This is a genomic window from Brucella pecoris, assembly GCF_006376675.1.
Lineage (GTDB): Bacteria > Pseudomonadota > Alphaproteobacteria > Rhizobiales > Rhizobiaceae > Brucella > Brucella pecoris.
This window is the reverse complement of the sequence record NZ_VEWK01000009.1, coordinates 172,494-226,003: the sequence shown is the minus strand read 5'-3', so window position 1 is coordinate 226,003 and position 53,510 is coordinate 172,494. Positions and strand designations below refer to the sequence as shown.

Here is a 53,510-nt window from a genome sequence, read left to right as displayed (position 1 = left end):
CATAACCGCCAAACTCAATCAACCAACTCAAGGGACGAACCAGTCTGCCGCTAGCAGCGTCGCCGCCCTCGTTGTGGCGCCATATAGACCCCATCATTCCAAACTGTCAACGCAGTTTCGAAAAAATTCAGGAATTTTCTTTCCACAGACAATATGGTCCTTTTTAACCAAATATCAACCGCGAAAAACTGGCGATTCGAACAGTTGCGACGAATCCATGACACTTTGCCAACAGCAGCCCAGCAGCAGCCCAACAGCAGCTATGACAATTGGATGAATGAGCATGAAGCCTATGCCCTATATTCTGGCAGTCGATGGCGGTGGCACGGGGTGCCGGGCGCTGCTTGCCGACGGCAATGGCAACCCCGTAGGCCGGGGCACAAGCGGTCCGGCCAATATCGGGGCTGACCCGGCAACGGCACTGGATAATATCATGCGCGCGGCGACACTGGCTGCGGACGATGCCGGACTGGATGTCTCTATATTGAAGGAAACCTGCGCCGTGCTCGGGCTCGCAGGCGCAAATTCGCTTGTCGACAAGGACCGCGTGGAACACAGCCTCCCCTTCGGCAAAGTGAAGATCGTTTCCGACGCAGTTTCTGCCCTGCAAGGTGCGCTCAGTCATGAAGACGGTGCGGTCGTTATTCTCGGCACCGGCTCGGTCTTCGTCAAACGGAAACGAGATGCATTCGAGATTGTCGGCGGTCGCGGCTTCATGTTGAGCGATCATGCAGGCGGCGCATGGCTTGGTCGCGAACTTCTCGAGGAGACCTTGCTTGCTCTGGACGCCATGGCCGAACGCACGGAACTCGTAGATGCCATACTGACACGGTTCGACGGTGACCTGCGCCGGATCATCACCTTTTCGCGCTCGGCGACGGCTGCAGATTATGCGGCCTTCGCTCCTACCGTTTTCAATTATGCGCATAAGGGCGATGCGCTCGGCATCCTGATCCTGCAGCGCGCCTGCACTTACATCGCCCGCGGCCTGGAACGGCTCGACATAGAGACGCTTGGCCGGTTCAGCCTGACGGGGGGCCTCGCCTTATCCTATGCAGCGCTGCCATTTCTTCCGCATCGTGAGCTCTTTCGACCCGCGCTTGGTGATGCGTTGCAAGGAGCTTTATCGCTCGCCTTGCTGACAAACGGACGAGGTTGACCGCCAAAGCGCCACCTATCCTTATGGACTCACAAAGGACGCTCCAAACTATTGAATCTATGCATCGTGCTTTCCGAAAATCGATCCCGATTTTCGGACCGATGTCGTCGCGGCGAAAAGACTTGTCGCGGCGGGGTTTACCCCCTAACTTCTTATATACGGGCTTTGACCTGAACTTATAAAGCGGCGCCGTTTTTAACGGCGGCGTTTGTTGCGGATTCTCTTCATGCATTTCCGGGCGGAAACGGTTTCCGTTCTTCGAGGAAATGCTCCACAGGGGTGGCATGCTGACCAAAAAGGGCAAATATGGCCTGAAAGCCATGGTGCATCTGGCGGGCGTTACAGATGGACATCTGGTTTCGGCCAGCGAGATCGCCGAAAAACACCATATACCGCGCAAGTTTCTCGACAATATTTTCACCGAGCTTCGCAATGCCGGTTTTGTTCTGAGTCGCAAAGGCAAGGGTGGTGGCTTCTGCCTTGCCCGACCGGCCAACGAGATTGCCATTGGCAATATCATCCGCGCGCTCGACGGCGCGCTTGCCCCCATCGCTTGCGCCAGCAAGACAGACTATCGCCCCTGCGACGACTGCGATGAGGACGAATGCGAGGTTCGCCAGATGATGCTCGATGTGCGCGAAGCCATCGCCAGCGTTCTGGATCATCGAACTCTCGCTGACAACAAGGCCATGGATATAGCCTCACTGTCAGAATAGGCGTCAGGCGGCCGACCAGTTCGGGAACGGATCGTTCAGCCCCGACCAGCGCTCCGGTGCAAAGTTTTCTTCCCCAAGGAGACACTGGTCCAGCGCATCGATGAGTGCATCTTCCTGCATTGGATCGATACCGATGAAAACGATCTCCTGACGTCGATCCCCCCATACCTTATGGAAATAGGGCTCCATGGCGCGCTGCCATTCAGGTTCCCCCGGCCAGTATTGCTTCGGCACGGATGACCACCAGCGACCCCTCTTTCCGGTGCGCACCAAAGCGCCAGCCTGACTGATTTCACCGACAAAATCGGGCCGTGTCGCAAGCCAGAAGAAGCCTTTCGCCCGCACAACGCCCGGCCAGCCCTTGTCGATGAACGACTGAAACCTTTCGGGATCAAAGGGACGCCGCGCGCGATAGACAAAGGAGCGCACCCCGTATTCCTCGGTCTCTGGCGTGTGCGAGGCAAAGCCATGCAGCTCCTTGTACCAGAGCGGATGCTCATGTGCCTTGTTGAAGTCGAAGAGCTTTGTGTCCAGTATGGCGTCGAGCGACACTTCGCCGAAATCGACCTCCTCAATGCGGGCATCGGGATTGAGCGAGCGGATGACCTTATGAGCCAGATCGCGCTCCTCTTTTGAAGCCGCCGATATCTTGTTCAGCACGACGACATCGGCAAACTCGATCTGTTCGACCAGAAGGTCGACAAGCGTGCGCTCGTCATCCTCTCCAAGCGATTCGCCGCGATCGCGCAGAAAGTCACTCGACGCATAATCCTTCAGCAGATTGGCGGCATCCACAACCGTCACCATTGTATCGAGCCGGGCGACATCCGAAAGACTGTTGCCCTTGTCGTCGCGAAATTCAAACGTGGCGGCGACGGGCAATGGCTCGGCTATGCCGGTCGATTCGATCAGCAGATAATCGAAGCGTCCCTGGGCTGCCAGTTGCGAAACTTCCTTGAGGAGGTCATCGCGCAAAGTGCAGCAAATGCAGCCGTTGGTCATTTCGACCAACTGTTCATCCGTCCGGGAGAGATTGGCGCCGCCTTCACGAACGAGGGTAGCATCTATATTCACCTCACTCATATCATTGACGATCACCGCGACGCGGCGGTTCTCGCGATTATTGAGCACGTGATTGAGTAGTGTCGTCTTCCCGGCCCCAAGAAAGCCGGACAAGACCGTAACGGGTAGTCTCTTTCTCATGACTCCGTTCCTTGTTTAAACTGGATGTAGTCAATCGTGATGATGGTGATCGAGATTGAAGGTCAGCGTGGTGAAAAAGCTGAGCTTGTCCGCTTCCTTTGAATCGGACAGCGGCTTGGAATAGCCCGCTCCAACGACGTTGAGACCTGCATTGCGAATCCTGATCCTGGCGATGCCTTCCGCGTCGGTCTTCACCGGTGCCGCATGGCTGTCATTGACATAATCCGCCGTGACTTCGACGCCTTCCACCGGCTTTCCGTCAAACAGAACCTGCACGGGAAGCTCGTTGCCCGCCTCCAGTATCGTCGGATCCATCAACGGAACGATTTCGAAAGGCAGGCCCTGAGCCTCTGGCTTTTTGCGCAAATGGTCGAGAATGGCGACGGCAAACTTCTGGCTCTGGCTGGACTGTTTGGCGCCCGGCACTTCCGATTTCGGCTTGTTGACCCACTTGCCATCCGGCCCCTCGGCCCAGAAACCATTATCGAGCGTGCCGCTGACCACAACTGCATCCTTGGGCACGCCCAGCAGGGCGTGATCTTCCTGGCGCTTGATCTCCACGGCGACATCCTTGCCATCTACATCCTTCGCTGTAACCGTCTTGAGCTTCTGCGGATCATAGGCTTCATCGCTTGCGCCGTGACCGTAAACAACGGCTTGCGTTCCATGGCGCTCGGCAATCCAGATACCGTGCGCACCCGCAACCGCGGGAGCAAGAAAAGTCAAAACGGCACCAGCCTGAAGTACCCTGACGAAATTGTGCATTTTCTTCTCCTTAATGTTATATCATAACATTTCTATGGGCAAAAATGGGCGGTCGGAACCGCCCTTGAGTGTTTCAGCAAAAACCGTGAAACGGCTTGCGTTAGCTGACGCCCGATCACCTTATTCTGGTTCTGAAGTGCCGGGCTGCCGGTAGGTTACAGCCCGGCACTGTTGCAGCCGCCTTGCTGAACGCGCAGGCACCCAGCAAAGGGACGCGGCTGCGGCTGTTATTTCGACAGACAGCCTTTGAGGGAATCCGCCAGATTGCGGATTAGCTGCGGGTAAAGGTCCGGACCATCCTTCAATTCTGCACCCAGAGGATCGAGAATGCCGGTTTTAGCATCCGTCCCTTCGATAACGGTGTTCACCAGCCTGGGCTCGAACTGCGGTTCGGAGAACACGCATGTTGCGCCGAGCGACTTGATCTTCTCGTGAATCTCCTTGATGCGCGCAGCACCTGGCGCCTTTTCCGGGCTGACCGTAATCGAGCCCGCCGCCTTCACACCGAAACGATTTTCGAAATACTGGTAGGCATCGTGGAAGACGATGAATGGCTTGTCTTTAACTGGCTCCAGTTCGCTGGCGACAGTCTTGGTCAGCGCATCGATTTTCTCGCCATAGTCCTTGGCGTTCTTTTCATATTGCGCGGCATGTTCCGGGTCGCTTTCGCCGAGCGTCCTGGCGATATCCGCCGCGAGAACCTTTCCGTTCTGCGGGTCGAGCCAGAAATGCAGATCATATTCGCTGTGACCATGATGATGGTCATGCCCGCCTTCAGACGCTTCGGCGGCATGATCATGCGCCTTGTCGGCATCCTTCTTGTCGTCATGAGCATGATCATGACCTTCGGCACCGTGGCCGTGGCCTTCCGCACCATGATCGTGCGCTTCGAATGGGCCGCCTTCACGGAATTTCAGCTTCGTCAGGCCATCGGCTTCGCCAAGCGCAACGACCTTCGCGCCATCGCCAAGCGTATCGATAGGCTTGTCGAGGAAGGTTTCCATCGACGGACCGGCCCAGAAAATCACCTTGGCGTGTTCGATTGCTTCGGCATCGGATGGCTTCAGGCTGTAGACATGCTCCGAACCCGCACCCTGAACGATCAGTTTCGGCTCGCCCACGCCCTGCATGACTGCGGAAACGATGGAATGGAGCGGCTTGATTGATACCACAACGCCATCGCGTTCTGCGGCAAGCGAGGCATTTGCCGTAACGGCCAGAAATGCCGAGGCGAGGAGGAGGGAGCGGAGATGTTTCATAGTCTCTCTCTTGTACGATTGGGAAAGGGTATCATATTCAAGTGATATGTTATTTTATTACGTCAGTTGCGTTATGCTATAACGTCTGCCATAAGGTGAGGCAACCCCCAATTTGGAAAAATCACAGCGGTGGTTGCGTAAGATAACGAGCCGCAAAAAGCTGATAGGAAAAATCCCGAATCGGCGAATAATCCGTGCGTGGAACAAGAACATGCAGGCAGTGAAAGCCCGGAAGAGATGAGCAGGAAGCCCCCCCTCCCCGTCGAAAAGGCGCGGGAAACATTGATCGAACTGAAGGACGCCGGTGTCTATCGCGACGGGCGCTGGCTCGTGCGCAATGTCGACCTGAGCGTCGAGCGCGGGGAGATCGTGACCCTGATCGGTCCAAATGGCGCGGGAAAAAGTACTGCCGCCAAGATAGCGCTGCGCATCCTGAAGCCCGACGAAGGCAGCGTGGTCCACGCGCCGGGGCTGCGCATCGGCTATGTGCCGCAGAAGATCAATGTCGACCGCACGCTGCCGCTTTCGGTCGAACGCCTGATGACATTGACGGGCCCTCTGGCGCGCAAGGATATTGAAGCTGCACTGGAAGTGGTCGGCATCCCGCATCTTGCAAAGGCCGAGATCGCCAACCTGTCGGGCGGCGAATTCCAGCGCGCATTGATGGCGCGTGCGCTGGCCCGCAAGCCGAATCTCATGGTGCTGGATGAACCGGTGCAGGGCGTCGATTTCTCCGGCGAAGCTGCGTTGTACGAACTGATTGCGAAACTGCGCGACGATACGGGTTGCGGCGTGCTGCTGATTTCGCACGACCTGCATCTGGTCATGGCGGCGACCGACCGCGTCATCTGCCTCAACGGCCATGTTTGCTGCAGCGGAACGCCGCGCGATGTGACGGCGAGCCCCGAATATATGCGGCTGTTCGGCAGCCGGGCAGTCGGGCCGCTTGCCGTTTATGAGCATCACCACGATCACACCCATCTGCCCGACGGACGCGTGCTGCATGCCGACGGTTCCGTGACGGAACACTGCCATGCCGATGATGGTCATCATCATGAGCACGACCACGAACATCATCACCATGAGAGGAGCGCGCCGCGTGCTTGACGACTTCTTCACCCGCGCCATCATCGCCGGTGTCGGACTGGCGCTCACCACCGGACCGCTCGGCTGCTTCATTGTCTGGCGGCGCATGGCCTATTTCGGCGACACCATGGCACATTCGGCCCTGCTCGGCGTGGCGCTGGCGCTCATTTTCGACATCAATATGATGATCGGCGTTTTCGCGGTTGCCGTGGCGATTTCTGCCATTCTGCTGCTCTTGCAGCGCCGCCATACATTGTCGGCGGATTCGCTCCTCGGCATCCTGTCCCATGCCACCCTGTCGCTTGGCCTCGTCCTCGTGGCCTTCATGACATGGGTGCGTGTCGACCTGCTGTCGTTCCTGTTCGGCGATATTCTCGCTGTCTCGCGGACGGATATCGCCTTCATCTATGGTGGCGGCGTGTTCGTGCTAGCGGTTCTGGCCTGGCTGTGGCGTCCTTTCCTCGCCGCCACCGTCAGCGAGGATATTGCCCGTGCCGAAGGCATGAACCCGGCCCTGTCACGCATTGTTTTCATGCTGCTTCTGGCTATCGTCATCGCCATTGCGATGAAGATCGTCGGAATTCTACTGATAACCTCGCTGCTCATCATTCCGGCAGCAACTGCGCGCCGCTTTGCCTCCACACCCGAACAGATGGCCATTCTGGCCTCGCTGATCGGGGCAGCCGGGGTCATCGGCGGACTTTATGGTTCCATTCATTTCGACACGCCGTCCGGCCCGTCCATCGTGGTCGCGGCGCTTGCCATTTTCATTTTGAGCCTGTTACCCCTACATAAGAGGGAACAGGCATCACCGAAACGGATCGCTGGACAATGAGCACGCATCACCATCATCACACCCCCCAGGACCTGACCCGCAATCAGACACTGGTTTTCGACGTTCTGTCCAAGGCAGAAGGGCCGCTCAGCGCCTATACGATCCTCGATCAGCTACGTGACGACGGTTTCCGCGCACCGCTGCAGGTCTATCGCGCGCTGGAAAAGCTGCTCGATTACGGAATGATCCATCGTCTCGAAAGCCTCAATGCCTTCGTTGCCTGCGCGCATCCACAATGCCACCAGCAGGGTCTTGTGGCATTCGCAATCTGCGAGAAATGCGGACAGGTGACGGAGTTCGCCGATGCGGCGATCGAGAATCTCGTCAGCGCCTGGAGCCTTCAGAACGGTTTCAAGTCGCGCAAGACGACATTGGAGCTGCGCGGACTATGCGAAGCCTGCGGCGAGCATTGATCCGGCAAATGTCACCTGAACAGACAGGAAGCTGTTCAAGGTAACCATGTCCGCAAAATCCCCGCTTAAAAAGTAACGCATCCGCAATCGAAACCTGCTAGATTAGTCTAGAGAAACTGCGCATCGTGCTTTCTGAAAATCGTTTCCGATTTTCAGGCCGATGCCGTGGGGAATAGCAGGTAAGATTTCGATATGGCGCGGGTTAAGCCATCCCATGAACGTCGCAGGGAAGAGAGACAGCGCACAAGGCTGCGGTCCGGCAAGATCGTAGGCCTCGACGGTCGCTTCATCATCGAATGCCAGTTCAGCGATATTGCGCCCCACGGTGCCAAACTGAGAACTGTTGAAGTTCCGACCCTGCCCGAACGCTTCTGGCTATTCGATGATTATTACGGTCGCGCACTTTTGGCCCGCGTCGCCTGGCGCAATGGCCGTGAAATGGGTGTCGAGCTCATAACAGACCCGACCGTCACGCCGCTGGACGAAGAGCGGCTCGCCCAGCTTGCTGGAAAATATTACTCGCTGTGACCAACAGGCTGTGCGTTAGCCTGTTTCTCTGGCTCTTGCTTGGCCGGTGCCGTGGGTGTCGGCGTGCCGCGCATGTTCATGGCGCGGATTTCTTCGGCTGAAATATAATTGAACTGCTCGACCAGAAGGTCCTTGATGACCGGCTCGGGAAATCGTGCATTCAGATCGCTGATAATCGAGGCACGCACATCCTCGAAACTCACCTTCTCGACCTCTTTCGTATCCGAATAGCTGCCGTAGAATTTGCGGAAGATTTCATCACTGATGAAAAACTCCAGCGGCACGGTCAGCTTCTTTCGGATGTTCGAATCGATCGTATAGACAAGCTGCGTCACCACATAACCGGCAACACTGCCGTTCGAGATGATCGGTACGCTCATCACATCCGTCTTGACGTAATCCACGCCCCCAAACTTTTCGGCAAACCCACCGGTTGCGGCCTGCGCCCCATCCGAAGATGAGGCGTTCTGGCGAACCGCCATGAAAAGCGAACCGAAAGCGACGGCGCAGATCCACAGACCGATGGCAATGATGCGGATCATCGTGCGTGACCGAGCCTCGCGCTCTGCATACTGTAGGTGCCGTCGGCTTCCTGCGTTTCCAGCGCGCCGCGAATGAGGTCAGCCAGTTCACCCACAGCCCGCAAATGCAGTTGCAGCGCTTCGCAATTCTTCTCAAGCTTCTGCTTCAGGCTGTCGAGCAGCGGCTGAAGCCGCTTCATCGTCGCTGGCTCGGCAGCGCTGGCTGCCTTCTTGATCGCCTTGTTGAAGTCGTAAAGTCCGCGGCTCTTGCGGGAATTGATTTCCGCCAGATCCGGATTGCCGCCCTCCAGCAGAAGGCGCGTTTCGGTATCGATGACATCTTCCAGACGTTGGATTGCCCGCACGACCGGCTTCAATGTGGGGTTCTCGGCCGGTTCCTCTGCCAGCACCTGACCGGGTTCGCTCGTGACAGTGACGATGTGCGAATCCTCTGGCGGCAGGCTGTTATCAGAGCTTGTCTCGGTCATTTAGGGGTCCTCAATTATGAAGCATGGCGGACGCTTGTCGTTGCGGGCCAATCAGCCGCGCGCGCTGTCCGTATCGCTGTTGTTGTCGAGCTGCTTTTGAATGAGCTTGCGTTCGAAGCCATGCACAATGTCCTTCGATACGGCGTTTTCACTCACATGGTCTCCCAGATTGTCGATCACGTCTCCTAACGCTAGCGTCGTCGGCGCGTCTGCCCGCCCGTTGCGCGCCGCCTGTTCTTCAAGCAACTTGGCAATGCCGACACCGCCGCCATCCGCCATCTTGTTTGCCATGGCTTCCGCCATCATGGACTTCCAGTATTCACCGGCAATCCCCTTCCCGAAGGTCGCCGTCGTGTCACTGGTGAACATCGACTGCACGAAGGATTGCAGCATGAATGCCTCGAACTTACGATAGGCCGGATTGGCTGCATTCTGCGCATCCGGCCGCACGCTGATCCCAGCCGCAAGGCTGTCAGAAAAGCTGGCGAAATTATCCCGCGTCAGTCCACCGGCGGCGGATGCCACCATGGTCCCGGATACGGACGGCGCTCTCAACCGTTCCGCTGCCATGCGATAGGCTTGCGGATCGGCTGCACGCGCCACGTCCATCACCAGATCTGACGGCGGGTTGATCGCCATGCACGACTCCTTGTTTTAGAGCGCGTTTCGATCTGATTGCATCAGATCGGCGCTCTAAAGTTTAGTTTTGTCGCGCATCTTATCCAAAAACCGCTTCGCACTTTTTGGGATGCGCTTTGTTACTTGCACCATAATGGGTCAAACTTGACTGAAACTTGTGCGTGCGTTCAGCTTCGATTTTGCGCTCAATCAAGGTTTTGCGAGCGATTTGTCGTTTTCCGGCTAATAAATTCCTCGATCAGACTGGAAAGTTCGCGCCGTTCGCGATCATTTCCAGCATCCGTCAGGCGATCTTTCAGCAACTCGACACGTCTTTGTTCCTGCAAAAGTGCTTTGCGCTGTGATTCGAGACGCAACTCAAGCTGCTGCGATTCGGCGGCATTGGCTCCGAGACGCTTGATGAGGAGCGACGGGTCGATATTGAACGCATCGCCGTCATAGCGGCGATCCTGCATGACGATCAGTGCCTGGCGCTCCTCATCAAGTGCGCTCTTGCGCGCATTGGCTGCGGCAAGAGCCTGCTCCAGCCGGGCGCTACCGAGCTTTTGCAATTCAATCAGCTTCTTGAGATTGCGCGGGTTCATCATAGCCACCCTTAAAACAACGCGCGCAACTGCGTCGCAGTTTCGTTGGTGAAGAAACGCAGGAGTTCCGGCAGGATGAAATAGACGACCAGCAGCCCTCCCCCCAGCACGAATGGCATCGATACGAAGTAAACGGGTATGGTCGGCGTCAGCTTGTTCACCAGACCAATGGCGAAGTTGACGAGAATCGCAAAGACGATGAACGGGGCCGCAATGCGCAGCGTTGCCAGAAATGCCGTCGAAAGCGCATCGGTGAAATCGATCATCGCCGCATCGGGCCGGAATTGCCCGTCAACCGGAATGGCCACATAGGAATTGAGCAGCGCCCGGAATATTTCCAGATGCATGTCGGTGATGAAGAACAGGAACAGCGCGCTGAACGTGACGATGGTGGCAAGTGTCGCCTGCGGTTCGCTTTCCGTGATGGCATCGGCAGGGGAACCGGAATAGCCGACTGAGACGGCCATCGTGCTGGCCATGAATTGCAGTGCCCAGAAATAGATATGCGCCAGAATGCCGATTACCGCGCCGACGAACATTTCACTCGCCATCAGGCGAAACAGCGTCCACGGTTGCCCGGCATCGACAACGGTAACGATACGCTGCAGCACCAGTGGCAACACCGCGAATGAACAGGCCAGTGCGATATAGAGCCTGACCTGCAACGGAATGCGCGCACTCGAAAGCCCCGGCATCAGCATGAGGCAGGCGCCGATCCGGCAGAACGCCAGAACGGCGGCCAGGATGATTTCGTTGAGCGGCAACTGCGCGACAGGCACTTAAGGCCCTTTCATCGTATGAAGTAATAACTACTCCCCTCGTCCTTCGAGACGCCAAGCCTCGACAAGCTCGGCATGGCTCCTCAGGATGAGGGATGTGGACGCCAGAACTTTTTCCTCATCTTGAGGAAGCGCCCTGAGCGAAGGCACGGGGCCGTCTCCAACCCTCGCTCCCCTCATCCTGAGGAGGTGTCCTGAGCGCAGCGAAGGAAACCGTCTCGAAGGATCGAAGGATCAGAGGATCGACGAACGCTGACCTCCTACGAGATGGCACCGAGCGATTTCACTTCCACACCCCGGGCGATTTCGACATGGGACAAAACAGGCAAAGTGGCGAACAGACGCTCGATAATCATGCGAATGTATGGCCGCGCTTCGGGTGACGAAACCAGCACGAAACGTTCGCCGTTATCGAAGTGTTTGCGAATGACGGTAGACGCCTCCGTTCCAAACTGTTCCAGCAGGCGCGGATCGATATCGAATTCGACGATTTCGCCCTTGGCGTCACGCTTGAGGCTCTGGTGGAAAACCAGATCCCAGCGATTGCCAAGGCGCAGAACGTTCAGCACGCCATTGTCGGACAGATCGCCGCAAATCTGCTGCGCCATGCGCATGCGGACATGCTCCACGATCATTTCCGGGCGACGCACCAACGGCGCGATTTCCGCAATGGCTTCAAGGATCAGATGCAGGTTGCGGATGGAAATACGCTCGGCGAGCAGCAGTTTCAGAACCGCCTGCAGGCCCGAATAGGAAATATGCGACGGGCAGATATCTTCCAGAAGCTTGCGATATTCGGAGCCGAGACGGTCCAGCAGAATGCGCATATCCTTGTAGGAGAGCAACTGGGCCAGATTGTTGCGGACGATTTCGCTCAGATGCGTCAGCAGGACCGAGAGATTATCCACAGTCATATAACCGTCGCGGCGCATATCCGATGCAAAGGTTTCCGGCACGGAATAGGCACGCATACCGAAGGCCGGTTCGCGCACTTCCTCGCCCGGTATGGACGGAATCGGGCGTTCGCCCAGCACAACCAGCGTTTCGCCGACACGCAACTCGTGGCTGGCAACAGCCGTGCCGTGAATCTTGATGCGATAGCTTTTTGGTGGAATCGCGATGTCGTCGGTCACCTTGATTTCGGGGATGACGAAACCGTATTCCTGCGCAAATTTGCGGCGCATCTTGTTGACACGGTGGGCCAGTTCCTGCTGCGAAGCGATCAGGCGGGCAGAGAGCTGCTTGCCGAGGCAAAGTTCGATCTGGTTGGTTTCCAGCGATGCCTTGACGGAATTGCGCTCCTGTTCTTCCACGTCGCGCTGCTTCTTGTCGGCCTCGTTCGCTTCCGCCTCGCGCTGGCGCGCTTGTCGACGGGGTACGGCAATGCCGATGAAGGCCATTGCGCCACCCAACATGAAGAACGGGAAGGCTGGCAGGCCAGGCATGATACCGAGGACGAAGAGCAGCATTGCCGCAACCAGAAGCGCCTTCGGATAGGCGCCGAGCTGGCCGAAAATCGCCTGATCTGCGGAGCCGCGCGTGCCGCCCTTTGACACCAGAAGACCGGCAGCGAGTGATACGATCAGGGCCGGAATCTGCGTGACCAGACCGTCGCCGACCGACAATTTGGTGAAGACATCGGCTGCGTGCGCAATATCCATATCGTGCCGCGTAGCACCGATGATGATCCCGCCGAAAATATTGACGGCGGTGATGATGAGGCCCGCAATCGCGTCACCGCGCACGAATTTCGACGCACCGTCCATGGAACCGAAAAAGGAGCTTTCCTCTTCCAGCTCGCGGCGGCGACTCTGCGCTTCCTTTTCATCGATCAGACCCGATGAGAGATCGGCATCGATGGCCATCTGCTTGCCGGGGATGGCGTCGAGGGTGAAGCGCGCGCCCACTTCAGCAATACGTGTCGCGCCCTTAGTGATGACGAGGAAGTTGACGATGATGAGAATGCAGAAAACGACCAGACCGATGACGAAGTCGCCGCCCATCACGAATTGCGAGAAGCCATGGATCACATGGCCGGCAGCAAGATAGCCTTCGTTGCCGTGGGTGAGAATCACGCGCGTCGTCGCGATATTCAGCGACAATCGCATCATGGTGGCGATGAGCAGCACCGTCGGGAAGGCGGAAAAGTCCAGCGGGCGCTGAATCCAGAGCGAAACCATCAGGATCAGAACTGAAAAGGCGATCGAGAACGCCAGCCCGATATCCAGCACGACTGCTGGCACAGGCAGGAAAAGCACCGTCAGGATGATGATGATGCCAACCGCCAGCCCCATATCGCTGCCGGTCAGAAATCCGCTTTTCATGAAGGGTTTAGCCGCTGCCTGCTGCACATCCGTCTCCTGTTACGAAGCGGACCTTAGCTTGTGAAGCTTGCGCGAGGCTGCGCGCAGAGCCTGAATCAAAAGCGGCATGTGTGTGCGAAAATGGTGATTTTCGAGTACCGGAGCGGAGTGTACTTTGGGGTACGTGAGCACCGGAACGCAGACAAATTGCCATTTGCAGCCACAGATGGCGACTTTTGGAACAGGCTCTAAAAACCTTTCTCGATACGAGAATAGGCAAGCAGTGTGAACGAGTTGATCTGCGCACCGACGAACGGCGCAGTCAGGGCAAGCACGACGAAAATGACGATGATCTTCGGCACGAAGGTCAGCGTCATTTCCTGAATCTGCGTCAGCGCCTGGAAAAGCGCGATGCCAATACCTGCGAGCATGGCGGCCAGCACCGCCGGACCGCTTGCCATAAGCACGGTCCAGATCGCAGAATTGACGATATCGAGCGCATCGGCCTCGTTCACCGCATTATTCCTAGCTGACCTTGACGCCTGGGCCGATCATCAGCGTCTTGCCATCTTCCAGTTCGGCCAGCATGCCATTGGACTGGATGGTGACGGATTTCACGACGCCCGAAATGCTGCCGTCGGCATTGGTCAGCGTGCGGCCGATCCAGCCTTCGGCCTGCGTCAGTGACGTGTTGGCGATCAGCGTTTCAAGCTTGCTATTCATCTGGACGGCCTGCTCGACATTGGAGAAGGTCGCAAGCTGCGAAACATACTGCGTCGCATCCATTGGCTGCGTCGGGTCCTGGTTCTGCATCTGGGTAACCAGAAGCTTCAGGAAGGAATTATAATCGACGCTTGCCTTGTTGGCCGCGGAATTGCTGTTGTTCGTCGTGTTGTTGGTCGTGTTTGTCCCGACCGGCGGTGTCGTGGTCATGGGTTTGCCTCCGCAGATTTCCGGGTTTTGAGCACAGGCAAAGCCGGGGTTTCCAAGCCCATCAGTTCGGCCTCGCGTGGATATTGCGCGCGAATTGTCTTGAGCGCCTCGAAAACGCGCCCGTTATGAACCAGCTCGTCGACCAGCTTCAGCGCATTCAGGATTTCCGCATCCTTGAACGTGGAAAACATGCCTTTCAGCATCTGCGCGAAGGTGATGTGAGCCTGTTCGCGCATGGCCGGTTCGATCAGCATCATCTGCGCGGCGAAATAAAGCTGGCGCAGCGGTGTCGTGGTGTCTTCCGGCTGGAGAACATGGTTTTCCAGAAGAAAGGTCGCGTCGTTCAGGAGTTCGAGCGAAACCTTGCGGTCGGCTCGCAGTACTGCACCGTTGATGAAGATTCTCTCGCCCGCGCGCAGCGAAAGGCGAATGGCCGGTTTTCCGTTCGGGGTCATCTCAAAGCCCATCCCGGATCGACTGCGTGATCTCGATCAGCGTGGCGTAATCATTGCTTTCGCCCTGACGGATACGCTCGATTTCCTTCAGCACGAAAATGCCGACGGAAATGATCGCGGCCTTCAGTTCCTTTGGCAGCACGTTTTCCTCGGACCCCAGATCATTGATGATCGTGGTCCAGAGCTTGGTGGTGAAATAGGTCGCGTCGATCGCCTCGCGGGAGCCGCTGCCGTTTGCCTTCGCCGCCTCGAGCATTGCGATGGAACGGTCGAACAGTGCCCGCTCCCGTTCCTTGGCGCTCGCCATATCGTCATTCATGACATCTTCGTAGCGCATCTGATACATGGTTTCTCCGTCTATCAGCACCGGTCGGACGGGCTCGCCTCATGCTGCGTCCGCCGTGGTGTTCATTACCGGAACCGCAACCGGGCCACCGCCCCGATGCCGTCCCTCTCCCGACTATCTGAGATAGTTGAGCAGGCTCATATTCTGCAACTGAACCGTCAGCGAATAGGACGTTTCGATCTGCGTCTTCAGAGCGTTTACACGCGTCGCCGCTTCATAAGGATCGACTTCCTCGAGATTGAGTACGGACTGGTTCAGGATCTTCTGCTGTGCCGCGATACGTGTGGTGGCAGCCTCGGTGCGCGATTGGGCCAGACCGAGCGTCGTCTGCTCCGACGTCGTTTCGGTGATCGCCGTCGTCGTGGTCTGCATGGCCTGATGCGTCAGCGCTTCGAAAGCCGAGCTGTTGAGACCGATGGTTGCAAATTCGGCCACCATGACCGCAGACATGATCGTCTTGCGGAAACCATCGGCATTGGCGGAGATCGACGTGTCAGCGGTTTCCGTCGGCGAAATCCGGCTTTTGATGACCGTATCCGATGCATCCGACCAGTTTGCGGCCCAGTTGGCGTCGTTGAACTCGTCGGCGAAATCGCCTTCCAGAAAGGCCTTCATCTCATCACCGGTGATATTCGCCACCTGCGGATCGTCGATTGCGAAGCCGAAATGTGTCTGAAATGCCTGGCGCACCGCCGTCTGCGCGGCACTGCCTTCTGTATAGTCTGCAACCGGCTTCACATCGGTGTTCACACCGGCAAAGATATATTCGCCATTATAGCTGGTGTTGAGCAGGCCGGTGACAGAGTTGAGAATAGACTTTGCCGACTTTGCAATCGTGGCAGCGCTTTCAGCGGTGTTGTTGGCGCCCGTCAGGTCGCCCAGAAAGTTCTGCGTGTTCTCGATGATCGTGCCGGCAGCCGTCTGCGTCGCATTCATGCGCTGCTGTAGCAGCTTGTTCATATCTGTCAGCACGCTCAGGCGATCATATTCCTTGCGCAACGATACGGTCTGGCCGGATTTGGAGCCCAGCGAAAGGCCGACATCGAACACGGTCCCCGTAGTCGCTTCCTGCTGCGCCTTCAACATCTCGGCCTTGTTCTTCGCCACAAGAGCCCGCAAGGATGACGTTGCGCCATAGGTGGAAATCGATTGCGCTTTCATTGGCCTCACACCGCGTTGAGAAGATCGTCGAGCATTGCGCTGATCGTGGTCAGCACCCGGCTCGATGCCTGGTAGGAATGTTCAAGATCGAGAAGCAGCGCCATTTCGGTGTCCATATCGACACCGTTGGCGTTGGAGAGAGCGGCGTCCGCCTGGGTGGCGACCGTCGCATTATAAGAAAATTCGCTGTTGGCTTTCTGACGCTTGCCTTCGAGCCAGCTTATCGACGAGGCGCTATAGTCCGTCAGGCTGGAACTGGTCGCGAGCCCTGCCACCGAATTGAAGGTCATCGGCTCGGAGAATGCTTCATTGAGCGCCCGCAGGCGATCGCTGAAGCCTGCCGCACCTTCGCTATTGTATTTGTAATCGGCCCCGTTGGCCCCGCCGTCGCGCAGAAGAAGCGAGCTGCCGCCTTCGGACGTAACGAAGGCCGAGGACACTTTGATGGTGCCTGCAATACCTGCCGAAACGCCCGCGCCGGGGACATCGGGTGATCCGGCCCAGCTAAAGAGGCCCGTCTTGTCGGCTCCAACGCCAGTCTGATCGCTTTCCGCGAACATCGTTACCAGATTTCGCGCGATCTCGTCGAGCTGCATCTGGTATTGTGGCGCGATCTGGTCGCGCAACTGCAACAACCCGCTCAGGCGGCCGGTGCCATACGGCTGGTCGAACGTCTCGTGATTGAGCGGCACGCCATCCACCAGCACCGCATTGCCGGAAATGCCCGGCGCCAGCACCGTTGACTGCTCAAAGCTCACCTTGCGCGCCGTCGTCTCGAACAGGGTCACGCCGTTTTCGGCAAAAATGACCATGTCATTATCGCCGCGCATCATGGTCGTGATTCCGATCTCGCCGGAAAGCTGCTTCAGGATCGCATCGCGCTGATCCATGTAGTCGGAGACATCGCGATTGGCGCGCGTTCCACCGACGATCTCCTGATTGATCTTTTCGAACTTGGCCAGAAGATCATTGATGTTGGCGACGGAATCCGCAATTTCACGGTCCGCATCGTTGCGCAGCGACTGAACCTGCTTGGTTCCGGCATTAAGTGCATCGGCGAGCGATTGCGCCGTCGATACGACACTGTCGCCAAGCGCACTGTTGGATGGCGAAGTCGCATAGGTCTGGAGCGCATCGCGCAGATCGCCGATCAGGGCCGAAGGCGAACCCGAATAATTGTCTGCCGAATAAAGCGACGAAAGGCGGTCAAGCCCGCCAGCGAGAATGGAAGAGGAAGAGGCCGAACTGTTCGACTGGGTAAACCTGTTGAACAAGGCTTCATCCGCCGAACGGCTGATACCCACGTAAAGGGAGCCGTAAGGCCCCGATACGAGAGAAGCAGTCCGCCGGGAATAATCCGGATCGTTGGCCCTGGCAATATTGCTCGAGACAACGGAGGTCTGCTTGGACGTTGCCGCAAGCGAACTTTTGGCCGTCAGAAGAGCAGAACTAAGCGACATCTTACCCCATCCTACAAGTGCATCCCCGGTCAAGGTATGAAGCGGTCTCACCCCCGAAAATGCGGCTGAATTAACTACCTGGAGCACTTCCCATTATTCCGCCTGAATCGGAACTGCTCTCAAGCGCCCGGTCCGTTGCCTGTTGCCTGAACGGACCGGATTTGCAGCAATTCCGGGGAAGACTTATGCCTTCCCCGGAATCACCTCGATTTATCTCTTCAGATTGACCAGAACGTCCATGAGTTCGGAACCAGTCTGGAAAACTTTCGAATTGGCCGTATAGCTACGCTGCGCCTCGATCATGTCGGTCAGTTCCTGCGCAATATCGGCGTTGGATTCCTCCAGCGTGCCCGACATGATCTTGCCCATGCCGTCGCTCTGCGGGAAGCCAAGGCGGACATCGCCCGATTCCGCGCTCGGCAGGAACACGTTGCCGCTAACCACCGTCATGCGGTCGGGGCTTGCCACATTGGCCAGCGGAATGCGCGCCAGCACCTTCTGCGTACCGTTTTCGTAGATAGCAACAACCGAACCGTCATTGGCCACATCCACGCCCTTGACCGAAGATGGCGCCTGACCGTTAATCTGTGCCTGCGAGATCGTGTAATCACCGGCGCGCTGCGTCGATGCACCCAGATCGAGGTTGAGGGTCTGGCCGCCATAAGCTGCGAGGTCGACGGCAATATTGCCACCGGGGTTCATCGCACCCGTCGTCGGATCGAATGTCAGCGTCGTCGGACCACCGACCACTGCATCGTCAGCAGCGTTCTTGACCGTGACGCTCCATTCGTCCGCGCCGGTCTTGGTGAAATAGACGTCGAGCGTGATCTTTTCGCCCTTGTCATTGTAGGAGATCAGCGATGTCTTGTGATTGAACTCACCGGCTGCAGGAATATCGTCGGTAGACGGCAAATTAACGGTGAAATTGCCGGACGTGCTGGCCTCCGGCGGAAGTGTGGCGCCGTTGACATTGATAATGTTCAAACCGGCTGTCGTCGGCGCGCCAGCCGGATCGTTCGGACCGGCACCCAAAAGATAATAGCCGGCTGAGTTGACCAGATTACCGTTCTTGTCGGGAACGAAGGAGCCGGCGCGGGTCAGAAAGGTCGAGCCGTCCGCCCCTTGCACCACAAAATAGCCGTTGCCGTCGATGGCAAGGTCTGTCGTGGACGATGTGGACCGAATACCGCCCTGATCGGAAATGCCGTAACGAACATTGGTCAGAACACTGCCGGAATTATATTGTCCGCCGGTGCTCGGCAGAACGAGCGAGGAAAACTGGGTTTCCGCGCGCTTGTAACCGACGGTGCTCGCATTCGCGATGTTGTCAGCGACCGCCGACAGGCGGTTGGCCTGCGCGTTCATTCCCGAAACACCGGTCCGCATCATACCGTAGAGGCTCATTGGCAGCTCCTGAGAAGTTGTAGCATCCAGCAAAAATTCTGAAACATCTGAACTGGAATCCGTAAAATCGAGCGATTGAACCGGCGCACCGGTCCAGTCATCCGCGATGAAGCTAATGGACCACGCTTGCGTGAAACTGTAGCCTCGGGACTTTTTACGCTTTTACTGAGGGGACCGACGCGATTTTGGAACAAGGGACAGCAGTCGAAATCGCGATACTGGGAAATGCAGGCGATGCAGCAATATCACTCGATGTTGATGCAGTAGCCGAGGAAGCGTTTGGAATCGATGGGATCGAAACCCAGTTGCTCGCGCAATTTCTTGCGCAGCTTGCTGATGTGGCTTTCAACGACGTTTTCTTCGACTTCGCTATCGAAGATACCGTAGATTGCGCTGAATATCTGCGCCTTGTTCAGGCGGCGACCACGATTGGCAATCAAATATTCCAGGATGCGGCGCTCGCGGCGCGGCAGCGGAAAATCAGTGCCGTTGACCTGCGGATCACGGCCATCGGAGAAAACGCGGATCGGGCCAAGTTCAGTGCCACTGTCGTTGGAAGCGGCGGACGCGCCTGCACGGCGGCGGATCGCATTGATGCGCGCAAGAATTTCGCGCACATGCACCGGCTTGCGAACAACGTCATCAACTCCGGATTGAAAAAGCTCCAGCGTATGCTCAAGCGAGGGACGGTCATTGACCGCGATCACGGGCGCCTTGCAACGTTCACGAATTCGGGCCGGAAGGCGATGCTGATCCGCACATTCGCCGATCAGGAAAGCTTCGATAGCCATGATGTCCTGTTGCGGAACGCTGTCCACCCATTCATCGAAATCGGTAGGGGTGAAACCCGTTGTCGTGATGCCTTCGCGACCAAACCAGGAAGAGTATCCTTCAGTCACTATATCTCTGTCGTCTACGACAACAATCATCGGCCCGCCTTCCGAATCAATATGTTAGCCCAAGCACGATAGAAATAACTGGCAGGACGAATCCGCAACAATGGCAAATAATTGCCCGCAATATATTGGGAGGCAATTTAGCATATTCTAATTTAATGGGAATCGCATTGATTGCAACGCGCCTACGTCTTTAGCGGTAAGAACCTTAACCAGACGTTAACGGCTCACGAAATTTTACGATTCTTTACAAGGGCTTAAAAATCCGCTCGCTAAAATAACCACCAACAAGAGCACCAACCAGTGATTGAATACCCATAAGATGGGTGCACCCGACGGTCTGTTACAACCCAAAAATTTTACGGGATTCCATTTCAGCCGAAGCAGAAGCTTCGCGCCTGCGGCGTCCAATTTCCGAAGCCGGTGGCGACCATATTAGTCATCACGCGACAGACATAACGCTTCTGGGCAGGATCGTTATTCGGGCCCGCGTGATAGCGCGCGACCGCCATCGTCCAGTTGCCTTCGCGCTGTCGAAGCTGACGCAGAAAACGCGCCGCATAATCGACATTGAGACTTGGCATCAGCATCGCCGCGACCGACGGAAATTCCTTGCTGTGATAATAGTAATTGATCTGCATGCAGCCAAGATCGATCAGTTTCGCACCTTCGGCCCGGACCTCGTCGAAGCGCCTTACCGCCGCCGTCTGCGATGGCATGAATTCCGCGCGCCCCTCGATATTCATTGCATAAGGTTGCAGGGAATTCTTGCGGCCCGTTTCCGTCAGGCCGACCGCATAGAGGATACCGAGCGGAACATCATAGCGGGCTGATGCCCGGTGCATTTCGCGCTCGCAGACATTCTCGGCGCGGGCTGGCCCGCTATCAGACAACCAGACCGCGGTTGCGACCATCATTGCGAGAAATGCCGTTCCCGCCGTCCTGACTGGTTTGCATGTCCGAGCGCTCGCGTCCTGCCTGACCGGATTCACCATTCTGCCTGCCCTCACCACCCGTAAGATCGGCCCGCGCCTGAGTGCCGTTACGTCCATCGAAGCCCTGCTGCATATTGAAAGCCTGCTGCTGGCCCGATTGCTGCCCCGCGTTCTGTGCCGCTTGCGCCTGCTGGACTGCACCTGCTGCATTGCGGTCTGTAACAGTGACGGAAATTTTCGCATCGTCTGCGATGCCTGCGGCTTTCAGCGCTTTCTCGATCATCGAGCGGTCGGCGGCGAGTGCTTCTGCCGCATGGGTCTTTTCAGCGACGAGATGCACCTCGACGCCTTCCGACGCTATGCGGATGCGTGCCGTCACCGCGCCGAGTTCCGCCGGATCGAGGCGGATCTGCAACGTCTTGACCGTGCCGAAACTGCGCTCGGAAACCACCTGTATGTCAGCGATCCGGGCTGCCGCCTGTGATGGTGTCGTCGCCTTGATGTCCCCCGGACTGGTGCCCTTTGCGGTCGGTTGCTGCTGGATATCGGTTCTGTCGGGCACCTGGTGGCCCGACTGTTGCTGCGCCTGCCCCTTGTCCGTTTTCAAAAGGCTGGCAAAATCGTCTCCAGCGCCTTCGGCCTGATTGTCACCAGTCGCTTTTGCTGTATCCGGATTGATCGCCTGATCCGCCTTGCCGCTGACCGATGGCGTTACCGTGGTCTTCGAAGACGCGGTTTCGGACGCTTGCCTGCTTTGATCAGTGTGCTGCTCGGCACCCTGTTCGCCCAACTGCTTCGGGTCGGGTTCCTTAATTAAGGCAGAAAGCGGATCGGAGACTTTTGTGCCGTTTTCCGCGATATTTGCTGTGGCAAAATTGTGATTCGTCCCTTTCAAATCAGGCGACGGAACGGCCAAAGAAAGGAGATTTTGTGGCAAAGCGAATGCAACGGTCGGTTTCACCGCTTCCTCTTCCTTCGCATCTGCCGCATCCGAGCCGACGTCGGCTTCACTTTCACCCTTCTTCTCGACCTTGCCCTGTGGCTTTTCGAGGAGCGAACTGAACAGTTTTGCCGGGTCGGCACTATCCTGTCCCTCACCCTCGGCTTTTGCCTGGGAAGGACCGGAATTGCGCGCAAGCGACGCAAGACGGCTGGTGGAATTCAGCAGAATATCAACGCTCATTGAACGGTCTTTCCTAGCAAAGCATCGATCTCGGCAAGCTTGCGCCGCGCATCTTCCATCGTTTTTTGCAAATCATCTTCCGGCTGGTTCTTGACCGGCTTCAGGCTGACAGCCATTGGACCCGGCACCGCGTTTGGTACCGGCTTTTCCACCTGATGTTCCTGCGAATCCGCAACTGCCATCGACGGCACATCCCGTTCGGTGAGAGCCGGTTTTGCAGGCGGCAATGCGCCTGGAGTACGGGTGACGACCGTGCCGACAGCTTCGGCAGCCTTTAGCAATTTCCGGTCCCGCTCCTGCAATTTGTCGGGTGAAATCTGCGAGAGTTCGCGAAGTGCGCTGCCCGCCGAATCCGAAGCCACATCGCTTGCCGCCGCGTAGAGATTGGCGCGGGTGGGGTCGGCTTTCAGTCTGTCGGCAAGCTTTTTCGCCTCCGCCGACATGAACCGCGCCCGCTCCGTCTGACCATCGACAAGCGCACCGCGCGCGATCTGCAGATAAAGCGAATATTGCATGACAGGATCGGCGGACCCGATCAGCTTTGCCAGCTCCGCATTGCCGATACGGTCGTTGAGTTTCACCGCAGCATCGACAAATTGTGCCATGAAATCACGCATATAGGGCGAACGGGGAAAGCGCTGGAGATAGTTTCGCGACAGGAGCCTGATCTTGTCGGCATCGCCCAGCTTGGCTGCAATCGGCATCGAACGACGGATTGCAGCTTCTTCGAATAGCGTGCCGGGCGCATCGAGCCGCACCTGGTCAAGCCGCATCAAGGCCGTCGCGGGATCGAAAGCAGTCATCTGGCTGGCCGTTACAAGGACAATCGATGCCCTCAGTTCCGCTGGAACGTCGGATGACAGCGGAACCGAGAAAAGCTTCACCACTTCAATCGTCTGGCCGGAAGCATAGGCCAGCGCACCCTTGACCAGTTCCGGCGGCACCGCATCCGTCTTGAGGTCGGCTAGAACCTTGCGCACCGCTTCGGGATTGCCGCCGTTGAAAAGGTAGATGATCGCCGCATAGACATTGTCCGGATTGCTCCAGACCTCATTCGACGCTCGCCCCATATCCGCGCTGACAAAGCCCAGAAGCTTGTTCAGCATCACCACGGCTTCCGGTTTTCCGGCAACGACCTGATCCTGCAACATGCGCAACGAACGCACGAGCTTGTAAGGTTCCAGCACCGGCAACATGCGGGTCTCAGCCAGCGCCTGCGTTTGCGCAAAAGCCGGATACGCCTCTCCTGCCAGGGAAAAGCCTGCGACACATGCCAGCAAGGAACGCATGGCGAACTGCTTCATGGAGCAGACTTCAGGAAAATATCGATGCGACGGTTCTCAGCCGCATTCGGATCGCTGGTGTTCTTGGGCTGGCGGTCGGCATAGCCTTCGACGCGCAGCACGCGCTTTTCATCAAGCCCGCCACGAACCAGCATATAATAGGCCATCTGCGCGCGTGCCGAAGACAGGCGCCAATTGTCATAGGTCGCGCTCTTGAACGGACGCGCATCCGTATGTCCGCTGATGATGACTTCGCCCGGCTGTCGGGAAATCACCTGTGCGATACGCTCCAGCATCTGCACCACACGCGCATCCGGCTTAGCCGATCCGATGGTGAACATGCCATAGTCGATCTTGTCGGTGAGCTGGATCATCACGCCGCCATCGACCGGAACGACCGTCACATCGGGCATTGGCTCGGCCTTTTTCGCCTGCGCACTCTCTTTCGCAGTTTCGCCCTCAGCTGCCTTTTTCAAGTCAGCAATCAACTGCTCTTGCGTTTCTGCTGGCGTTTCAGCCGTCTTTTCGGCCTTCTCCGGCTTCGGCTGGGTTGCTTCCGGCTTGGGTGGCGCGGCAGGCGCGGCATCGGGCGGGGTCAGGTCTTCGACAGCCTTGCTCGACCAGTAATCCGGGCTGAACGGATCGCGATAGGCATCGCCACCCTCGGCACCCGTTGCCGGACCGGATTGCGAGGTGCCACCATCGCCCTTGGCGGATTGGTTTTGCAGGACGCCGGTCTCATGCGCAAGTTCCGACAGAACTGCATAGGGTTCCCGGAAAAGCTGGCGCTCTTCCTGTTCACTTGGCGGCGCAACCGTCGTATCGTTGATGACCTTGGTGCTGTTTTCAATCTGCTGGTCGCTTTCATAGCGAACCTTGCCGTCTTTTTCCTCAACGTCCTGCACGCCCTTGGGGCTTGAATGCCGGTCCATCAGTTTGACGGGATTGAAATAGCTTGCAACCGCTGCCTTGGTCTCCTCATTGGCGGCATTGATGAGCCACATCACGAGGAAGAACGCCATCATGGCGGTCATGAAGTCGGCATAGGCAATCTTCCACACACCACCATGATGGCTGTCATGGTCGTCGTGCCCGCCGCGGCGAACAATGATGATCTCACGTTTGGTTTCGGGATCGATGTTCATTGAACCGCAGCCTTCAGTTCTTCGAGAAGCGGCGCGATACGCGTTTCAAGCATCCGGTCGCCAAAGGAAAAGGAAAGTTCGTCCGCCCCGGTTTCTGAAAACCGGCAGCCTGATGGAAGCAGGGCGGCATGATCGCGCAGTGGCACAATCAATCGCGCTGGACCGGAGATTTCCGGTGCTTCGCCGTCGAGCGCCAGCGCCGCAATGCGCCGTGCGAATTCCGCGACTGCCTCGCGCTCCATTTTTTCCGCCAGCAAAGGCATCAGGATTTCAGCGATCTGGGCGGAGAAATTTCGTTCAAGTGCGGTCAACGCGTCGGTCAAGCTGCCTGCCAGCAACAGGGCCTGCTCGCGCGAGAAGGTAGCACGCAAAGTTTCGATCTCGGTCTCGTGCTCGCGAACAAGCCGTGCCCTCTCGGCCTCGTAAAGCGCTTGAGCCTCCCTGTGGCCATCCTCGCGCCCTGCTTCGAAAGCCACCCGCTTTTCTTCCTCGACGGCGATAATAGCGGCGACTTCCGCCTGCTCGACAGCGGCAGCTTTTTCGACCGTGGCAGGACGTTTCGGCGCATCACTGCCTGTTTGCGCAACGGGCGCTTCTTTCAGCGGCTTCTGCGGCAACGGAGCAGCAATGATCTCGACCGCCTCATCCTCGATATGATGGGTCGAAAAATCGGGAAGATAACGGCTGAGGGAAAGCGCGCTCATCGTCAGGCCGCCTCACGCTCCGGCATGATCGATGCCTTCAATGGCTGCGCCTCGCGGCTGGCGGCAGTTTCGTGGATCCACTGCTTGAGAACGGCGGCAACACGCTCCTCATCCATGTCGATCATCTGTTCCAGACGCAGCTTTGCGGGCATGCGCATGCGCTGGCGAAGATCGCTGAGGCTCGTCTTCATCTGGTCGGCATAGGCCTCGGGCCCGCCAATGACGGCCTGCACGCCGTCACCTGCCGTTTCGCCACCGACGAAATTCGGCATTGCCATTTCACTGGTCTCGCGGACAGCCACTTCCGTGCCTGCAGGCTTGGCATTCTGGTCACGCAGCAGCGGGCGCAGACCGAACCAGATCAGGAGACCAACGGCTGCAAGAATGGCCAATGCATTGACATAGGAACCGCTCTGGCGAAGCACCGTATCGGTCCATGGTGTTGAGACCGGCTCCATGTCTGCACCAGCAGGATCGAGGAAGTTCACCGCCGTCACGTTGATGACGTCGCCGCGATCCGCATTGAGACCGGCAGCGGTTGCGACGAGGTCGCGAATCTTGGTGATCTGCTGATCGACGAAATTGGCAGGCGGTGGTGTGGTGCCTGCGGTTTCCAGAAGGCGGGCCTGATCGATGACCACCGCGATGGACAGCCGCTTGACGGCATAGCCGTCGCTGACGGTGGAGACCGTCTTGCTGTTCATTTCGTAATTGGTCAATTCCTCGCGGCGGTCGGTCTTTTCCGTCGAGCTTTCGCCGTTGCGGTTCTGGATTTCTTCCTGCGGGATGTTCTGTTCCACGCCAGTTGCATTGTCGTTGCGATTGTTGCGGGAATCGCCGCTTTCGCGGACAACACGCACGGAACGCTCAACGCGGGATTCCGGATCATAGGTCGTCTCGTTGATCTGGCGGCGGTCCGTATCGAGCACGGCCTGAACGCTCGTCTGGAAATGGCCCATGCCGAGATAAGGCGCCAGCGCCTTGCGGATGCTGTCATCTACATTGCCTGCAACCTGCTGTTCCAGCGAAGCGGTCATGAGAGCAGCGCCATTGGCGGCCTCGCCTGCCGATGCCAGCAAGCGACCGTTGGTGTCGAGAACGGTGACGGCGGAAGCATCGAGCGACGGAACGGCGGCGGCGACCAACTGGCGGATGGATTGGGCGGATTCGGCAGCAAAGCCGCCTTCGGCGCGAATGACCACCGAGGCGGACGGCTTCTGGTCACCACGACGGAACGACCCTTTTTCTGCCATGACGATGTGAACGCGGGCAGCTTTCACGCCACGGATGGCCTGGATGGTGCGGGCGATTTCGCCTTCGAGCGCACGCACGCGGGTGATTTCCTGCATGAAGGAGGTGAGGCCGAGCGACCCCATATTGTCGAACAGTTCGTAGCCGGCATTGTTGGAGGTCGGCAGGCCCTTTTCGGCCAGATACATACGGGCATTTTCCGCCTTGCCAATCGGCACGAGGATGGACGAGCCATCGGCTTTCACATCGAAAGGAATGCCTGCTTCGCCGAGCGCGAGGCCCATGCGGTTCACGTCGTCACGCGACAGACCGACATAGAGCGTCTCATAGGACGGGCGGCCGAGATAGATGCTCGTATAGAGGATCGCGCCCATGAGTGCCGCGCCCACCAGTCCGAGCGCCACGAGTTTTCGCGCGCCGAGCTTGCCGAGCGTACCCTTGAGCTGTTCGATCAATTGCTGGAAATTCTGCTGCATCCACACCACCGCCATCATGATGGATGCAAACTAGCCCGCGAAGCTTGCGCGAAAGTGGCGGCTGACGAAGCAGGCGCTTTCAGAGACAGGGCGCGCGCAAAGAATTGGGGCGCGGAATAAATCCCGCGCCCCGTTTTCCGCCCAAAGACATCCGATCCGATCAGGTCGGTTCGGATGCGAACCCCTGATTTACCTGAGAACTCGCGAGCGCCGGCAACCCGGCGCCCTTGCTGTTTACCCAGATTAGCCGCGGAACAGCGACAGGATCGACTGGCTCGAGGAGTTGGCGATCGACAGAGCCTGAACGCCGAGCTGCTGCTGAACCTGCAGAGCCGACAGACGTGCCGATTCCTTATTCATGTCAGCGTCAACGAGCTGGCCAACGCCCTTTTCGATGGAGTCGGACAGGTTCGAAACAAAATCCTTCTGCATGTCGATGCGGGACTTTGCTGCGCCGAGTTCAGCCGCGCCGTTGGCCATCTTGCCCATTGCGGTTTCGATAGTGGCCAGGAAGTCTTCGATATCGGCGTCAGTTGCCGCAGTTTCAACGTCGATTACCATGACGTCTTCAAGAACGCCACCAGCGGTGCCATCAGCCTTGGTCAGAACGAGATTGGACGTATCGACGTCGATTTTACCAACCGTAACCGTGCCGTTCGATGCGCGATCATACGACGAAACAACGCTGAAACCAGCGGCTGCGCCTGCAGTGTCGGTCGCGAGCAGGTTCGAACCAGCGTAGTTCGCACCCTTGGCTGTGCTGCTCAGCTGATCGATCATCACCTTGATTTCGGCCTGGATCTTTTCCTTGTCGGAAGCGCTCGAACCGATCGCGGAAACAACCTTTTCCTTGATCTTGTCTACGACTTCGATGGCCTTGTTCATGGCGGTGTAAGCGGTGTCGATCTTACCGGCGCCGAGACCAAGAGCGTCCTGAACGGCAGAGTTTGCCTTGTTGTCAGAACGCATCGTGGTTGCGATCGACCAGTAAGCAGCGTTGTCGGCTGCTTCACCAACGCGCAGACCCGTGGAAATACGGCCCTGAGTCGTTTCCAGCGAACGGTTCGTCGAAGCGAGGTTCTGGAGAGCGGTCAAAGCGGAAGAATTAGTCAGAAGACTTGCCATAGTTTTTTGCCCCTTGGGAAAAACAATCTGAGGGACAGGCCGGATTTTTAGATTACCGGCATGGTAGAGCGGCATCATGCCTATTGCCGCGTAACGCGCGGAAACCCACCATGAGGATCGTCGTAAGCTCGAAATATTAAGAGATTACTAAATAATCCGCTCAAATTTTAATTGAAGCTTTCTTTTTCATCAAGTGGGTTCCTGGCAGATCGACGCGATCCGCCGATCCAAACTTATCCTCACCCCTGATGTTCTCTTTATGTTCCGTAAGTGTCAACTAATGGAGGAAAGATCATGCTTCGTTTTTCAATTCTGGCTGTTTCACTCATCTCCGCTTCAGCCGCATTGGCCGATAATCAGATAACGGTGAACTGGATCAACAATGCAGGCAAATCCATCAATTATACGCAAGGTGCATGCAATCCAGACGGAAAGTGTACGCGACCGTCGACGATTGCGAATGGTGCAACGGGCGTCCTCACACACAAGGCAGAAGATGATACATATCTGCGTTCGATGATTGCGCGGTACCGCTATTCCGACAACACCGTTTATAAGTCGTGTCAGTTGACGGTTTATGCTGAAGGACCGAGCTTCACTAACCCCGCGCCCGGATGCAAGGCGTCGGGTTATAGTCGGCATTTCATGAAATCTGATGGTACCGGCAGCAGTCCCACCTGCACTCTTGTGGCCGAAGAAGTCAATCATGACACCTGCGACTACAATTTGACCGTCCGTATCAACAACTGAACTTAACAACGAGCTGCGGTGTGTCAGCTCGTTCCTGTTTTTACGAAAAGGATCGTATCAGACTTCCGACCAAAATATTCCAGCCATCGATCAGCACGAAGAACAGAATCTTGAACGGCAGCGAGATCACCGTCGGCGGCAGCATCATCATGCCCATGGACATGGTAAGCGTCGCCACAACAAGATCGATCACCAGAAATGGCAGTACGATCAGGAAGCCGATTTCAAAGCCGCGCCGCAGTTCCGAAATCATGAAGGCGGGAACCAGCACGCGGAAATCGACGATACCGTCATCGCCGGTACGGAACGACGGATCGGCGAGATCTTCAAAGAGTCGCAGGTCCTTGTCGCGCACCTGTCCCATCATGAATTCACGGAAAGGCTGCGATATTTCGGTGAAAGCTGCCTGCTGCGTGATTTCATTGCGCATCAAGGGCTGCACACCATTGTTCCAGGCGCGGTCGAAGGCGGGCGCCATGACGTAGAACGTCATGAACAGGGCAAGAGAAATCATCACCATGCTGGCAGGCGCGGTCTGGAGGCCAAGGCCCGAACGCAACAGCGAAAACGCGATGGCGAAGCGCGTGAAGCTCGTCACCATGATGAGCAGGCCTGGCGCAATGGACAGCACCGTCAGAAGCCCGAACAACTGTACGATCTGACCGCTCGCAGCGCCGCTTCCCGCAGGCAGCAGGTTGTCGAGCGTCAGCGCCTGTTGCGCCTGGGCGGAGATGGTGAGAGCGAGCGTCAGGATGACGCCAAGGCCGAGAGTTTTCTTCATTCCACCACCAGCGCCGAGATGAAGATACGATCAACCGCACCTTCCGAACGCAGGCGCGCACGTTCTTCCAAATCGGAGCGCAGATAGGCAAGCCCCGCCGCGCCTTGCAATTGCATGAGGTTGACGCTGCGCAGGAAGCTCAGGAAATCGTCGCCGACGCTTGCCGCCATCGCTGCCGGAATTTCATGCCCTGGCTTTGCCACCAGTGAAGCTTCAAGACGCACCCATGTATTCTGCGGGATGCCGAGATTAGTGATGATCGGTTGCAAGGGTACGACAGTGCCGATGGCGCGCGATTCGAAATCACCGCGTTTCGGCTTGTCTTCCTTGCCGGAAGGCTTGGCCGATACGAGCTGATCGGCGGAAATCATACCGCCCAGATACCAGCCGCCGCCGCCAGCGATAACGGTCAGGACCGCGACAGCCATAAGCAACCCCGTCAAGGAACTCTTCGCCTTGCCATCCTTTTCCGTTGCCGTCGTATCGCTCATGCCAGCCAACCTAGAAAGGAGAAATCTGATCGAGAATCTGCTGGCCGTAAGGCGGCTGCTGAATCTCGCTCAAACGACCGCGACCGCCATAGGAAATGCGGGCCTCGGCAATCTTGTCGTAGGAAATCGTGTTACTGCCCGAAATATCGCGCGGACGTACGACACCTGCGACATTCAGCACGCGCAGCTCGTTATTGACGCGTACTTCCTGCGATCCACGGATAATCATGTTTCCATTAGGCAGCGTGTCGGTGACGATGGCCGCGACCTGCAGGCGGATATCTTCACTGCGCTCGATGGTGCCCTTGCCCTTCGATTTGCTGTCGGAATGGGTATTGACCGATGCGTCCATATCGCCACCAGCGCCAGCACCCGTGCTGCTGCTTGTGGCGAAAGAACCGCCGGCACCGTAGATGCCCTTCGACACACGCTCGCGATCCGTCTTGTTGTCCAGATTGGCGCGATCATTGATGGAAATGATGACGGTCAGAACATCGCCCGGCGTAGCCGCGCGCGGGTCCTTGAAGAAATTGGTCGAACGCTGATCCCAGAGCGAATAGGACGCCTTGCTCGGGCGCGCCGGATAGCCGTTGAACTGCGGATTGTTCTGCATACCAAGATGAGCCGCGACCGGTGACAGGTCGGGTGCCCGACCGATTTCCTCCGGCTTGGTGGCACAACCGGCCAGTAGAATGAGTGTCGCTGCTGCAAGAGTCGCTTTGTTCATGCTGTTCTTCATTGAACTGTATTCCCGGACTGCGCCGCGGCGCGCTGATCCTTCACAGCCTGCGCCGCGGTCGTCGTGCGCTGCGAACCGACGATGACGCGCGCCAGCTTCGCCGCCTTTTCCGGCGGCATTTCATTGAGGATGATGCTGGATACGCGCGGATTGAGCTTGAGGATCAGGGCTGCCGCCGCTTCGTCGCCGATGAGCGTCATCTGTGCTGCCGCTGCTTCCGGCTTCATTTTCGAAATGATATCGACCAGCGAATCCTGTGCCTTGCTGACGAACTCGTCACGGCGCTTCAGCCACATTTCATATTCCCGGCGCTTTTCCTCAAGCGCACGCATCCGCTCCTCGACATCGGCCTTCAGCTCGGTCAACTGCTTGGCCTGCAACGCATAGCGGGCGTCTGCCGCCTGGTCATCGATGTTGCCGCAGAACTTGCGGATCTCATCGAGATTGCCAAGCGGCGGCGAAGAGGCAAGCTGCTGTGCCGCCGATGCTTCGACCGGCACTGGAGCAGGCATCGCCGCCTGCTGCGCAAAAGCCGGGGCAGAGGCCGTCAGAAACAGCGCCACTGCCGAACCATACCGGATCATTCTATGAGCCATGGTCATTGCACCACCAGTTCCGCATGAAGTGCGCCGGATGTCTTGATAGCTTGCAAAATCGCGATAATGCCGGTCGGCTTCACGCCGATCTGGTTCAGGCCCTTCACCAGATTTTCAAGATTGGCGCCGGTCAGAATGCCGATCTTGGCATTCTGCTGATTGACGGCGATATCGGTGTTCGGTTCGAAAGCCGTTACACCGTCGCTGAATGGCTCAGGCTGAACAACCATCGGGGTTTCTGTTACACGAACCGTCAGACTGCCATGGCTGATCGCCACTTTGGAAATGCGGACCTTCTCGCCGATGACAACGGTTCCGGTCCGCTCATCGACCACCACCCGCGCCACTTCATCTGTCGTGATCGGCAGGCCTTCAAGCTCTGCGAGGAAACGGGCGGCAGGAACATTCTTCGGGCGCGACAGGCGGATCGTCTTGGCATCACGCGCAATGGCAACACCGCGACCGTAGCGGCGCTTGGCGAAGATATTGATCGTATCGGCGGCGCGCACGGCAGTCGTGAAATCGGGATCGCGCAACTCGACGATCATTTCGCTGTCCTTGCCGAAATTACCCGCCACTTCGCGCTCGACCAGCGCGCCATTCGGGATGCGACCGGAAGTCGGCACGCCCTGCGTCACGGTTGCGGCTTCACCTTCCGCTGAAAAGCCGGACACAATCATATTGCCCTGAGCAACGGCATAAATCTGGTTGTCTGCACCCATGAGCTGGGTCATGACCAGCGTGCCGCCCTGCAGCGACGTGGCATCGCCGAGTGACGAAACCGTCACATCGATGCGCGAACCGGCACCGGCAAAAGCGGGCAGATTAGCCGTCACGATGACCGCCGCCGTATTCTTCGAACGGGTGGAGTTGCGCGGCGCGCTGATGCCGAGATTATCCAGCATGGCGCGCATGGATTGTTCTGTGAACGGCGAATTGCGCAGGCTGTCACCGGTGCCCTTGAGGCCGATGACAAGACCGTAACCGACTAGCTGGTTTTCACGCACACCCTGAATGGTGGCGATATCCTTCAGGCGCGCAACCGCGCTGCCCCGGCCAAGCTCCGCATAGGACATTTTCGACGGATCACCGCCGGAGCCAAGCCAATCGGCATCGGCATCCACTGCGGAACCGAATTCCCGCGCATTCTTCGACGACTCATCAGCAAAGCCCGCGACGGGCTGGAAAATGAGTGCCAAAGCGGTGATAAGGACGGCGCAAATCTTTCGCAGAGCCTGAATCCAAAAGCGGCAGGCCGAGGCGAAAATGGTGATTTTCGAGTACCGGAGCGCAATGTACTGAACGTACATGAGCACCGGAACGCAGAAAAGCGCCATTTGCAGACCGGTATGGCGACTTTTGGAACAGGCTCTCACTGCATCCCCACCTGAATGCGACCATTGGCCAGCACCGTGCCGGACACGATGATGCCGCTGTCGACGTTACGAACCTTGATGAAATCGCCAGCCGCCCCGGATTCAAGCGGCGTGCCCATGGCGGTTATGGTCAGCGTACCGGCGGTAAAGACCAGCGGTGCCGGAACCCCGCGCGTGACCAGAGACGGCTCGCCCAATGCCGACACGAGGATCGGCTTGCCGGGAAGCAGCGTCTTGCGTGCCACCTTGCCTGCCGCCTGATCCGTTGAAAGCACATATTGGGTTGCCGCCGGTGCATTGATGAAGAACTGCTTTTCCAGAAGTGCGGTGTCGCTCACGATCTGGCCGGGATAGACGGTGGCCGAAGGCACAACAAAAGCGATACGGTCCGCCGCACCGGCGCCAGCCATTGCGGCAAGCAGGAAGCCACCGGCAAGAGCCAGCCTTTTCTTTTGAAAGATCGCCTTCACACAGCCCATCGCCATCACCGTCAGCGCAAGTTCTTCGACACGGTTGCCGCCATCTCGTCGGCAGCCTGGATAACCTTGGAATTCATTTCATAGGCACGCTGCGCCGTGATGAGATCGGTGATTTCCTTCACCGGATCCACATTCGACGCTTCGAGATAGCCTTGCTTGATCGAACCGTAGCCCGGATCACCCGGAACGCCGACCAGCGGACCGCCGGAAGCTTCCGTCTCGCGGTAGAGATTGCCGCCAAGCGGCTCCAGACCAGCTTCATTGGTAAAATTTGCAAGGGTTAGCTGGCCGAGGTCGACCTGATTGACCTGGTCCTGCAGCTTCGCGAAAACCTGTCCCGTATCGGTGACCGTCACTTCAACAGCATCTGGCGGAATGGTGATCGCCGGTTCAACCGGATTGCCGTCGAGCGTCACGAGCTGGCCATCGGCGTTCTTGTTGAACGCGCCAGCGCGCGCATAAAGCGTCTCGCCGGTCGGGCTTTGAATCTGAAACCAGCCCTTGCCGGTCAAAGCCAGATCGAATGGATTGCCGGTCTGGTTGAAACTGCCCTGCATGTGGAGGTTTCGCACCGCCGCCGTCTGCACGCCGAGACCAACCAGCGCACCTTCCGGCACGATGGACTGGTTCGCCTGATTGGGCACGCCTGCCGTCCGCTCGGATTGATAAAGCAGATCGGAGAATTCGGCGCGCGCGCGCTTGAAGCCGGTTGTGTTGATATTGGCGATGTTGTTGGCAATCACTTCCAGATTGAGCTGCTGGGCGTTCATGCCGGTGGCGGCAATCGTCAGGGCTTTCATGGCGTATCCTTAGCTGCCGTAAATCAGATTGGCATGCGGCTGATTTCGAGATAGGCCTGCACGATCTTGTCGCGGATCGCGATGGCCGTCTGGAGAGACTGTTCGGCTTCCATGACGGAGCTGACCACATCGCGCACCGGCGCATCGCCCTTGATGCCCTGAATGGAGGTTGCCTCCGCCGCCTGCAGCTTTTGCCCGACGGAATCCGTCATCTGCGACAGGACTTCGCCGAACGAAGCACCGGGAGCGGCCGGAACAGCCTGCGGCGCGGAAGCCGAACCCACACCCGTTTCGGCAACGGTTTCCGACAGGCGCGACAGGGCATTGCGCGCCGAAATGCTCATGATCGAGTCGTACATTATGTGCTCCTCAGGAGATCGATGGTCATGGAGATCAGCTCACGGGCTTGTTTCACGACCTGCAAATTGGCTTCATAAGAACGGTTGGCTTCACGCATGTCCGCCATTTCGACGACCATGTTGACATTTGGATAGCGGACATAGCCGCGCTCATCCGCTGCGGGATGGCTCGGCTCGTATTGTTCGATAAAGGCCGATGTGTCCTTGCCGACTTCGGCAATGCGAACTTCAGCCGCGCCAGTGCCCTGCTCCAGCTCGGTGCGGAAGGAAACCGTCTTGCGGCGATAGGGATCCGCGTCGGCGGTCTTGGCGGTCGACTGCGCATTGGCGATATTTTCGGAAACGATGCGCAGACGCGTCGATTGGGCCGAAAGGCCCGACGCTGCGATCTTCAATGTGTTTTGCAAGGCATCGGAAGACATAGCTACCCCTTCGCGACCGAAAGCATCATGCGATGGAACGCCTTGACGATGCTTGTGTTGAGCGAATATTCGCGGGCTATTTCACCGGCTTTCATCATTTCCTGTTCGACGTCGACCGTATTGCCGGAATGGGTCTGCTCGGTGATGTCATCCGGGCGCAGGCGCGCACCGGCGATCCCGTCCGCCTCGGCTTCCAGATGCAGGGGGCTGGTGGCAGCCATGGTGAGCTGCGTCTTGTCCAGCACATCTGCGAAGGGTTGCACGTCCCGCGCACGGAAATCCGGCGTGTTCGCATTGGCGACATTGCCCGCAACGGTGGCCTGTCGAACCGACAACCACTGTGCCTGCCTTGCAGCCAGATCGAAAAGATGAATGGAGCTCATTGAGTATCCCGCCTTTATAGTTCGTTAACTTAAAGGCCGGAACTTGCGTCAAGCTTGCGCAGGTTAGGGCAGTAGGGCAGTAGGGCAGTAGGGCAGTAGGGCAGTAGGGCAGTAGGGCAGTAGGGCAGAGAAGGATATGGCCGGAGCGGTCATCCGCAATCAAAAACACATTCCTTTTTCACATACTGCCCTATTGCCTTATTGCCTTCTCCTTATTTCCGCATCTCAATCACATCGCCCGATGAAGTCGTGAGCTGCCATGTGCCCGCACCACGACCGATTGAAACAAGGTGACTGCCGTCCGGCAGCAGCGAACCTTTTTCGACAAACCAGTAGCCTGATGTATCCTCGATCATCGCCATGCCGCCGACAACCTCGCGCAGTGCGAAAACCGGCTTCGGGAAAGCCTGCCCTTCCCCGCTTCCGTCGCCGCCATTACCCATACCGGTTCCCGGAAGACCCTTGCCGTTCGACATGACGGAGCCCGTCATCGTATTGTCTACATCCGCATCCGGCGCGGCCTGTTCGGACGGACGGAATGAGGGGAAACGGCGCACCGTTTTCTGCTCCGAACGGTCCAGCGGATCGATGATCTTGCGCTCGGCCTTTTCGGGCGAACCCAGATCGACCCGCTGAAGATAGGTGACGAAAGGCAGCATCGCGCTTCCGGCAGCGAGTGTGATGGCCGCGATCTTCAGATAGCGGTCCACCTTGCTCTGCGGTTTCTTCATGCCTTCCTGTCGTGCAGCGGCCTCGACCTCCGCCGTCAGGTCTGCAAGGAGTTTCTCTTCCTTTGTCTTGCGAAAGCCCGTCATCATGCGTGTTGCGCCTGTCTGTCGCCGCGCAGGGCTGCGGCAAGGTCGTTATAGGGATCGTCCGATAGGCCGGTTTCCGGCGATTGCTGCAAGGCTTCGTAAATGCGCGGCACAAGATCGACCGCCTGGTCGAGAAGGCCGTCATGGCCTTTCTGATACGCGCCTATAGCGCGCAGATCGCGGGTTTCCTCGAAACGGGCGACCATGCCACGTAGCTGGTTGACCAGCTTGCGCTGTTCCGGTGTCCAGTTGTGCTTTGCCAGACGCGAAACCGAACCCGGAATATCGACTGCCGGAAAGCGCCCCTGTGCTGCAATTGCGCGATCAAGCACGATGTGGCCGTCCAGCGTGCCGCGGATCGTGTCGGAAACCGGGTCGTTGTGATCGTCGCCATCGACCAACACCGAATAGATGCCGGTGATGCTGCCACCCGCTTCCGTGATACCGGGACCGGCCCGCTCCAGAAGGCGGGGTAGCTGGCTGAAGACGCTCGGCGGATAGCCGCGTGAAACCGGCGGTTCCTCGGCGGCAATCGCCACTTCGCGCGCCGCATGGGCAAAGCGCGTGACGGAATCGACGATCAGCAGGACATTCTGGCCGAGATCTCGGAAATATTCGGCAATGGCCGTCGCCGTGTTGGGCGCGAGGCGGCGCATCATCGGGCTTTCATCGCCCGTCGCCACTATCGTGATGGTCTTGTCGAGATGGCCCGCCATGGTTTCTTCCAGCATCTCGCGCACTTCACGTCCACGCTCGCCGGTCAGCGCCAATACTACCGTGTCGAAATCCGCCGCACGCGTCATCATGGCAAGCAGCGTCGACTTGCCGACGCCAGAGCCCGCAAAGATGCCAATACGCTGGCCGAAACAAAGCGGCGTGAAAATATCGATGACATTGACGCCGGTGCGCAAGCCCTTGTCGACACGCCCGCGACGCAGGGCTGCGGGCGCCAAGTTCTCGGATGCCATCGGCCGGGTGCCGGGTTGCAACACGCCCTTTCCGTCAACCGCATCGCCAAGCGCATTGATGACACGCCCGCGCCATTCCGGTGCCGGGCAGATGCTGAGCAGCCCTTCCTCGAACACCGCGGCACCGAGCGATGGAATGATGCGGTCGTCGAACGGTTTGACGAGCACTTGCGTATCCGCAACCCGGATGATCTCGGCAAGGCTCTGGCCGCCTTGTGCATGGATTGCCACCGCATCGCCCAAACGCGCATCACGCGAAAGCCCGCGCACGGCAATGGCCGAGCGCGACACGTCGCTCACCGTTCCGCCAATGCCGGTCAGTGGCTTGCGCGCCGCAGATTGCTGACGGGCAAAAGCGGCGAGACGCGAGAGCGGCAGGTCAGGCGTCATCCGTTTCTAGAGCCCAAGGTCTTGATGGCTTCAGAGACGGTGCTTTCCTGCTGCGACAACAGATTATTGACCTGTTCGAAAGCGCGGCTGACGCTGATAAGGCGTGTCATCTCCGTCATGGCATCGACATTCGAACCCTCGATCATGCCTTGCACGACGCCCACACTGTTGTCATCGACCACCGGTTGGGCGGGCTTGTTCGGGATCACACCGGACGTACCGGCATAGGTCAGGTCGGCATCGGCGGGAATCGTGAAGAGGCCGATGGAGCCGACCTGCGCACCGTTCTGATAGATCGCGCCGTCGCTCGAAATCTTCGGCGCACCACCACCCGGATTGAGCACGATAGGAGCGCCGCCGACATCGAGAACCGGATGGCCGGTAATAGAAACGAGATCGCCCGTCGGCAGCATGTTCATGCGTCCGTCACGCGTATAAATCTGTCCCTGCGGTGTCGAGATCGACATCCAGACATCGCCTTTGACCGCGACATCCAGCGGATTGTCGGTCTTGATCATCGGGCCTGCTTCGGTGCGGATGAAGCTCTTGCCCGCCGTGGCAAAACTGACGTCGTCACTGGCCTTGTTCGAAACGATGGTGTCGAACTTGGTGCCTTCGCCCCGAAAACCCACCGTAGAAACATTGGCGACGTTGTGGGCAATGGCATCCATCCGCCGTTCCAGCGTGATGAGCGACGAAAGCCCGACATAGATCGAATTATTCTGCATCGTCTAGCGCCCGCCCGGCTTGAAGTTCTGCAAGGTGCTCAGGATATCCATCGAAATGCCGACAGACGAGGTTCCGCCCAAAAGTAGGGACGCAATCGACGCCGGGCTGCTCGCCGTCGGATTGTTCATCTCATACATGGCGGTGAAGCGCGAAATGAGCTTCGATACATATTCGGGATCGGACATCTTGGTGAAGTCGATCTTCTCCGAGATCATCTTCGCCTGTTTGTCGATATCGGCATTGGATATGCTGGATGGCCAGCCGAAGGTCGTCTGGATCATCGACACCAGTGCCCTGTCACCAAGGATTTCGTAGGCATTGGTGATGGTCGGCGCCTTGCGTGCGAAATAAAGCGCAAGCCGCACGCCTTCATTCTGGCTTCCGGCTTCCGTCTCCAGCGTCTGGCGAAGATATTTGTCCACGACGCCTTGCTGCGCCGCAGTGCTCTCAGTCGCTTCCGCGCCCTTGCCTGCGAAATCGAAGACGGTCGCAAATTCCTTGTAGCGCTTGTCGGTCAGCTTGTTCGCCATGGCATCGTCGCTCGTGACGCCCTCGGTCAATATCTTGCGGACGAACGCCTTGGCGAAGGCCATGTCTTCCAGACCGAACGCCTTCATCGCGTAATTATAAAGGCGGCTATCGGCCATGAAATCATCGATGGATTTCACCTTGCCGATATTCTCCTTGTAGTAGGCGGTTTCCCGCTCCACCATCGGTTCCTTCGAAACACGCTGCAACGACCGCGCCATATCCGACGCAATCAGGCGATAGCTCGTCATCGTATCGACCATGCGCATGACCCCCTTCCGGTATTTCAATCCTTTATGAAAGACCAAGCTTGTCCGAAGCTGATTTTATTTGCGCGCTACAGACAAGGTTCGCGCAAGCCGCAGCGCTTAGGTTCCCGACAAAGAGAATGTACGGGAGTCTCGAGCTTTGGGCATTATTGTCGGTCTTGTCATCACACTGGGCTGTATGCTGGGCGGCTTTATCGCCATGGGCGGACATGTCAGCGTGCTTATCCAGCCTTGGGAGTTCGTCATCATTCTGGGTGCCGCACTCGGGACCTTCTTCATCGCCAACCCTTTCTCGCTCGTGAAAGACACGGGTCGCGCCTGCATGGAAGCATTCAGCAATGCGGTTCCAAAGCAGCGTGACTATCTGGACATTCTGGGCCTGCTCTACAGCCTGATGCGCGAGCTGCGCGCAAAGTCGCGCAACGAAGTGGAAGTCCACATCGACAATCCGAAGGAATCGTCGATCTTTCAGGCCTATCCGAGCGTATTGAAGAAAGAGGACCTTACCCATTTCATCTGCGATTATTGCCGCCTCATCATCGTCGGCAATGTGCGCTCGCATGAAATCGAAGCACTGATGGACGAGGAAATCCACACCATCGCCCGCGACAAGCTCAAGCCCTACCAAGCAATGGTCAGTATTTCCGAAGCTCTGCCTGCGCTCGGTATCGTGGCCGCCGTTCTCGGCGTCATCAAGGCCATGGGCGCGCTGGACCAGTCGCCGGAAGTGCTGGGCCATCTGATCGGCGCTGCCCTTGTCGGCACCTTTGCCGGTATCTTTTTCTCTTACGGCGTGGTCGGCCCGATCGCAGCCAAGATCAAATCGACCCGCGAAAAGAACAATCGTCTCTACATCGTCGTGAAGCAGACGCTCCTCGCCTATATGAACGGTTCCCTGCCGCAGATCGCCGTGGAGTATGGCCGCAAGACCATCTCTGCCTATGATCGCCCGACCATCGACGTGGTCGAGCAGGAAACCATGGCAAGCGCGCCGACCCAGCAGGCGGCGTAAGATGACGACATTGGGGCAAAACCGCAAAACCGATGTTCTGGCCGAGAATCTGCTGCGTGCAGCGGGCCTTTCGGGCGACGATTTGAAATCGCTTGCCCATGTGTTCAAGGATGCCTCGACACATTTCTGCGACCGGTTGAAACATGGCAGTGCCGCTGCATTCGACATTGAAGCAGGCCAGGTGGAAAGCACCGACGATGCTGCCTTTGCCGACATTCTCGACAAGGCGGCGATCATCGCGCCGCTGAAGGCCGAGCGCTGGGGCTGTACGCTCTACCTCACTGCCGATGCTGCGCTCGTTTTCTCCGTGATTGAAGCGATGTATGGCGCACAGGGTAATATGGGTAGCGTCGATGACGAGCGCCCGTTCGGCATGCTGGAACACAAGATTTCTGCGCTGCTTGCCGGTCATCTTGCCGGTTCGCTCGATCAGGTTTTTGCCGGAAACGGAAAGACGCTTTTCATTCCCGGTGAATGCACCGACACGGCTGAATTCGACCGTGAGAATTTCGAGCGCTCGCGCCTTTTTGTATGCCGCATCGATGTCACTGCCGCAGGCAGAACCGGGCAGGTTCATCTGCTTTTGCCGCGCAGCACACACAAGCCGATGCAGGATGCAGTCGCAGCCTTTCTGCGCCGTCCGATGGATCAGGCCGATCCGACCTGGGCGAAGAAGATGCGGCAGGAAGTCAGCCGTGCACGCATCGAACTCGAAGCTTTCATCCAGCAGGGATCGATGACGCTGGACGCATTGTCGATGCTTGAAATCGGGCAGGTTCTGAAACTGCCCGCCGACGCCATGGAACAGGTGCGCCTGCGCGCCGGCGATCAGCAGCTTTTCAAGTGCACGCTCGGCAAATCCGGCATTCATTTCACAGTCAAGGTCGGCGACCCGGTCAATCAGGAAGAGGATTTCATCGATGAGCTTGTTGCTGGCTAACGTGCTTTCCACAATGATGGCTCTTGCCTCACTTGCTGCGCTCATCGTGGTTGGCCGCAAGGCCAACGAGACGATTAAGCTCGGCAAGCTGCTGGCGCTGCGTGTTGCCGCCGCTTCCAACGGGTTGGAACGTGCCGTTAAGGCGATCCAGAGCGAACGCACCGATCTTGGCACTGCTTTGGCCGACGAAAACAACAAGCTAGAAGCCCGCCTTGCCGAAACGCAGCGTGTGCGCCGCGAAATGGACGAGGCAATCGAGGAACTGAACCGGCTGCGCAAGGCGCTGACCCGCGACATCCGCCATGCGCGCAATGTCGCCGACAGCGCGCCGCAACGGCAAGAAAAAATCGCGACCCCCACCGAACAATCGCTCCCGAAGGAAAAGAACGCGCTGCCGGTTTTCGTGCGTCGCGCGGTTCGTAAAGCTACCGTCGAACTTGCGGGGCAGGCATGAGCGCTGACAACAAGGACAAGAACATGCAGCAGGAACTGGACGAAGCCATTGAGGAACTGCGCGAGGAAAAGCCGCGCAGCACGCAGAAGGGTCCATCCAAGCCCAATCTTGAACTTATCATGGGCATCCCGGTCGATGTTCAGGTCGTTCTTGGCGGCACGACCATGCCGGTTGCCAATCTGATGAAGCTCGGCCGCGGCGCGGTCATCACGCTCGACAAGCAGATCGGCGATCCAGTCGATATCGTGGTCAATGGCCGGGTCATCGCTCGCGGCGAAGTTATCGTTCTAGAAGACGATTCCTCGCGTTTCGGTGTCAGCCTCACCGAAATCATCGGCAAGTAACAGACGCACTGCGGGTATTCTCATGACAGGCACTTCGACCGAAAACGAGCAGCAAGCCCTGGCCGAAGACGGCTCCACCGGGCTTATCGATACGTTGACCGGCTCTCAAAAAGCGGCGGCGATCCTTGTTGCCATCGGACGCCCCGCCGCCTCGCGTCTTCTGAAGCACTTCAATGCCGAGGACCTGCGCAAACTTGCCGGTCATGCTCGCACGCTGGAGCCGATTTCTCCGCTCGATTTCGAACAGCTCGTCAAGCAGTTCGAGGACTCCTTTGCCGAAGGCGCGCCGGTTTCGGAAGCCGCCCAGCGGTTCGAAGGCCTGTTGCGCGAAGCGCTGCCGCAGGAAGAGGTCGATGCCGTTCTGGAAGACCGCGTCCAGCCGCAGCTCGTTCAGGAATCCGTCTGGGTACAGCTCGGACGCTTGCCCGTGGAAAGCCTGCAGGCCTATCTGACGGACCAGCATCCGCAGATCATCGCCTATATCGTGTCGAAGCTGCCTTCCGACCTTGCAGCGCGGCTGTTCGTTGTTCTGCCGCCACAGTTACGCAATGCCGTCGTGCAGCGCTCGCTTCATATCGGCAATGTGGCACCAGCGGCTGCCGAACTTCTCGAAGACGTGCTGCGGCGCGACCTTCTCGGTCGCGGCGACGCCGGACCGGTCAAGGCTCATCACGGCCAGATCGCCAATATCTTCAACCAGCTCGACAGAAGCGAGATGGAAGAACTGATGGCGAGCCTCGAGGATCTCAACCGCGACGATCTCAACCGCATCAAGGCCAAGCTCTTCACCTTTGAAGATATTGAGCGCCTGTCGCAGCGCGCGCGCCTGCTGCTCTTCGATGAAGTGCAGACGGAACAGATCGCAACCGCGCTGCGCGGAGCCGACACGAGGCTTCAGGAACTCGTTCTCTCGTCGCTCTCGACCCGGGGACGCCGCATGGTGGAAACCGAGCTTGGCGCCGAGCAGGGCAACATAACCGCGCAGAACATCGCCGATGCGCGCCGCACGATCGCCCGTATCGCCATCGATCTTTCCGAGCGCGGTATCATCACCCTCGACGCTGGCGAAACCGCAGCCTAATCCCTGTGTGACCCATGGCAGATGATGCTGACAAGGAAAGCAAAACAGAAGAAGCCACCGAGCAGAAGATCCGCGACGCCTTGGACAAGGGCAATATGCCCTTCTCCCGTGAAACGCCGATCCTCGCCGGTATCGCTTCCTTTCTGATTATCGCGGTCTTTGTCGCAGGGCCTGCCACCACGAAGCTCGCCGTCTTCCTGCGTGAGCTGATCGACCGCCCCGAGGACTGGCTCCTCAACAGCGCAGAAGATGCAAGCCGTCTGTTCGGCGTGCTGGCGCTGGCTGTCGGCGCAGCGCTGGTGCCGGTTTTCATCATCATTCCGCTTGCCGGTATTGCGGCCTCCGCATTCCAGAACGCACCGCGTTTCGTCGGCGAACGCATCCGGCCACAGGCATCGCGCATATCCCCGCTCAAAGGCTGGCAGCGCATTTTCGGACGCGCCGGCCAGGTGGAATTCCTCAAATCGCTGGCAAAGTTTCTGGCTGCAAGCGTTATCGTTTTTGTCGTTTTCTTCAACGGTAACAGTCTTTTCACCGATGCGGTCGCTTCAGACCCCAGCGCCTTGCCGGAATTCCTGCGCGAGAACATGGTGCGTCTGCTCGTCGCCAATGTTCTCGCGATCACGGCCATTGCGGGTTTCGACCTTGCCTGGTCACGTATTCACTGGCGGCAGGAACTGCGCATGACACGGCAGGAAGTCAAAGACGAACTGAAGCAGTCGGAAGGCGACCCGCTGGTCAAATCGCGCCTGCGTTCGCTTGGTCGCGACCGTGCCCGCCGTCGGATGATCAACACCGTTCCGACAGCAACGCTGATCGTCGCAAATCCGACTCATTTTTCCGTAGCACTGCGTTACAAGCCCGATCAGGATGCGGCCCCGATAGTCGTGGCAAAAGGACAGGATCTCATCGCATTGAAGATCAGAGAAATAGCAGCACAGCACTCCATCCCGATCTTCGAGGACGTTCCGCTCGCCCGTGCGCTCTATAAGCAGGTCAATGTCGACCAGATGATCGCACCGGAATTCTACAAGGCCGTTGCCGAACTTATCCGGGTGATCAATACCCGGCATGCGATACATTGATGGATAGCCATGGATTTTATATATTTCAAAACAGTGACAGCCTGTTCCTCCAGATCGGCGGTGAAACGATGAAGAGCCTGCAATTCTCGAACGAACGCGAGGCGATCATTGCCCAGAATCTGTGTGAGGTCGCGACCGATCTTCGCCTGGTTGATCCGGCGGATTACATTGCCTTCATACGCTGCGAGCTTTTTGCCAATATCGCCGATATCGTCAGCTCAGCCACCGAGCTTTATTTCTTCCCCGGCACGCTGGAGCTCGGCCACGGCGGCGAATATCTCTGCGACTGGCAGTCAGCACCTGCCATCGTGCTCGACATGGAGTTTCGCAATCAGGGCGTCTATGCCTATTTCCGCCTGACGCTGACCGACAAGACGGCTGGTGTGGAGCTGAACCACATCGCGTTCGAGGATGCGGACGAAGATCCGGCCAAGAACACCGCACGGCTCGCCAACGCATTTGACGCCGCGCGCCTTCCACTTAGAAAAAGGGCCTGAAGCATTTCCAGCAAAGGTGCGAAGCGGTTTTGCGCACGGCAAATGCGGGGAGAAAATACCTCAAACACCGGATGCATGAAACATCCGGTGTCGTTGTCATTTTATATGGCTGCCGACATTACATCAGATGGTGGACTTCCGGCATTTCGATAATGCCGAGCGAAAGCGCGGTCGCCACTGCCGAAGTACGGTTGGAGCAGTTAAGCTTGATCTTCGCATTCTGCAGATAGGTCACGACAGTCCAGCGCGCGATGCTCAGAATTTCTGCGATCTCTCCGTCTGTCTTGCCGCTTGCGGCCCAGCGCAGGCAATCCACTTCACGCGGAGTGAGAAGGCTTGCGACAGTCGCAACATCCTTACAGCCGCACAGGGCGGAATGAATGATCCCGGACAGGCTCAAAAGCCGCGGCCGAAGCTTGGCCACAAACTGTTCGCGATCCTCATCCGGGCTGATATCGAAGCTGAACAAGCTGCATCCCACCGCGCCCTTCTGGCTGCGGGCCGATACGGCAATGAAAATATTGCCCAGCCCGTGCTTCTCGGCGTCCTGCAACAGTTCGGCGATATCAGGGCACTGGTCGGCATCTTCCTGAAGATCGCGAACAATGCCGCTGGCATCGTTCTGGAAATAAGGCGCATCTTCCTGAAAGATCGGATCGATGACGAAATAGTTCTTGGTGGAGTACCGCGCGGCCCAGTTTGTCGGCACGGTCATCACGACCGTAAGATCTGCGGAATTGGTCTTTGCACAATCACCCATCCGTCCGCGATAGGTGTGCATGATGTGGCGGCAACCGATCTCGTCGCGAATTCGCGTCAGGAGAGCAAGTGTGTCGCTTTGGAAAGCCGTTCCAAAGAAGGTCTTTTTGAAATTCGGAAAATGAATGAGGTCGAGTGTCATTTCTACAATATCCTTGGTACTCAAGCCCAAGCGCTATTATTTTACTGTATTTGGAATATCAGCGAATCATAGCTCAAAAGCTCTTCAATCATTTATGAGTGACATAAAAAATGGGGTCTCTGACAACCCGCAATTAATGGATTGCAAACCATTACACACAAAAAACAATGTAGAAATTAAGGCTCTCTTGAGAAATTTATAAGTCTAAAAGCCAAATAAGTATCACTCGACCGCTTCCTGAAGATCAGTTGTTCTCTTTTTGAACACTTCTTTGATTTCGACCGTAGGCACGGTAGAAAAAATCGATCGCCAGATCAACGTTCTCGCGAATCGTTTCGGCTGACGGCGGTTCCGGCAACGCGCCAAACAGGCGGGGGCGATAAAGGCCGGATAGAAACAGATCAGAAAGACTATATGCCATCTTTTCGGGATCGAAAGGCTCCAACTCGCCGTTCTGGATCATGTCCTTGAGATAGTCGGCCATAAGGACGAGGCTGCGCTTCGGCCCACGCTCATAGAAGCGGGCTGCAAGCTCCGGCTTGCGCTCGCTGACGCCCAGAACAATGCGCTGCGCACGCACCGCCGTCGACGACGTTATCAACGTGACCAGCGCCACGCCGAAATCGGTCAACTGCTGGCGAGAATTGAACCCCTTGTCGAGTTTTGCAATCAGTTCACGAAACATTGTATCGCGATAATGTTCGCAAAGGGCTACAAACAGGTCTTCCTTGCTGTTGAAGTAGACGTAGATCGTGCCCTTCGAGACGCCAGCTTCGCGCGTGATGTCGTTCATGCTGGCTGCATCGAACCCCATACGCAGGAACACATCCTGAGCGCCTTCAAGGATTTGGCGGCGTTTGGCAGGGTCCTGACCGGCGCCGAGCCGTGTGCGACCGCATTCCGTTTCGGAACCGGACGATTTGCCATCACCGGGTCGACTGACGTTTTTCTCATCATGCCGGTTGCGGTCATGCATCATCGTATCGGTTGTTCCTTTGGTGTTGCGATCGGGTTTCATTTCACAAGACTCTTAACTTTTTTCGAACCAAGCGGTTCGATACCCTCTTGATATGCGCATCTTATTGATTTATGTCAACATCGAACCGAGCGGTTCAATCCGAAGGATGTGCAGAAAGTTTCCCCTATGTCCGCCCCGAAGTCCGTTGATAAGGCCGATATTCATCCGTTCCCCAACGCCAAGAACTTCGCCTCGGCAACCCAGCCGGCGACAAGTGAGGCGCCTGTGAACGAAAGATCGCAGCCCCATACTACGCCGAGCCCGCAGGAAACCACCCCCAATGAAACCGCCAAGGGCGGCAAGAAGAAGGGCTTTGGCAAACGCGTCCTTCTCCCCGGCATTCTGGCGGTCGCGGTCGCTGGCGGCCTCTGGTTCGGCTACAACTGGTGGACGGTCGGACGTTTCATGGTTTCGACCGATGACGCCTATGTACAAGGCGACATCGCGTCCATCGCACCGAAGGTTACCGGCTACATCGAAAACATCCCGGTGGCGGCCAATCAGCAGGTGAAGGCTGGCGATGTGATCTTCCAGCTTGATGCGGGCGACTACCAGATTGCGCTCGACGAAACCGAAGCCAAGCTCGCAACCCAGCAGCAGACGCTCGTCCGCATCAAGGCGGAAACCGATGCCGCGCAGGCGCTGCTCCTGCAGGCAAACGCCGACAAGCAGGCCGCAACGGCTGTTCTGACCAACGCACAGAACACGATTGCACGCGTGCAGAAGCTTCACGCAACACGTTTCGTCGCGCAGGCAGATCTCGACACGGCCCAGTCCTCGCTCGACCAGGCTCGCGCCAAGCTCGCAGGAACGGACGCACAGATCGCTTCCGCCAAGGCCAATATCGAAGTGCTCAATGCCCAGTATAGCGAAGCCGAAAGCACGATGAAATCGCTGGAACTTGCCCGCGACAAGGCAGCGCGCGATCTTTCCTTCACGGCGCTGCGCGCACCGTTCGACGGTGTGATCGGTAATCTTGCCGGTAAGAAGGGTGATCTCGTTTCACCGGGCCAGAAGATTGCGGCACTCGTCCCCGTCAATGAGCTTTATATCGATGCGAACTTCAAGGAAACACAGCTCGCAAAGATCAAGACCGGCGAAACCGCGCATATCTATGTCGACGCAATCGACGGCACGAAGTTCGACGGCAAGGTCGCGTCCATCGCACCAGCTTCGGGAGCAGTGTTCTCGCTGCTGCCGCCGGAAAATGCGACCGGCAACTTCACCAAGATCGTGCAGCGCGTTCCCGTGCGTATCATGATCCCGAAGGAGGCGCTGGAATCCGGCAAGATCCGCGCAGGCCTGAGTGTCGTGGTCGATATCGATACGCGCACGGCACCTGAAGACAAAACGAACTGATCAAGTTCGGCAGATTAGAGCGGTTCCAGTTGAAACGGAATTGTAGAACCGCTCTATCTCTTTGTTTCTACGCATTATCCGACGCTAAGCCGCTTTGCACTTTTGGCTCGGAAATGCCCTAACTGAAATAACAGATGGCGGCGCGGCAAAACGGCTTCGCACCGCCCCTTTCTTCCATTCCGGAGTGCGCCGTCATGGCTGCAGACACGACAATGGGGCCAATGGTCCCGGCAGACGACCGCATCGACCCCAAGAAGGCATTCGCCTTTCTGGCCATGGTGTTTGGCATGTTCATGGCAATCCTGGACATTCAGATCGTCTCGGCGTCGCTTGCTGAAATCCAGGCCGGTCTGAGCGCCAGTTCTGACGAAATCTCCTGGGTCCAGACGTCGTATCTGATCGCGGAAGTCATCATGATTCCGCTATCGGGTTTCCTTGGGCGCCTGTTGTCGACGCGCGTTCTCTTCACCATTTCGGCTGCGGGCTTTACCCTTGCCAGCGTGCTCTGCGCGACGGCGACCAACATCGAGCAGATGATCGTCTACCGCGCCATTCAGGGCTTTATCGGCGGCGGCATGATCCCCAGCGTTTTCGCAGCCGCATTCACCATCTTCCCGCCTTCAAAGCGTTCGATCGTCTCGCCGATGATCGGCCTCGTGGCAACGCTTGCGCCGACCATCGGCCCCACGGTCGGCGGCTATCTCAGCCACGCCTTCTCCTGGCACTGGCTGTTTCTGGTCAATGTCGGCCCTGGCATTCTCGTCACCATCGCCGCATGGAACCTCATCGACTTCGACGAGGGCGACAGCTCGCTTTTGAGCAAGTTCGACTGGTGGGGGCTTGCGGGTATGGCAGCATTCCTCGGCTCGATGGAGTATGTTCTGGAAGAAGGACCGCGCAATGACTGGCTGCAGGACAATGCGATCTTCATCCTGACGATCATCATGACGGTTGGCGGTATTCTCTTCTTCTTCAGAGCCTTTACGGCAGAAGAGCCCATCGTGGATTTGCGCGCCTTCAAGAACGTCAATTTCGCATTCGGCTCGCTGTTCTCCTTCGTGATGGGTGTCGGCCTCTATGGCCTCACCTATCTCTATCCGCTCTATCTGAGCAGCGTTCGCGGCTATGACGCCCTCATGATCGGCGAAGCGCTCTTCGTCAGCGGCCTTGCCATGTTCTTCACCGCGCCGCTCGCGGGCTTCCTGTCCAACAGGATGGACCCGCGCCTGATGATGATGATCGGTTTTCTCGGTTTCGCGGCAGGCACCTGGATGGTGACCGGCCTCACTGCCGACTGGGATTTCTACGAATTGTTACTGCCGCAGATACTGCGCGGCTGTTCGCTGATGCTGTGCATGGTGCCGATCAACAATCTGGCGCTCGGCACGCTGCCGCCTGCCTTGCTGAAAAACGCATCTGGCCTATTCAATCTGACGCGTAATCTGGGCGGCGCCGTCGGCCTTGCTGTGATCAACACGATCCTGACCCGCCGTGGCGACATGCATTATGAGCGTCTGGCCGAGCACGTTCGCTGGGGCAATGCCGAAGCTGAGAAGATGATCGCCAACCTGACGGCCAAGTACAACGCGGCTGGCATGGATGGGGCGACAATCGCCATTTCCAAGCTTTCCGGCATGGTGCGCCAGCAAGCGACCCTTTTGTCCTTCATCGACGTGTTCTTCATCCTTACGATGATGTTCTGTTCGCTCGCCGTCTGCGCCATCATGCTGCGCAAACCAAAACAGGTTGCCGGTGGCGGTGGGGGACATTAGAGCGCGTTTCGTCCGAAAGGCATTTCACACCTTTCGGACGCGCTCTGGTTCGCCCCTGTCATAGTTTCATTCGAAACCCGCAAGGGTTCGCCCGTCTTTCGGAAATTTTCGTTTACCCCCCATATCCGACATTGATGCCGCGCTGGGACAAACCGTTGTCGCGCAGGGAAAAGCCTCTCGCAGAATTATGACAGTGACGAATTCACTGTCACATTTCTTGTCATAAAAATGCTACTCCCGCTAACGGATGAATTGCTAAGTCCCTGAAAACGTGTTTCACTTTCCGCCGCTGGCAGTTTGTGACAAACCATAAACTGTCATCCAACCGTCATGTAGGGCGGGTATCGGGAATGCGCGAGCACCGGAATCGACCGGGGGCGTTCGCCGGACCTTAAACAGGGGAGTCAAAAAATGCTTGCTTACACAGCGCGTCTGCTGTCGCTTTCGACGGCAATCGCCGTTGCCGGGGTTTCCATCGCCGCTGCTGAACCGTCAGCCGAACTGATCGCCGCTGCCAAGGCAGAAGGCGAACTGACGACAATCGCGCTCCCGCATGACTGGTGCGGCTATGGCGAAGTCATCCAGAGCTTCAAGGACAAATACGGCCTCAAGGTCAACGAACTGAACCCGGACGCCGGTTCGGGCGATGAAATCGAAGCCATCAAGGCAAACAAGGACAACAAGGGCCCGCAGGCTCCTGACGTCATCGACGTCGGCTTTGCCTTCGGCGCATCAGCCAAGAAGGACGGCCTCATCCAGCCATACAAGGTTGCGACCTGGGACGAAATTCCAGACAGCGCCAAGGATGCCGAAGGCTACTGGTACGGCGATTATTACGGCGTCCTCGCATTCGAAGTGAACAAGGACATCGTCAAGGACATCCCGCAGGATTGGGAAGACCTTCTGAAGAGCGACTACGCAAACTCCGTTGCGCTTGCAGGTGACCCGCGCGTTTCGGCACAGGCTATCCTCGGCGTTCATGCCGCCGGTATTGCCCGTGGTGCGGAACCGGGCGAAGCCGCAGGCAAGAAGGGCCTTGAATTCTACAAGGAACTGAATGCCAACGGCAATTTCGTTCCGGTCATCGGCAAGGCTGCTTCGCTGGCACAGGGCTCGACCCCGATCGTCATCCGCTGGGACTACAATGCGCTCGCTGACCGCGACACGCTCAAGGGCAACCCGGAAATCGAAACCGTCATTCCGAAGTCCGGCGTTATCGCTGGCGTGTATGTTCAGGCGATCAGCGCCTACGCACCGCATCCGAACGCTGCGAAGCTGTGGATGGAACACATCTATTCGGATGAAGGCCAGCTCGGCTATCTGAAGGGCTACTGCCACCCGATCCGCTTCAACGCGATGGCGAAGGCTGGCAAGATCCCGCAGGAACTGCTGGACAAGCTGCCACCGGCAGCAGCCTATGAAAAGGCGATCTTCCCGACGCTGGAACAGATCGAGGCCGCACAGACCTCGATCACCAAGGAATGGGATAGCGTCGTGGGCGCGAACGTACAGTAAGCGCGCCTGTCGCATCGAACACATATCGCGTCGGCCTTACACGGTCGGCGCGATATCAAAGCGGCTTTCATCTGTGTCGCCGGTCCTCTTTTCCAAACAGCGACACGCTCTTTGGCAAACAGGATGCGCATCCCGAAAAGTGCGAAGCGATTTTCGGAAAAGATGCGGGTAAAAACAAATGGATAGAGCATTTTCAATGATTCAATCAAAACAGGAAATGCTCTAGCTATTTCCGGCAGGGGCGAATGGCAGCCCTGCTGATCGCAAAAAATAAAAACAAAAAGTCGGAACGGTTCTGTCAGTTCCGTTCTGGCGGGAACCGGTCTAAAGAAAGAGCGCATGAGTGCAGTAGCCGAAACAACAGCCCCCAGCGGAGTGCGCAAGCGCCAGCTTCCGTTGTCCTGGCTTGGCGTGACACCGTTTTTCATCTTCGCCATTTTGTTTCTGATCTGGCCAACGATGTATCTCATCATCGGTGCCTTTCAGGACCCTGCCGGAAACTTTACGCTTCAGAACATCCACGATCTGTTCCAGCCGCAGATCATGAGCGCCTACTGGGTATCGATCAAAGTCAGCCTCGCATCGGCCATTGGCGGCGCGATTATCGGGTTCTTTCTCGCCTGGGCGGTGGTTCTCGGCAACCTGCCATCATGGCTGCGTCCGACGGTCCTGACCTTTTCCGGCGTGGCATCGAACTTTGCGGGTGTGCCGCTTGCCTTCGCTTTTCTGGCGACGCTCGGGCGGACCGGCTTTGTGACGATCCTGCTCAGGGAATGGTTCGGCTTCAACCTCTATTCGACAGGCTTCAACCTGCTTTCCTTCTTCGGCCTGACGCTGACCTACCTCTTCTTTCAGATACCGCTGATGGTGTTGATCCTGACGCCAGCGCTCGACGGCCTGAAGAAAGAATGGCGCGAAGCCTCATCCATTCTGGGTGCGACCACCACGCAATATTGGCGCATGGTTGCCTTTCCGATCCTGTGGCCAAGTCTGCTTGGCACGACGCTTCTGCTGTTCGCCAATGCCTTCGGCGCCATTGCGACCGCCTACGCATTGACGGGCTCCTCGCTCAACATCGTGCCGATCCTGCTTTATGCGCAGATTCGCGGCGACGTTCTGCATAATCAGAACCTCGGCTATGCGCTGGCACTTGGCATGATCGTCATTACGGGTGTTTCCAACCTCATCTATATATGGCTGCGCATGCGCGCCGAGAGGTGGCAGCGATGAAAAAGAAAGGCTTCAACGCCCAGAAGATCGGCGCCTGGATCGCCTTCCTGATCGGCGCAATCTACTTCCTCGTCCCGCTGATCGGCACATTCGAATTCTCGCTGCGCATGCGGCGTGGCGAATATTCCTTCGATGCCTATCGGGTCGTGTTCGCAGATCCGAATTTCCAGGCGACCTTCGGCTATTCGATCCTGCTTGGCCTGCTGACCATTGTTTTCGGTGTGCTGCTGGTGGTGCCGACGGCCTATTGGGTGCGCCTGCGCCTGCCGCAATTGCGCCCGGTGATGGAATTCATCACACTGATGCCACTGGTCATTCCGGCCATCGTCATCGTGTTCGGTTACTTACGCATCTACAACTCGTCGTCGTGGCTGCCATTTACGGCATCCACGCGCGCGACCGACCTGCTTTTGATGTTCGGCTACATGACCCTCTCGCTGCCTTATATGTATCGCGCCGTCGATACGGCGATGCGCACCATCGACGTCAATACGCTGACGGAAGCAGCCCAAAGCCTCGGCGCGGGCTGGGGCCGCATCATGTTCAAGGTGATTTTTCCAAACGTGATCTCCGGCGTGATGAGCGGTGCCTTCATCACATTCGCCATCGTCATCGGCGAATTCACGCTGGCCTCGCTTTTGAACCGTCCGGCCTTCGGTCCCTACCTGCAGCTCGTCGGCGCAAACCGCGCCTACGAACCGTCGGCGCTGGCGATCATTTCGTTCGGCATCACGTGGCTCAGCATCATCATGCTGCAGCTCGTCTCGCGCCTCAATAAATTCAAGACAACCGCCGGGTAACATTCATGGCTTTTCTCAATATCAAGCACCTGAAAAAGAGCTTCGGCGCCAATACCGTCGTCCACGATTTCAATCTCGCCGTGGAAAAGGGCGAATTCGTATCCTTCCTCGGCCCTTCGGGCTGCGGCAAGACAACCGTTCTTCGCATGATCGCCGGTTTCGAGGGACCCGACAGCGGCGCCATCGAAATTAACGGCAAGGATGTGGTCGATCTGAAGCCGAACCAGCGCAATATCGGCATGGTGTTTCAGGCTTATGCACTCTTTCCCAATATGACGGTGGCGCAGAACGTTTCGTTCGGCCTGCGCGTTGCCGGAAAGCCGAAGGCGGAAATCGATGCCACGGTGAAGGAGATGCTGGGTCTCATCCGCCTCGATCATCTGGCGGATCGTTATCCCTATCAGATGTCTGGCGGCCAGCAGCAGCGCGTCGCACTTGCCCGCGCGCTGGCCACCAAGCCGCAGGTTCTTCTGCTCGACGAGCCGCTTTCGGCGCTGGATGCGAAAATCCGCATATCCTTGCGCGAAGAAATCCGCGCCATCCAGCAAAAACTCGGCATTACGACCGTCTTCGTCACGCATGATCAGGAAGA

Annotated in this window: 60 protein-coding genes and 1 pseudogene (1 of these 61 only partly in view); 21 read left to right on the top strand and 40 right to left on the bottom strand. The window is 57.6% G+C overall.

Annotated elements, in window-relative coordinates; genetic code table 11:
• The 3 genes from FIB18_RS25075 to FIB18_RS17180 all read left to right on the top strand — a co-directional run.
• Positions 1-277, top strand: a 277-nt coding sequence (locus FIB18_RS25075; RefSeq protein WP_206667400.1) for a hypothetical protein, incomplete at its 5' end; no start/stop codon positions are given.
• On the top strand, positions 278-1,159 hold the full coding sequence (locus tag FIB18_RS17185) for a BadF/BadG/BcrA/BcrD ATPase family protein (RefSeq protein ID WP_140021864.1): 882 nt from the start codon (positions 278-280) through the stop codon (positions 1,157-1,159).
• A gap of 284 nt (positions 1,160-1,443) precedes the next feature.
• Positions 1,444-1,875 (top strand): RrF2 family transcriptional regulator, encoded by a 432-nt coding sequence (locus FIB18_RS17180; protein ID WP_140021863.1) that lies wholly within the window; start codon positions 1,444-1,446, stop codon positions 1,873-1,875.
• A gap of 3 nt (positions 1,876-1,878) precedes the next feature.
• Here the strand turns inward: FIB18_RS17180 and zigA are convergent, their stop codons facing one another.
• From zigA to znuA, 3 genes are all read right to left on the bottom strand, one after another.
• Positions 1,879-3,078, bottom strand: coding sequence for a zinc metallochaperone GTPase ZigA (gene zigA / locus FIB18_RS17175; protein ID WP_140021862.1), 1,200 nt, complete (start codon positions 3,076-3,078; stop codon positions 1,879-1,881).
• A gap of 30 nt (positions 3,079-3,108) precedes the next feature.
• Positions 3,109-3,843, bottom strand: coding sequence for a DUF4198 domain-containing protein (locus FIB18_RS17170; RefSeq protein WP_140021861.1), 735 nt, complete (start codon positions 3,841-3,843; stop codon positions 3,109-3,111).
• 227 nt (positions 3,844-4,070) lie between these two features.
• Positions 4,071-5,102, bottom strand: a complete 1,032-nt coding sequence (gene znuA, locus FIB18_RS17165; protein WP_140021860.1) for a zinc ABC transporter substrate-binding protein ZnuA — start codon at positions 5,100-5,102, stop codon at positions 4,071-4,073.
• A gap of 237 nt (positions 5,103-5,339) precedes the next feature.
• Between znuA and FIB18_RS17160 the strand changes: the two genes are divergently transcribed.
• The 4 genes from FIB18_RS17160 (at position 5,340) to FIB18_RS17145 (ending at position 7,964) form a co-directional block, all read left to right on the top strand.
• Complete coding sequence (locus FIB18_RS17160; RefSeq protein WP_140021859.1) at positions 5,340-6,209, top strand: ATP-binding cassette domain-containing protein; 870 nt, start codon at positions 5,340-5,342, stop codon at positions 6,207-6,209.
• Positions 6,184-7,023, top strand: coding sequence for a zinc ABC transporter permease subunit ZnuB (gene znuB / locus FIB18_RS17155; RefSeq protein WP_140021875.1), 840 nt, complete (start codon positions 6,184-6,186; stop codon positions 7,021-7,023). Before FIB18_RS17160 ends, znuB begins: the two co-directional genes overlap by 26 nt.
• Positions 7,020-7,436, top strand: coding sequence for a Fur family transcriptional regulator (locus FIB18_RS17150; protein WP_140021858.1), 417 nt, complete (start codon positions 7,020-7,022; stop codon positions 7,434-7,436). Before znuB ends, FIB18_RS17150 begins: the two co-directional genes overlap by 4 nt.
• Before the next feature lie 192 nt (positions 7,437-7,628).
• Complete coding sequence (locus FIB18_RS17145; protein WP_140021857.1) at positions 7,629-7,964, top strand: PilZ domain-containing protein; 336 nt, start codon at positions 7,629-7,631, stop codon at positions 7,962-7,964.
• Here FIB18_RS17145 and FIB18_RS17140 read toward each other — a convergent pair.
• The 21 genes and pseudogenes from FIB18_RS17140 to FIB18_RS17040 form a co-directional block, all read right to left on the bottom strand.
• Positions 7,952-8,506, bottom strand: a complete 555-nt coding sequence (locus FIB18_RS17140; RefSeq protein ID WP_140021856.1) for a hypothetical protein — start codon at positions 8,504-8,506, stop codon at positions 7,952-7,954. The genes FIB18_RS17145 and FIB18_RS17140 overlap by 13 nt on opposite strands.
• A complete protein-coding gene (locus tag FIB18_RS17135) occupies positions 8,503-8,973 on the bottom strand; it encodes a flagellar protein FlgN (RefSeq protein ID WP_140021855.1) in 471 nt (156 codons plus the stop codon). Before FIB18_RS17135 ends, FIB18_RS17140 begins: the two co-directional genes overlap by 4 nt.
• A 51-nt stretch (positions 8,974-9,024) precedes the next feature.
• Positions 9,025-9,612, bottom strand: coding sequence for a rod-binding protein (locus FIB18_RS17130; RefSeq protein ID WP_140021854.1), 588 nt, complete (start codon positions 9,610-9,612; stop codon positions 9,025-9,027).
• 185 nt (positions 9,613-9,797) lie between these two features.
• Positions 9,798-10,199, bottom strand: a complete 402-nt coding sequence (locus tag FIB18_RS17125) for a hypothetical protein (RefSeq protein WP_140021853.1) — start codon at positions 10,197-10,199, stop codon at positions 9,798-9,800.
• Between the two features lie 8 nt (positions 10,200-10,207).
• Positions 10,208-10,975: a flagellar biosynthetic protein FliR gene (fliR, locus tag FIB18_RS17120; protein WP_140021852.1), complete on the bottom strand. Its 768-nt coding sequence runs from the start codon at positions 10,973-10,975 to the stop codon at positions 10,208-10,210.
• A 260-nt stretch (positions 10,976-11,235) separates the two neighbouring features.
• A complete protein-coding gene (gene flhA, locus FIB18_RS17115) occupies positions 11,236-13,299 on the bottom strand; it encodes a flagellar biosynthesis protein FlhA (protein WP_174977448.1) in 2,064 nt (687 codons plus the stop codon).
• 227 nt (positions 13,300-13,526) lie between these two features.
• Positions 13,527-13,793, bottom strand: coding sequence for a flagellar biosynthesis protein FliQ (fliQ, locus tag FIB18_RS17110; RefSeq protein ID WP_006469393.1), 267 nt, complete (start codon positions 13,791-13,793; stop codon positions 13,527-13,529).
• Between the two features lie 10 nt (positions 13,794-13,803).
• Entirely contained in the window at positions 13,804-14,211 is a 408-nt protein-coding gene (gene flgD, locus FIB18_RS17105; RefSeq protein WP_140021850.1) for a flagellar hook assembly protein FlgD, read from the bottom strand.
• Positions 14,208-14,666, bottom strand: coding sequence for a flagellar biosynthesis repressor FlbT (gene flbT / locus FIB18_RS17100; RefSeq protein WP_140021849.1), 459 nt, complete (start codon positions 14,664-14,666; stop codon positions 14,208-14,210). Before flbT ends, flgD begins: the two co-directional genes overlap by 4 nt.
• A 1-nt stretch (position 14,667) precedes the next feature.
• On the bottom strand, positions 14,668-15,012 hold the full coding sequence (gene flaF, locus FIB18_RS17095) for a flagellar biosynthesis regulator FlaF (RefSeq protein ID WP_140021848.1): 345 nt from the start codon (positions 15,010-15,012) through the stop codon (positions 14,668-14,670).
• Between the two features lie 114 nt (positions 15,013-15,126).
• Positions 15,127-16,173 carry a flagellar hook-associated family protein gene (locus FIB18_RS17090; protein ID WP_140021847.1) on the bottom strand — a complete coding sequence of 349 codons (1,047 nt, stop codon included), beginning with the start codon at positions 16,171-16,173 and terminating at the stop codon, positions 15,127-15,129.
• Between the two features lie 5 nt (positions 16,174-16,178).
• Positions 16,179-17,633, bottom strand: a complete 1,455-nt coding sequence (gene flgK, locus FIB18_RS17085) for a flagellar hook-associated protein FlgK (RefSeq protein WP_140021846.1) — start codon at positions 17,631-17,633, stop codon at positions 16,179-16,181.
• A gap of 210 nt (positions 17,634-17,843) precedes the next feature.
• On the bottom strand, positions 17,844-19,037 hold the full coding sequence (locus FIB18_RS17080) for a flagellar hook protein FlgE (RefSeq protein ID WP_140021845.1): 1,194 nt from the start codon (positions 19,035-19,037) through the stop codon (positions 17,844-17,846).
• A gap of 245 nt (positions 19,038-19,282) precedes the next feature.
• On the bottom strand, positions 19,283-19,966 hold the full coding sequence (gene ftcR / locus FIB18_RS17075; protein WP_140021844.1) for a flagellar transcriptional regulator FtcR: 684 nt from the start codon (positions 19,964-19,966) through the stop codon (positions 19,283-19,285).
• Between the two features lie 341 nt (positions 19,967-20,307).
• The gene (locus tag FIB18_RS17070) at positions 20,308-20,850 is read right to left on the bottom strand and encodes a transglycosylase SLT domain-containing protein (RefSeq protein WP_140021843.1); all 543 of its coding nucleotides are present in this window, start codon (positions 20,848-20,850) and stop codon (positions 20,308-20,310) included.
• Entirely contained in the window at positions 20,819-22,051 is a 1,233-nt protein-coding gene (gene fliK / locus FIB18_RS17065; protein ID WP_140021842.1) for a flagellar hook-length control protein FliK, read from the bottom strand. Before fliK ends, FIB18_RS17070 begins: the two co-directional genes overlap by 32 nt.
• Positions 22,052-22,110: 59 nt before the next feature.
• Positions 22,111-23,340 (bottom strand): annotated as a pseudogene (locus tag FIB18_RS17060) (chemotaxis protein); the annotation flags it as partial.
• Positions 23,341-23,351: 11 nt separating this feature from the next.
• Positions 23,352-24,479 (bottom strand): flagellar motor protein MotB, encoded by a 1,128-nt coding sequence (locus FIB18_RS17055; protein WP_140021840.1) that lies wholly within the window; start codon positions 24,477-24,479, stop codon positions 23,352-23,354.
• Positions 24,476-25,183, bottom strand: a complete 708-nt coding sequence (locus FIB18_RS17050; protein ID WP_140021839.1) for a hypothetical protein — start codon at positions 25,181-25,183, stop codon at positions 24,476-24,478. The genes FIB18_RS17055 and FIB18_RS17050 overlap by 4 nt, the downstream gene beginning before the upstream one ends.
• Positions 25,184-25,185: 2 nt before the next feature.
• Positions 25,186-26,925, bottom strand: coding sequence for a flagellar basal-body MS-ring/collar protein FliF (fliF, locus tag FIB18_RS17045; protein ID WP_140021874.1), 1,740 nt, complete (start codon positions 26,923-26,925; stop codon positions 25,186-25,188).
• 228 nt (positions 26,926-27,153) lie between these two features.
• Positions 27,154-28,035, bottom strand: coding sequence for a flagellin N-terminal helical domain-containing protein (locus FIB18_RS17040; RefSeq protein ID WP_140021838.1), 882 nt, complete (start codon positions 28,033-28,035; stop codon positions 27,154-27,156).
• Positions 28,036-28,329: 294 nt separating this feature from the next.
• Between FIB18_RS17040 and FIB18_RS17035 the strand changes: the two genes are divergently transcribed.
• A complete protein-coding gene (locus tag FIB18_RS17035; RefSeq protein WP_140021837.1) occupies positions 28,330-28,785 on the top strand; it encodes a hypothetical protein in 456 nt (151 codons plus the stop codon).
• Positions 28,786-28,825: 40 nt separating this feature from the next.
• On the opposite strand, the gene fliP is transcribed toward FIB18_RS17035, so the two are convergent.
• The 14 genes from fliP to FIB18_RS16965 all read right to left on the bottom strand — a co-directional run bounded on the left by fliP (position 28,826) and on the right by FIB18_RS16965 (position 38,904).
• The gene (gene fliP / locus FIB18_RS17030; RefSeq protein ID WP_140021836.1) at positions 28,826-29,566 is read right to left on the bottom strand and encodes a flagellar type III secretion system pore protein FliP; all 741 of its coding nucleotides are present in this window, start codon (positions 29,564-29,566) and stop codon (positions 28,826-28,828) included.
• Positions 29,563-30,057, bottom strand: coding sequence for a flagellar basal body-associated FliL family protein (locus tag FIB18_RS17025; RefSeq protein ID WP_140021835.1), 495 nt, complete (start codon positions 30,055-30,057; stop codon positions 29,563-29,565). The genes fliP and FIB18_RS17025 overlap by 4 nt, the downstream gene beginning before the upstream one ends.
• Before the next feature lie 10 nt (positions 30,058-30,067).
• Positions 30,068-30,796 carry a flagellar basal body L-ring protein FlgH gene (gene flgH / locus FIB18_RS17020; protein WP_140021834.1) on the bottom strand — a complete coding sequence of 243 codons (729 nt, stop codon included), beginning with the start codon at positions 30,794-30,796 and terminating at the stop codon, positions 30,068-30,070.
• On the bottom strand, positions 30,793-31,398 hold the full coding sequence (locus FIB18_RS17015; protein WP_140021833.1) for a MotE family protein: 606 nt from the start codon (positions 31,396-31,398) through the stop codon (positions 30,793-30,795). Before FIB18_RS17015 ends, flgH begins: the two co-directional genes overlap by 4 nt.
• A complete protein-coding gene (locus tag FIB18_RS17010) occupies positions 31,395-32,729 on the bottom strand; it encodes a flagellar basal body P-ring protein FlgI (protein WP_174977447.1) in 1,335 nt (444 codons plus the stop codon). The genes FIB18_RS17015 and FIB18_RS17010 overlap by 4 nt, the downstream gene beginning before the upstream one ends.
• Positions 32,730-32,764: 35 nt before the next feature.
• Positions 32,765-33,247, bottom strand: coding sequence for a flagellar basal body P-ring formation chaperone FlgA (gene flgA / locus FIB18_RS17005; protein WP_140021832.1), 483 nt, complete (start codon positions 33,245-33,247; stop codon positions 32,765-32,767).
• 11 nt (positions 33,248-33,258) lie between these two features.
• On the bottom strand, positions 33,259-34,047 hold the full coding sequence (flgG, locus tag FIB18_RS17000) for a flagellar basal-body rod protein FlgG (protein WP_012093514.1): 789 nt from the start codon (positions 34,045-34,047) through the stop codon (positions 33,259-33,261).
• Between the two features lie 23 nt (positions 34,048-34,070).
• Positions 34,071-34,406 carry a flagellar hook-basal body complex protein FliE gene (locus FIB18_RS16995; RefSeq protein WP_140021831.1) on the bottom strand — a complete coding sequence of 112 codons (336 nt, stop codon included), beginning with the start codon at positions 34,404-34,406 and terminating at the stop codon, positions 34,071-34,073.
• On the bottom strand, positions 34,406-34,828 hold the full coding sequence (gene flgC, locus FIB18_RS16990; RefSeq protein WP_140021830.1) for a flagellar basal body rod protein FlgC: 423 nt from the start codon (positions 34,826-34,828) through the stop codon (positions 34,406-34,408). The genes FIB18_RS16995 and flgC overlap by 1 nt, the downstream gene beginning before the upstream one ends.
• A gap of 2 nt (positions 34,829-34,830) precedes the next feature.
• A complete protein-coding gene (flgB, locus tag FIB18_RS16985) occupies positions 34,831-35,211 on the bottom strand; it encodes a flagellar basal body rod protein FlgB (protein ID WP_061347652.1) in 381 nt (126 codons plus the stop codon).
• A gap of 212 nt (positions 35,212-35,423) precedes the next feature.
• A complete protein-coding gene (locus tag FIB18_RS16980; protein ID WP_140021829.1) occupies positions 35,424-36,029 on the bottom strand; it encodes a hypothetical protein in 606 nt (201 codons plus the stop codon).
• A complete protein-coding gene (gene fliI / locus FIB18_RS16975) occupies positions 36,026-37,384 on the bottom strand; it encodes a flagellar protein export ATPase FliI (protein WP_140021828.1) in 1,359 nt (452 codons plus the stop codon). The genes FIB18_RS16980 and fliI overlap by 4 nt, the downstream gene beginning before the upstream one ends.
• The gene (gene flgF / locus FIB18_RS16970; RefSeq protein WP_140021827.1) at positions 37,381-38,112 is read right to left on the bottom strand and encodes a flagellar basal-body rod protein FlgF; all 732 of its coding nucleotides are present in this window, start codon (positions 38,110-38,112) and stop codon (positions 37,381-37,383) included. Before flgF ends, fliI begins: the two co-directional genes overlap by 4 nt.
• Before the next feature lie 3 nt (positions 38,113-38,115).
• Entirely contained in the window at positions 38,116-38,904 is a 789-nt protein-coding gene (locus tag FIB18_RS16965; protein WP_140021872.1) for a DUF1217 domain-containing protein, read from the bottom strand.
• A 145-nt stretch (positions 38,905-39,049) separates the two neighbouring features.
• On the opposite strand from FIB18_RS16965, the gene motA reads away from it, so the two are divergent.
• The 7 genes from motA to FIB18_RS16930 all read left to right on the top strand — a co-directional run bounded on the left by motA (position 39,050) and on the right by FIB18_RS16930 (position 44,323).
• The gene (gene motA / locus FIB18_RS16960) at positions 39,050-39,922 is read left to right on the top strand and encodes a flagellar motor stator protein MotA (protein WP_140021826.1); all 873 of its coding nucleotides are present in this window, start codon (positions 39,050-39,052) and stop codon (positions 39,920-39,922) included.
• A gap of 1 nt (position 39,923) precedes the next feature.
• A complete protein-coding gene (locus FIB18_RS16955) occupies positions 39,924-40,862 on the top strand; it encodes a FliM/FliN family flagellar motor switch protein (protein WP_140021825.1) in 939 nt (312 codons plus the stop codon).
• Positions 40,843-41,316, top strand: a complete 474-nt coding sequence (locus tag FIB18_RS16950; RefSeq protein ID WP_140021824.1) for a BAB2_0123 family type IV secretion system effector — start codon at positions 40,843-40,845, stop codon at positions 41,314-41,316. The genes FIB18_RS16955 and FIB18_RS16950 overlap by 20 nt, the downstream gene beginning before the upstream one ends.
• The gene (gene fliN, locus FIB18_RS16945; RefSeq protein ID WP_061347645.1) at positions 41,313-41,660 is read left to right on the top strand and encodes a flagellar motor switch protein FliN; all 348 of its coding nucleotides are present in this window, start codon (positions 41,313-41,315) and stop codon (positions 41,658-41,660) included. The genes FIB18_RS16950 and fliN overlap by 4 nt, the downstream gene beginning before the upstream one ends.
• A 22-nt stretch (positions 41,661-41,682) precedes the next feature.
• Positions 41,683-42,741: a flagellar motor switch protein FliG gene (locus tag FIB18_RS16940; protein WP_140021823.1), complete on the top strand. Its 1,059-nt coding sequence runs from the start codon at positions 41,683-41,685 to the stop codon at positions 42,739-42,741.
• Between the two features lie 14 nt (positions 42,742-42,755).
• Complete coding sequence (flhB, locus tag FIB18_RS16935; RefSeq protein ID WP_140021822.1) at positions 42,756-43,826, top strand: flagellar type III secretion system protein FlhB; 1,071 nt, start codon at positions 42,756-42,758, stop codon at positions 43,824-43,826.
• Positions 43,827-43,894: 68 nt separating this feature from the next.
• Entirely contained in the window at positions 43,895-44,323 is a 429-nt protein-coding gene (locus tag FIB18_RS16930; protein WP_140021821.1) for a hypothetical protein, read from the top strand.
• Between the two features lie 118 nt (positions 44,324-44,441).
• On the opposite strand, the gene FIB18_RS16925 is transcribed toward FIB18_RS16930, so the two are convergent.
• Together FIB18_RS16925 and FIB18_RS16920 are read right to left on the bottom strand one after the other, a co-directional pair.
• The gene (locus tag FIB18_RS16925) at positions 44,442-45,224 is read right to left on the bottom strand and encodes a helix-turn-helix transcriptional regulator (protein WP_140021820.1); all 783 of its coding nucleotides are present in this window, start codon (positions 45,222-45,224) and stop codon (positions 44,442-44,444) included.
• 244 nt (positions 45,225-45,468) lie between these two features.
• Positions 45,469-46,242, bottom strand: coding sequence for a TetR/AcrR family transcriptional regulator (locus FIB18_RS16920; RefSeq protein ID WP_140021819.1), 774 nt, complete (start codon positions 46,240-46,242; stop codon positions 45,469-45,471).
• Positions 46,243-46,368: 126 nt separating this feature from the next.
• On the opposite strand from FIB18_RS16920, the gene FIB18_RS16915 reads away from it, so the two are divergent.
• The 6 genes from FIB18_RS16915 to FIB18_RS16890 form a co-directional block, all read left to right on the top strand.
• A complete protein-coding gene (locus FIB18_RS16915) occupies positions 46,369-47,601 on the top strand; it encodes an HlyD family secretion protein (protein WP_140021818.1) in 1,233 nt (410 codons plus the stop codon).
• A 194-nt stretch (positions 47,602-47,795) separates the two neighbouring features.
• Positions 47,796-49,373, top strand: coding sequence for a DHA2 family efflux MFS transporter permease subunit (locus FIB18_RS16910; RefSeq protein WP_140021817.1), 1,578 nt, complete (start codon positions 47,796-47,798; stop codon positions 49,371-49,373).
• Positions 49,374-49,784: 411 nt separating this feature from the next.
• Positions 49,785-50,888 carry an ABC transporter substrate-binding protein gene (locus FIB18_RS16905; RefSeq protein WP_140021816.1) on the top strand — a complete coding sequence of 368 codons (1,104 nt, stop codon included), beginning with the start codon at positions 49,785-49,787 and terminating at the stop codon, positions 50,886-50,888.
• Positions 50,889-51,227: 339 nt separating this feature from the next.
• Positions 51,228-52,118 (top strand): ABC transporter permease, encoded by an 891-nt coding sequence (locus FIB18_RS16900; protein WP_140021815.1) that lies wholly within the window; start codon positions 51,228-51,230, stop codon positions 52,116-52,118.
• Positions 52,115-52,918 (top strand): ABC transporter permease, encoded by an 804-nt coding sequence (locus FIB18_RS16895; RefSeq protein WP_140021814.1) that lies wholly within the window; start codon positions 52,115-52,117, stop codon positions 52,916-52,918. The genes FIB18_RS16900 and FIB18_RS16895 overlap by 4 nt, the downstream gene beginning before the upstream one ends.
• 5 nt (positions 52,919-52,923) lie before the next feature.
• Positions 52,924-53,510, top strand: partial view of an ABC transporter ATP-binding protein gene (locus FIB18_RS16890; RefSeq protein WP_140021813.1) — the 5' portion only. It continues 475 nt past the right edge of the window; only the first 587 of its 1,062 coding nucleotides appear in the window; the start codon lies at positions 52,924-52,926; the stop codon falls past the right edge of the window.

What these genes read in the sequence shown, in the direction of transcription:
- FIB18_RS16955 (WP_140021825.1), top strand. Translation starts at nt 39,924, where the DNA reads ATGACGACATTGGGGCAAAACCGCAAAACCGATGTTCTGGCCGAGAAT.
- fliP (WP_140021836.1), bottom strand. Translation starts at nt 29,566, where the DNA reads ATGAAGAAAACTCTCGGCCTTGGCGTCATCCTGACGCTCGCTCTCACC.
- FIB18_RS17010 (WP_174977447.1), bottom strand. Translation starts at nt 32,729, where the DNA reads ATGGCGCTTTTCTGCGTTCCGGTGCTCATGTACGTTCAGTACATTGCG.
- flhA (WP_174977448.1), bottom strand. Translation starts at nt 13,299, where the DNA reads ATGAAAAGCGGATTTCTGACCGGCAGCGATATGGGGCTGGCGGTTGGC.
- FIB18_RS16950 (WP_140021824.1), top strand. Translation starts at nt 40,843, where the DNA reads ATGAGCTTGTTGCTGGCTAACGTGCTTTCCACAATGATGGCTCTTGCC.
- FIB18_RS17080 (WP_140021845.1), bottom strand. Translation starts at nt 19,037, where the DNA reads ATGAGCCTCTACGGTATGATGCGGACCGGTGTTTCGGGAATGAACGCG.
- flgF (WP_140021827.1), bottom strand. Translation starts at nt 38,112, where the DNA reads ATGCAGAATAATTCGATCTATGTCGGGCTTTCGTCGCTCATCACGCTG.
- fliI (WP_140021828.1), bottom strand. Translation starts at nt 37,384, where the DNA reads ATGACGCCTGACCTGCCGCTCTCGCGTCTCGCCGCTTTTGCCCGTCAG.
- FIB18_RS17185 (WP_140021864.1), top strand. Translation starts at nt 278, where the DNA reads ATGAGCATGAAGCCTATGCCCTATATTCTGGCAGTCGATGGCGGTGGC.
- flgG (WP_012093514.1), bottom strand. Translation starts at nt 34,047, where the DNA reads ATGAAAGCCCTGACGATTGCCGCCACCGGCATGAACGCCCAGCAGCTC.
- FIB18_RS16940 (WP_140021823.1), top strand. Translation starts at nt 41,683, where the DNA reads ATGACAGGCACTTCGACCGAAAACGAGCAGCAAGCCCTGGCCGAAGAC.
- flhB (WP_140021822.1), top strand. Translation starts at nt 42,756, where the DNA reads ATGGCAGATGATGCTGACAAGGAAAGCAAAACAGAAGAAGCCACCGAG.
- flgC (WP_140021830.1), bottom strand. Translation starts at nt 34,828, where the DNA reads ATGTCTTCCGATGCCTTGCAAAACACATTGAAGATCGCAGCGTCGGGC.
- flgA (WP_140021832.1), bottom strand. Translation starts at nt 33,247, where the DNA reads ATGGGCTGTGTGAAGGCGATCTTTCAAAAGAAAAGGCTGGCTCTTGCC.
- znuA (WP_140021860.1), bottom strand. Translation starts at nt 5,102, where the DNA reads ATGAAACATCTCCGCTCCCTCCTCCTCGCCTCGGCATTTCTGGCCGTT.
- fliN (WP_061347645.1), top strand. Translation starts at nt 41,313, where the DNA reads ATGAGCGCTGACAACAAGGACAAGAACATGCAGCAGGAACTGGACGAA.
- FIB18_RS17040 (WP_140021838.1), bottom strand. Translation starts at nt 28,035, where the DNA reads ATGGCAAGTCTTCTGACTAATTCTTCCGCTTTGACCGCTCTCCAGAAC.
- FIB18_RS16930 (WP_140021821.1), top strand. Translation starts at nt 43,895, where the DNA reads ATGAAGAGCCTGCAATTCTCGAACGAACGCGAGGCGATCATTGCCCAG.
- FIB18_RS17130 (WP_140021854.1), bottom strand. Translation starts at nt 9,612, where the DNA reads ATGGCGATCAACCCGCCGTCAGATCTGGTGATGGACGTGGCGCGTGCA.
- flgH (WP_140021834.1), bottom strand. Translation starts at nt 30,796, where the DNA reads ATGAAGAACAGCATGAACAAAGCGACTCTTGCAGCAGCGACACTCATT.
- flbT (WP_140021849.1), bottom strand. Translation starts at nt 14,666, where the DNA reads ATGACCCCGAACGGAAAACCGGCCATTCGCCTTTCGCTGCGCGCGGGC.
- FIB18_RS16925 (WP_140021820.1), bottom strand. Translation starts at nt 45,224, where the DNA reads ATGACACTCGACCTCATTCATTTTCCGAATTTCAAAAAGACCTTCTTT.
- FIB18_RS17055 (WP_140021840.1), bottom strand. Translation starts at nt 24,479, where the DNA reads ATGAACATCGATCCCGAAACCAAACGTGAGATCATCATTGTTCGCCGC.
- FIB18_RS17135 (WP_140021855.1), bottom strand. Translation starts at nt 8,973, where the DNA reads ATGACCGAGACAAGCTCTGATAACAGCCTGCCGCCAGAGGATTCGCAC.
- zigA (WP_140021862.1), bottom strand. Translation starts at nt 3,078, where the DNA reads ATGAGAAAGAGACTACCCGTTACGGTCTTGTCCGGCTTTCTTGGGGCC.
- FIB18_RS17025 (WP_140021835.1), bottom strand. Translation starts at nt 30,057, where the DNA reads ATGAGCGATACGACGGCAACGGAAAAGGATGGCAAGGCGAAGAGTTCC.
- FIB18_RS16920 (WP_140021819.1), bottom strand. Translation starts at nt 46,242, where the DNA reads ATGAAACCCGATCGCAACACCAAAGGAACAACCGATACGATGATGCAT.
- fliF (WP_140021874.1), bottom strand. Translation starts at nt 26,925, where the DNA reads ATGGCGGTGGTGTGGATGCAGCAGAATTTCCAGCAATTGATCGAACAG.
- flgB (WP_061347652.1), bottom strand. Translation starts at nt 35,211, where the DNA reads ATGAGCTCCATTCATCTTTTCGATCTGGCTGCAAGGCAGGCACAGTGG.
- FIB18_RS16895 (WP_140021814.1), top strand. Translation starts at nt 52,115, where the DNA reads ATGAAAAAGAAAGGCTTCAACGCCCAGAAGATCGGCGCCTGGATCGCC.
- FIB18_RS17180 (WP_140021863.1), top strand. Translation starts at nt 1,444, where the DNA reads ATGCTGACCAAAAAGGGCAAATATGGCCTGAAAGCCATGGTGCATCTG.
- FIB18_RS16980 (WP_140021829.1), bottom strand. Translation starts at nt 36,029, where the DNA reads ATGATGACGGGCTTTCGCAAGACAAAGGAAGAGAAACTCCTTGCAGAC.
- FIB18_RS16995 (WP_140021831.1), bottom strand. Translation starts at nt 34,406, where the DNA reads ATGTACGACTCGATCATGAGCATTTCGGCGCGCAATGCCCTGTCGCGC.
- FIB18_RS17145 (WP_140021857.1), top strand. Translation starts at nt 7,629, where the DNA reads ATGGCGCGGGTTAAGCCATCCCATGAACGTCGCAGGGAAGAGAGACAG.
- FIB18_RS16900 (WP_140021815.1), top strand. Translation starts at nt 51,228, where the DNA reads ATGAGTGCAGTAGCCGAAACAACAGCCCCCAGCGGAGTGCGCAAGCGC.
- FIB18_RS17170 (WP_140021861.1), bottom strand. Translation starts at nt 3,843, where the DNA reads ATGCACAATTTCGTCAGGGTACTTCAGGCTGGTGCCGTTTTGACTTTT.
- FIB18_RS17015 (WP_140021833.1), bottom strand. Translation starts at nt 31,398, where the DNA reads ATGACCATGGCTCATAGAATGATCCGGTATGGTTCGGCAGTGGCGCTG.
- FIB18_RS16915 (WP_140021818.1), top strand. Translation starts at nt 46,369, where the DNA reads ATGTCCGCCCCGAAGTCCGTTGATAAGGCCGATATTCATCCGTTCCCC.
- ftcR (WP_140021844.1), bottom strand. Translation starts at nt 19,966, where the DNA reads ATGATTGTTGTCGTAGACGACAGAGATATAGTGACTGAAGGATACTCT.
- FIB18_RS17035 (WP_140021837.1), top strand. Translation starts at nt 28,330, where the DNA reads ATGCTTCGTTTTTCAATTCTGGCTGTTTCACTCATCTCCGCTTCAGCC.
- znuB (WP_140021875.1), top strand. Translation starts at nt 6,184, where the DNA reads ATGAGAGGAGCGCGCCGCGTGCTTGACGACTTCTTCACCCGCGCCATC.
- FIB18_RS16910 (WP_140021817.1), top strand. Translation starts at nt 47,796, where the DNA reads ATGGCTGCAGACACGACAATGGGGCCAATGGTCCCGGCAGACGACCGC.
- FIB18_RS17160 (WP_140021859.1), top strand. Translation starts at nt 5,340, where the DNA reads ATGAGCAGGAAGCCCCCCCTCCCCGTCGAAAAGGCGCGGGAAACATTG.
- FIB18_RS17140 (WP_140021856.1), bottom strand. Translation starts at nt 8,506, where the DNA reads ATGATCCGCATCATTGCCATCGGTCTGTGGATCTGCGCCGTCGCTTTC.
- fliK (WP_140021842.1), bottom strand. Translation starts at nt 22,051, where the DNA reads ATGAGCGTTGATATTCTGCTGAATTCCACCAGCCGTCTTGCGTCGCTT.
- flgK (WP_140021846.1), bottom strand. Translation starts at nt 17,633, where the DNA reads ATGTCGCTTAGTTCTGCTCTTCTGACGGCCAAAAGTTCGCTTGCGGCA.
- FIB18_RS17150 (WP_140021858.1), top strand. Translation starts at nt 7,020, where the DNA reads ATGAGCACGCATCACCATCATCACACCCCCCAGGACCTGACCCGCAAT.
- FIB18_RS17125 (WP_140021853.1), bottom strand. Translation starts at nt 10,199, where the DNA reads ATGATGAACCCGCGCAATCTCAAGAAGCTGATTGAATTGCAAAAGCTC.
- FIB18_RS17090 (WP_140021847.1), bottom strand. Translation starts at nt 16,173, where the DNA reads ATGAAAGCGCAATCGATTTCCACCTATGGCGCAACGTCATCCTTGCGG.
- flaF (WP_140021848.1), bottom strand. Translation starts at nt 15,012, where the DNA reads ATGTATCAGATGCGCTACGAAGATGTCATGAATGACGATATGGCGAGC.
- FIB18_RS17050 (WP_140021839.1), bottom strand. Translation starts at nt 25,183, where the DNA reads ATGAGCGCGCTTTCCCTCAGCCGTTATCTTCCCGATTTTTCGACCCAT.
- flgD (WP_140021850.1), bottom strand. Translation starts at nt 14,211, where the DNA reads ATGACCACGACACCGCCGGTCGGGACAAACACGACCAACAACACGACG.
- FIB18_RS16905 (WP_140021816.1), top strand. Translation starts at nt 49,785, where the DNA reads ATGCTTGCTTACACAGCGCGTCTGCTGTCGCTTTCGACGGCAATCGCC.
- FIB18_RS17070 (WP_140021843.1), bottom strand. Translation starts at nt 20,850, where the DNA reads ATGATGGTCGCAACCGCGGTCTGGTTGTCTGATAGCGGGCCAGCCCGC.
- FIB18_RS16965 (WP_140021872.1), bottom strand. Translation starts at nt 38,904, where the DNA reads ATGGTCGATACGATGACGAGCTATCGCCTGATTGCGTCGGATATGGCG.